General features: G+C 65.5%; 50 protein-coding genes and 1 tRNA gene (2 of these 51 running past the window's edge). 19 read left to right on the top strand and 32 right to left on the bottom strand.

Features of this window, described 5'->3' with window-relative positions; genetic code table 11:
- The 3 genes in view from VRZ08_RS00490 to VRZ08_RS00480 are tightly spaced (at most 48 nt apart) and all read left to right on the top strand, a layout consistent with a single transcriptional unit that may run on beyond the window.
- Nucleotides 1–740 carry the end of an extracellular solute-binding protein gene (locus VRZ08_RS00490; RefSeq protein ID WP_414531231.1) on the top strand. 1141 nt of this gene lie to the left of the window's left edge, so 740 of the gene's 1881 nt are visible here — the last part of the coding sequence; its start codon lies off the left edge, out of view; the stop codon is at nt 738–740.
- Between the two features lie 4 nt (nt 741–744).
- Nucleotides 745–2280: an AMP-binding protein gene (locus VRZ08_RS00485; protein ID WP_414531230.1), complete on the top strand. Its 1536-nt coding sequence runs from the start codon at nt 745–747 to the stop codon at nt 2278–2280.
- Between the two features lie 48 nt (nt 2281–2328).
- Nucleotides 2329–3561 carry a GGDEF domain-containing protein gene (locus tag VRZ08_RS00480; RefSeq protein WP_414531229.1) on the top strand — a complete coding sequence of 411 codons (1233 nt, stop codon included), beginning with the start codon at nt 2329–2331 and terminating at the stop codon, nt 3559–3561.
- A 119-nt stretch (nt 3562–3680) separates the two neighbouring features.
- Here VRZ08_RS00480 and mfd read toward each other — a convergent pair whose 3' ends face one another.
- Together mfd and VRZ08_RS00470 are read right to left on the bottom strand one after the other, a co-directional pair.
- The gene (mfd, locus tag VRZ08_RS00475) at nt 3681–7199 is read right to left on the bottom strand and encodes a transcription-repair coupling factor (protein WP_414531228.1); all 3519 of its coding nucleotides are present in this window, start codon (nt 7197–7199) and stop codon (nt 3681–3683) included.
- Entirely contained in the window at nt 7196–7486 is a 291-nt protein-coding gene (locus tag VRZ08_RS00470) for a succinate dehydrogenase assembly factor 2 (protein WP_013502545.1), read from the bottom strand. The genes mfd and VRZ08_RS00470 overlap by 4 nt, the downstream gene beginning before the upstream one ends.
- Nucleotides 7487–7639: 153 nt before the next feature.
- On the opposite strand from VRZ08_RS00470, the gene recG reads away from it, so the two are divergent.
- Nucleotides 7640–9742: an ATP-dependent DNA helicase RecG gene (recG, locus tag VRZ08_RS00465; protein ID WP_414531227.1), complete on the top strand. Its 2103-nt coding sequence runs from the start codon at nt 7640–7642 to the stop codon at nt 9740–9742.
- Between the two features lie 200 nt (nt 9743–9942).
- On the opposite strand, the gene VRZ08_RS00460 is transcribed toward recG, so the two are convergent.
- The 3 genes from VRZ08_RS00460 to glmU all read right to left on the bottom strand — a co-directional run bounded on the left by VRZ08_RS00460 (nt 9943) and on the right by glmU (nt 14323).
- Nucleotides 9943–10737, bottom strand: coding sequence for a DUF502 domain-containing protein (locus VRZ08_RS00460; protein ID WP_346294625.1), 795 nt, complete (start codon nt 10735–10737; stop codon nt 9943–9945).
- A gap of 274 nt (nt 10738–11011) precedes the next feature.
- Nucleotides 11012–12838 (bottom strand): glutamine--fructose-6-phosphate transaminase (isomerizing), encoded by a 1827-nt coding sequence (glmS, locus tag VRZ08_RS00455; protein ID WP_408018922.1) that lies wholly within the window; start codon nt 12836–12838, stop codon nt 11012–11014.
- A 126-nt stretch (nt 12839–12964) separates the two neighbouring features.
- Nucleotides 12965–14323 carry a bifunctional UDP-N-acetylglucosamine diphosphorylase/glucosamine-1-phosphate N-acetyltransferase GlmU gene (gene glmU / locus VRZ08_RS00450; protein ID WP_414531226.1) on the bottom strand — a complete coding sequence of 453 codons (1359 nt, stop codon included), beginning with the start codon at nt 14321–14323 and terminating at the stop codon, nt 12965–12967.
- Nucleotides 14324–14490: 167 nt separating this feature from the next.
- Here glmU and VRZ08_RS00445 point away from each other — a divergent pair, with 167 nt between their 5' ends.
- Both VRZ08_RS00445 and VRZ08_RS00440 read left to right on the top strand, forming a co-directional pair.
- Nucleotides 14491–15882, top strand: coding sequence for an SPOR domain-containing protein (locus VRZ08_RS00445; protein ID WP_414531225.1), 1392 nt, complete (start codon nt 14491–14493; stop codon nt 15880–15882).
- Between the two features lie 73 nt (nt 15883–15955).
- Nucleotides 15956–16336 carry a hypothetical protein gene (locus VRZ08_RS00440; RefSeq protein WP_107344588.1) on the top strand — a complete coding sequence of 127 codons (381 nt, stop codon included), beginning with the start codon at nt 15956–15958 and terminating at the stop codon, nt 16334–16336.
- On the opposite strand, the gene VRZ08_RS00435 is transcribed toward VRZ08_RS00440, so the two are convergent.
- A complete protein-coding gene (locus VRZ08_RS00435; RefSeq protein ID WP_414531224.1) occupies nt 16296–17867 on the bottom strand; it encodes a beta-(1-6) glucans synthase in 1572 nt (523 codons plus the stop codon). The genes VRZ08_RS00440 and VRZ08_RS00435 overlap by 41 nt on opposite strands.
- A gap of 325 nt (nt 17868–18192) precedes the next feature.
- On the opposite strand from VRZ08_RS00435, the gene VRZ08_RS00430 reads away from it, so the two are divergent.
- The 5 genes from VRZ08_RS00430 to VRZ08_RS00410 all read left to right on the top strand — a co-directional run bounded on the left by VRZ08_RS00430 (nt 18193) and on the right by VRZ08_RS00410 (nt 23711).
- The gene (locus tag VRZ08_RS00430) at nt 18193–18777 is read left to right on the top strand and encodes a beta-1-3, beta-1-6-glucan biosynthesis protein (protein WP_107346595.1); all 585 of its coding nucleotides are present in this window, start codon (nt 18193–18195) and stop codon (nt 18775–18777) included.
- Between the two features lie 187 nt (nt 18778–18964).
- Nucleotides 18965–21799, top strand: a complete 2835-nt coding sequence (locus tag VRZ08_RS00425; RefSeq protein WP_414531223.1) for a glycosyltransferase — start codon at nt 18965–18967, stop codon at nt 21797–21799.
- Nucleotides 21800–21954: 155 nt separating this feature from the next.
- Nucleotides 21955–22030: transfer RNA gene (locus VRZ08_RS00420), tRNA-Lys, on the top strand.
- Between the two features lie 173 nt (nt 22031–22203).
- The gene (locus VRZ08_RS00415) at nt 22204–22680 is read left to right on the top strand and encodes a hypothetical protein (RefSeq protein ID WP_264073456.1); all 477 of its coding nucleotides are present in this window, start codon (nt 22204–22206) and stop codon (nt 22678–22680) included.
- Entirely contained in the window at nt 22677–23711 is a 1035-nt protein-coding gene (locus tag VRZ08_RS00410; RefSeq protein ID WP_264073455.1) for a serine/threonine-protein kinase, read from the top strand. Before VRZ08_RS00415 ends, VRZ08_RS00410 begins: the two co-directional genes overlap by 4 nt.
- Nucleotides 23712–23975: 264 nt before the next feature.
- Here the strand turns inward: VRZ08_RS00410 and VRZ08_RS00405 are convergent, their stop codons facing one another.
- Nucleotides 23976–24155, bottom strand: a complete 180-nt coding sequence (locus tag VRZ08_RS00405; RefSeq protein ID WP_414531222.1) for a hypothetical protein — start codon at nt 24153–24155, stop codon at nt 23976–23978.
- A 382-nt stretch (nt 24156–24537) separates the two neighbouring features.
- On the opposite strand from VRZ08_RS00405, the gene pufB reads away from it, so the two are divergent.
- Both pufB and VRZ08_RS00395 read left to right on the top strand, forming a co-directional pair.
- Nucleotides 24538–24681: a light-harvesting antenna LH1, beta subunit gene (gene pufB / locus VRZ08_RS00400; protein WP_011158204.1), complete on the top strand. Its 144-nt coding sequence runs from the start codon at nt 24538–24540 to the stop codon at nt 24679–24681.
- A gap of 25 nt (nt 24682–24706) precedes the next feature.
- Nucleotides 24707–24886, top strand: a complete 180-nt coding sequence (locus tag VRZ08_RS00395; protein WP_011158203.1) for a light-harvesting protein — start codon at nt 24707–24709, stop codon at nt 24884–24886.
- A 113-nt stretch (nt 24887–24999) separates the two neighbouring features.
- Here VRZ08_RS00395 and VRZ08_RS00390 read toward each other — a convergent pair whose 3' ends face one another.
- Nucleotides 25000–25203, bottom strand: coding sequence for a hypothetical protein (locus tag VRZ08_RS00390; protein WP_011158202.1), 204 nt, complete (start codon nt 25201–25203; stop codon nt 25000–25002).
- A 90-nt stretch (nt 25204–25293) separates the two neighbouring features.
- Nucleotides 25294–25695 (bottom strand): RidA family protein, encoded by a 402-nt coding sequence (locus VRZ08_RS00385; RefSeq protein ID WP_164633721.1) that lies wholly within the window; start codon nt 25693–25695, stop codon nt 25294–25296.
- A 188-nt stretch (nt 25696–25883) separates the two neighbouring features.
- Between VRZ08_RS00385 and VRZ08_RS00380 the strand changes: the two genes are divergently transcribed.
- Nucleotides 25884–26774 carry a DMT family transporter gene (locus VRZ08_RS00380; protein WP_414531221.1) on the top strand — a complete coding sequence of 297 codons (891 nt, stop codon included), beginning with the start codon at nt 25884–25886 and terminating at the stop codon, nt 26772–26774.
- On the opposite strand, the gene VRZ08_RS00375 is transcribed toward VRZ08_RS00380, so the two are convergent.
- Nucleotides 26771–27016, bottom strand: coding sequence for a BrnA antitoxin family protein (locus tag VRZ08_RS00375; protein WP_107355705.1), 246 nt, complete (start codon nt 27014–27016; stop codon nt 26771–26773). The two genes, VRZ08_RS00380 and VRZ08_RS00375, sit on opposite strands and share 4 nt — an antisense overlap.
- Before the next feature lie 443 nt (nt 27017–27459).
- Here VRZ08_RS00375 and VRZ08_RS00370 point away from each other — a divergent pair, with 443 nt between their 5' ends.
- Entirely contained in the window at nt 27460–27675 is a 216-nt protein-coding gene (locus tag VRZ08_RS00370; protein WP_264052270.1) for a hypothetical protein, read from the top strand.
- Nucleotides 27676–27741: 66 nt separating this feature from the next.
- On the opposite strand, the gene tgt is transcribed toward VRZ08_RS00370, so the two are convergent.
- The 6 genes from tgt to coaD all read right to left on the bottom strand — a co-directional run bounded on the left by tgt (nt 27742) and on the right by coaD (nt 32106).
- On the bottom strand, nt 27742–28875 hold the full coding sequence (gene tgt / locus VRZ08_RS00365; protein WP_414531220.1) for a tRNA guanosine(34) transglycosylase Tgt: 1134 nt from the start codon (nt 28873–28875) through the stop codon (nt 27742–27744).
- On the bottom strand, nt 28872–29954 hold the full coding sequence (gene queA / locus VRZ08_RS00360) for a tRNA preQ1(34) S-adenosylmethionine ribosyltransferase-isomerase QueA (protein ID WP_414531219.1): 1083 nt from the start codon (nt 29952–29954) through the stop codon (nt 28872–28874). The genes tgt and queA overlap by 4 nt, the downstream gene beginning before the upstream one ends.
- A 169-nt stretch (nt 29955–30123) precedes the next feature.
- A complete protein-coding gene (locus VRZ08_RS00355; RefSeq protein WP_107355679.1) occupies nt 30124–30588 on the bottom strand; it encodes a peptidylprolyl isomerase in 465 nt (154 codons plus the stop codon).
- Nucleotides 30564–31007: a hypothetical protein gene (locus VRZ08_RS00350; RefSeq protein WP_414531218.1), complete on the bottom strand. Its 444-nt coding sequence runs from the start codon at nt 31005–31007 to the stop codon at nt 30564–30566. The genes VRZ08_RS00355 and VRZ08_RS00350 overlap by 25 nt, the downstream gene beginning before the upstream one ends.
- Before the next feature lie 9 nt (nt 31008–31016).
- Nucleotides 31017–31580, bottom strand: coding sequence for a peptidylprolyl isomerase (locus VRZ08_RS00345; protein ID WP_107344577.1), 564 nt, complete (start codon nt 31578–31580; stop codon nt 31017–31019).
- A 16-nt stretch (nt 31581–31596) separates the two neighbouring features.
- Nucleotides 31597–32106 carry a pantetheine-phosphate adenylyltransferase gene (gene coaD, locus VRZ08_RS00340; RefSeq protein ID WP_107344576.1) on the bottom strand — a complete coding sequence of 170 codons (510 nt, stop codon included), beginning with the start codon at nt 32104–32106 and terminating at the stop codon, nt 31597–31599.
- Nucleotides 32107–32445: 339 nt separating this feature from the next.
- Here coaD and VRZ08_RS00335 point away from each other — a divergent pair, with 339 nt between their 5' ends.
- Nucleotides 32446–32703: a hypothetical protein gene (locus VRZ08_RS00335; protein WP_107344575.1), complete on the top strand. Its 258-nt coding sequence runs from the start codon at nt 32446–32448 to the stop codon at nt 32701–32703.
- Nucleotides 32704–32888: 185 nt separating this feature from the next.
- Here the strand turns inward: VRZ08_RS00335 and gyrA are convergent, their stop codons facing one another.
- The 9 genes from gyrA to dusB form a co-directional block, all read right to left on the bottom strand.
- On the bottom strand, nt 32889–35630 hold the full coding sequence (gene gyrA, locus VRZ08_RS00330; protein ID WP_414531217.1) for a DNA gyrase subunit A: 2742 nt from the start codon (nt 35628–35630) through the stop codon (nt 32889–32891).
- A 202-nt stretch (nt 35631–35832) separates the two neighbouring features.
- Nucleotides 35833–37203 (bottom strand): GTPase HflX, encoded by a 1371-nt coding sequence (hflX, locus tag VRZ08_RS00325; protein ID WP_414531216.1) that lies wholly within the window; start codon nt 37201–37203, stop codon nt 35833–35835.
- An 11-nt stretch (nt 37204–37214) separates the two neighbouring features.
- Nucleotides 37215–37463 (bottom strand): RNA chaperone Hfq, encoded by a 249-nt coding sequence (gene hfq, locus VRZ08_RS00320; protein WP_011158147.1) that lies wholly within the window; start codon nt 37461–37463, stop codon nt 37215–37217.
- A 180-nt stretch (nt 37464–37643) separates the two neighbouring features.
- Complete coding sequence (locus tag VRZ08_RS00315; RefSeq protein WP_414531215.1) at nt 37644–38501, bottom strand: D-amino-acid transaminase; 858 nt, start codon at nt 38499–38501, stop codon at nt 37644–37646.
- Between the two features lie 39 nt (nt 38502–38540).
- Nucleotides 38541–39908 (bottom strand): sigma-54-dependent transcriptional regulator, encoded by a 1368-nt coding sequence (locus VRZ08_RS00310; protein WP_107344571.1) that lies wholly within the window; start codon nt 39906–39908, stop codon nt 38541–38543.
- 16 nt (nt 39909–39924) lie between these two features.
- A complete protein-coding gene (locus VRZ08_RS00305) occupies nt 39925–42216 on the bottom strand; it encodes an ATP-binding protein (RefSeq protein WP_414531214.1) in 2292 nt (763 codons plus the stop codon).
- A gap of 159 nt (nt 42217–42375) precedes the next feature.
- Entirely contained in the window at nt 42376–43818 is a 1443-nt protein-coding gene (gene ntrC / locus VRZ08_RS00300; RefSeq protein ID WP_107344569.1) for a nitrogen regulation protein NR(I), read from the bottom strand.
- Nucleotides 43819–43827: 9 nt separating this feature from the next.
- The gene (locus VRZ08_RS00295) at nt 43828–45000 is read right to left on the bottom strand and encodes a two-component system sensor histidine kinase NtrB (RefSeq protein WP_011158142.1); all 1173 of its coding nucleotides are present in this window, start codon (nt 44998–45000) and stop codon (nt 43828–43830) included.
- Nucleotides 44997–45998 carry a tRNA dihydrouridine synthase DusB gene (dusB, locus tag VRZ08_RS00290; RefSeq protein ID WP_414531213.1) on the bottom strand — a complete coding sequence of 334 codons (1002 nt, stop codon included), beginning with the start codon at nt 45996–45998 and terminating at the stop codon, nt 44997–44999. Before dusB ends, VRZ08_RS00295 begins: the two co-directional genes overlap by 4 nt.
- A gap of 273 nt (nt 45999–46271) precedes the next feature.
- Here dusB and VRZ08_RS00285 point away from each other — a divergent pair, with 273 nt between their 5' ends.
- Together VRZ08_RS00285 and VRZ08_RS00280 are read left to right on the top strand one after the other, a co-directional pair.
- On the top strand, nt 46272–47468 hold the full coding sequence (locus VRZ08_RS00285) for a bifunctional 2-C-methyl-D-erythritol 4-phosphate cytidylyltransferase/2-C-methyl-D-erythritol 2,4-cyclodiphosphate synthase (RefSeq protein ID WP_414531212.1): 1197 nt from the start codon (nt 46272–46274) through the stop codon (nt 47466–47468).
- Nucleotides 47469–47470: 2 nt separating this feature from the next.
- Complete coding sequence (locus VRZ08_RS00280) at nt 47471–48091, top strand: CinA family protein (protein WP_414531211.1); 621 nt, start codon at nt 47471–47473, stop codon at nt 48089–48091.
- Nucleotides 48092–48388: 297 nt separating this feature from the next.
- Here VRZ08_RS00280 and VRZ08_RS00275 read toward each other — a convergent pair whose 3' ends face one another.
- On the bottom strand, nt 48389–48862 hold the full coding sequence (locus VRZ08_RS00275) for a type II toxin-antitoxin system RatA family toxin (RefSeq protein ID WP_012496037.1): 474 nt from the start codon (nt 48860–48862) through the stop codon (nt 48389–48391).
- A gap of 26 nt (nt 48863–48888) precedes the next feature.
- Nucleotides 48889–49848, bottom strand: a complete 960-nt coding sequence (lipA, locus tag VRZ08_RS00270; RefSeq protein WP_107355672.1) for a lipoyl synthase — start codon at nt 49846–49848, stop codon at nt 48889–48891.
- 157 nt (nt 49849–50005) lie between these two features.
- On the opposite strand from lipA, the gene VRZ08_RS00265 reads away from it, so the two are divergent.
- On the top strand, nt 50006–50626 hold the full coding sequence (locus tag VRZ08_RS00265) for a DNA-3-methyladenine glycosylase (protein WP_414531210.1): 621 nt from the start codon (nt 50006–50008) through the stop codon (nt 50624–50626).
- A 7-nt stretch (nt 50627–50633) separates the two neighbouring features.
- On the opposite strand, the gene VRZ08_RS00260 is transcribed toward VRZ08_RS00265, so the two are convergent.
- From VRZ08_RS00260 to VRZ08_RS00240, 5 genes are all read right to left on the bottom strand, one after another.
- Complete coding sequence (locus VRZ08_RS00260) at nt 50634–51191, bottom strand: hypothetical protein (RefSeq protein WP_414531209.1); 558 nt, start codon at nt 51189–51191, stop codon at nt 50634–50636.
- A 200-nt stretch (nt 51192–51391) separates the two neighbouring features.
- Entirely contained in the window at nt 51392–51778 is a 387-nt protein-coding gene (locus VRZ08_RS00255) for a VOC family protein (protein WP_414531208.1), read from the bottom strand.
- A gap of 3 nt (nt 51779–51781) precedes the next feature.
- Nucleotides 51782–54655, bottom strand: a complete 2874-nt coding sequence (locus VRZ08_RS00250; RefSeq protein ID WP_414531207.1) for a valine--tRNA ligase — start codon at nt 54653–54655, stop codon at nt 51782–51784.
- 153 nt (nt 54656–54808) lie between these two features.
- The gene (locus tag VRZ08_RS00245; RefSeq protein ID WP_408016271.1) at nt 54809–55597 is read right to left on the bottom strand and encodes a PopZ family protein; all 789 of its coding nucleotides are present in this window, start codon (nt 55595–55597) and stop codon (nt 54809–54811) included.
- Nucleotides 55598–55889: 292 nt separating this feature from the next.
- Nucleotides 55890–56856 carry the 3' portion of a TolC family outer membrane protein gene (locus VRZ08_RS00240; RefSeq protein ID WP_107355666.1) on the bottom strand. 425 nt of this gene lie beyond the right edge of the window, so the window shows 967 of its 1392 coding nt (coding positions 426–1392); the start codon falls outside the window, past its right edge; it ends in the stop codon at nt 55890–55892.

Here is a 56856-nt window from a genome sequence, read left to right as displayed (position 1 = left end):
GCTCGGAACTGTCGGCCTATGGCCGCGCGGCCGATGACGGCGAACGCAAGCTGCTCCAGCCATATCTGCCGCGGCTCCGCGCCGACATCCTGGACGGCAGTTTCCGGCTGCCGCAGAGCGACGGTTCGGGCCGCGACCGCGCCGGCCTGCGCCGGGCGCTCGATCTGCTGGAGCAGGCCGGCTACCAGCTCGACGGCACCGTGCTGCGCAAGCGCGACACCCGCCAGCCCCTCACCTTCGAGCTTTTGGTGACGACGCGGGAGCAGGAGCGGATCGCATTGGCGTTCGCCCGCGACCTCAAGCGCGCCGGCATCACCGTGTCGGTCCGCACCGTGGATGCCGTGCAGTTCGATCAGCGCCGCCTCGCCTACGACTTCGACATGATCCCAAACCGCTGGGACCAGTCACTGTCGCCCGGCAACGAGCAATCCTTCTATTGGGGGAGCGACGCCGCCGACACGCCGGGCACCCGCAACTACATGGGCGCCAAGGATCCGGCGATCGACGCGATGATTGCGGCGCTGCTAAGCGCTCGCGGCCGCGCGGATTTCGTCGACGCCGTGCGCGCGCTCGATCGCGTGCTGATCTCGGGGTTCTACGTGGTCCCTGTGTACAGCGTGCGTGAGCAATGGATCGCGCGCTGGAATCGTTTAGAACGTCCGAAGGCCACTGCCCTGACGGGTTATCTTCCCGAAACATGGTGGTATCGGCCGCCGCCGCAGCAACCGCCGCAGAGGTGATCCAGTGAGCCCGCCCAACACCTCGCCGACGCTCGACGGACTGTTTCGCCGCACCCTCGCCCGTCAGCCGGATGCGATCGCGCTGATCGATCCGCCGGACAAGCAGCGCATCACCGGGCAGCCGCCGCGGCGCATGACCTATGCCGAGGCTGACCGCGCGATCTCGGCGCTAGCCGCGCATTTCGTCACCGCCGGTCTGCCGAGCAATTCGGTGATCGCGGTGCAACTGCCGAACACCATCGAATTCGCGCTGACGGTGCTGGCGGCGCATCGCGCCGGCCTCGTCGTCGCGTTGCTGCCGCAGCTCTGGCGCCATGCCGATCTCACCGCCGCGCTGAACCGCACCGGTGCGCGGGCGATCGTGTCGACGCGCTGGATCGACGGCGTCAGCCACTCCGATCTGGCCATGAACGCCGCGGCGGAGGCGTTCTCGATCCGCCATGTCTGCGGCTTCGGCGATGACCTGCCCGAGGGCATGGCCTCGCTCGATGCCGCGATGGAAGACCCCACCGCATTGCCGCCGGCGCCGGGGCCGCAGGAGGCCCGCCGCGCCGCGGTGATCTCGTTCGATACCACCGGCGACGGCGTCCGGGCGATCCCGCGCAGCCATCTGCATCTGATCGCTGGCGGCCTGGTTGTGTTCCTGGAAAGCGCGATCCCGCAGGGGGCGGTGATGCTGTCGGCGCAGACGCCGGCGACGTTCGCCGGGCTGGCTTCATCGATGGTGACGTGGCTGCTCAGCGGCGGCACGCTGGCCCTGCACCACCCGTTCGATGACGCGGTACTGGAGCGGCAGATCGTCGACCTCGGCTGTCAGGCCCTGGTCGCACCGGCACCGCTTGCGCTCCGCCTCGGCGAAGCCGGACTGACAGCGCAGGCGCCGTCGCTGCGCAGCGTGGTGGGCCTCTGGCGCGCCCCCGAGCAGGTCGCTTCCAGTCCAAACTGGATCGGCGCGCCGGCCCACTTCACCGACATCTATCTGTTCGGCGAAGCCGGATTGTTCGGCGCGCAGCGCACGGCGGAAGGTACTCCGGCTGCGATCATGCCGGGGCCGCACACTGCACCCCGCGATCATGCCGGCGGTTCGACTGCGGGCGAAATCCTGATCACGCCGAAAGGCACGCTCGGGCTGCGCGGCCCGATGGTGACACTCGCCGCCTATGCGCCGCTGCCGCCGCTCAACAGTTCGATCCCGATGGCGCCGCCGCCGGACTATGTCGACACCGGCTACGCGGCCCGGCTCGACCGTGCCACCGGCGCGATCTGCATCACCGCTCCACCTGCCGGGGTGATGGCGGTCGGCGGCTATCGCTTCCTCGCTCAGGACCTGCAGGAATGGGCGAAGCGGCTCGGCCAGGGCGCGCTGCTCACGGCGCTGCCGGACCGGCTCAGCGGCTATCGGCTCGCGGGCCGCGCACAGGACAATTCCAGAGCTCGTGAAGCACTTGCAGAACTCGGCCTAAACCCTTTGATGGTCGAGGCCTTCCGCGACGCTCCGAAGGTCGATGAAAACCGCGCATCGACGTTGACGCCGCATTAACAGCGACGGCTTACGGTTTCCGCCTCGACCGCGGGAGCCGTTCTTGGAATGTCGTACCACGCGCCTATCCTCGTCGTAACCGACGATGAAAGCTCGCCGACCCTCGCAGCACTGACGGACGCCAAACTGTTTCCAGTGCTCGCTTCTGCATGGCCGGAAGCTGGCGAAGCGGTCGGCCGGCTGCGCCCGTCGGCTGTGGTCGCAGATGGCGGACCGCCCGCCGGCTCCCTCGAGACACTCGCCCGCCAGATCGGCTTGCTGCAGCCCTACGTGCCGCTGATCGCGATCGGGACCGATGGCGGCCTGCCCGACAACGTCATGCCGTTCAGCGCCGATCCGCGCGAGCTGATCCATCTGGCGCCGCGGCTGCGGGCCGCGCTGCGGGTGCGGACACTGCACGCCACGGCGATGCGGCGCCTGACCGATCCGAGTGGCCTCACCGAACTGTCCGACCATGATCCGCTGCAGGACGCGACCGTACTGCTGATCGGCCGCGGCGCCGCCTATCCGGCGCTGTCGGTCGCGCTCGGCGAACGCGTCGGGGTGGTCGGCGCGCTGTCGATCGAAGCCGCCGCCAAGCATCTCAACGCCCGCGATCTCGACGGCATCGTGCTGGCCGAAGGCTTCAGCCCGCGTGTGGTCGATGCCTTTCTCACCGTGCTGTCGGAAGATACCCGGTTCCGGCATCTGCCGATCGTGGTCGGCGTTCCGGCGCCGCACAGCAGCTTCGAGCTGCCCAATCTCGAATTCGTCGATGGCGATCCGGCACGGATCGTCGGCGCCGCGTTGCCGCTGGTGCGCCAGCACGCCTTCGAGGCCCGGCTCACCCGCACGCTGGCTTCGCTCGACGCCGGCGGCCTGCTCGATCCCCGCACCGGCCTTCTCACCGAGGCGGCGTTCGAGCGTGATTTTGCCACCGCCGTGTATCAGGCGCAGACTCGCGGCGAAGGCCTGTCGGTCGCGCGCTTCGTCCTGCACCGCGCCGATCGCCGAGCGGTGAACGACGCCGCACGGATCGTCAGCCGACTGATGCGCAAGATGGATTTCGGCACGCTGCAGACCGACGGCACGCTGCTGGTGGTGTTTGCGGCGACTGACCTGCGCAACGCCCAGGCGATCGCGCGGCGGCTCAGCAGCGTGATCAAGCAGACCGCTCACAGCGCCCGGCGCGAGGCTCGGATCGATCCCGACGTCAGTGTCGCAACCCTGATGCCCGACGAATCCGCCCGCGCCATCCTGACCCGCGTCGTCCAGCAGGACCGCCGCCGCGCGGCGTCGTAGGCGTCCAGCCAAGACGATCCCCGTCATTGCGAGCGCAGCGAAGCAATCCACAGGCCGGTGTACGGAGCTTTTGGATTGCTTCGGCGCTGCGCGCCTCGCAATGACGCGGCGGCGAAAGATCACGCCGCCTTGCGGTTCTCGGCGAGGTCGGCGAGCTGCTTGAGGATATCGGTCGTCCCCATCAGCCGTTCTTCGGGCGTCTCCCAGACTTGGAAGAACACCACCTTCATGTCGGGCCGCACCTTGGCGGCTTCGCCGTGGCGCTTGATGAAGAACACCAGCTTGTCCGGCTGCGCGAAGGCGTTGTCGCGGAAGCTGATGACGACGCCCTTCGGACCGGCGTCGACCTTCTCGACATTGGCGCGGCGGCAATACGCCTTGATCGCCGCCACCTTGAACAGATAGCGCACCTCGTCCGGCAGCGGACCGAACCGGTCGCGCAGCTCGGCGGCAAAGTTCTCGATCTCCTCGTCGGTGTCGAGATCGGCGAGCCGGCGATACAGCGACAGCCGCACCGCCAGATCGGCGACGAACTCCTCCGGGATCAGCACCGGCATGCCAATGGTGATCTGCGGCGACCAGCGGTCGGCGACCGGCTCGTCGACGATGCCGGCCTTGAGGTTGGTGATCGCCTCCTCCAGCATCTGCTGATACAGCTCGAAGCCGACTTCCTTGATGTGGCCGGACTGTTCCTCGCCGAGCAGATTGCCGGCGCCGCGGATGTCGAGGTCGTGCGAGGCGAGCTGGAAGCCGGCGCCGAGCGTTTCCAGCGATTGCAGCACCTTGAGCCGGCGCTCCGCCTGCGCGGTGATGTTGTGCTGCGGCAGCGTGAACAGCGCGTAGGCGCGTAGCTTCGACCGGCCGACGCGGCCGCGGAGCTGATACAATTGCGCCAAGCCAAACATGTCGGCGCGATGCACGATCAGCGTGTTCGCGTTCGGAATGTCGAGACCGGATTCGACGATCGTGGTCGACAGCAGGATGTCGAACTTGCCGTCGTAGAACGCCGACATGATGTCCTCGATCACCGCCGGCGGCATCTGGCCGTGCGCGACCGCGACCTTCATCTCCGGCACGTGCTTGTCGAGGAAGTCCTTCACCTCGGCGAGATCGTCGATCCGCGGCACGACGTAGAAAGCCTGACCGCCGCGATAGCGCTCGCGCAGCAGCGCCTCGCGGATCATCAACGGATCATGCGGCGCCACGAAGGTTCGCACCGCGAGGCGGTCGACCGGCGGCGAAGCAATAATCGACAGGTCGCGCACGCCGGTCATCGCGAGCTGCAGCGTGCGCGGGATCGGCGTCGCGCTCAGCGTCAGCACGTGAACCTCGGAGCGAAGCTGCTTCAGCTTCTCCTTATGGGTCACGCCGAAGTGCTGCTCCTCGTCAACGATGACGAGGCCGAGATCCTTGAACTTGATCGACTTGCCGAGCAGCGCATGGGTGCCGACGACGATGTCGAGCGCGCCGTCGGCGATGCCCTTCTTGACCTGCGACAGCTCCTTGGTCGAAACCAGCCGCGAGGCTTGGCCGACATTCACCGGGAAGCCACGGAAGCGTTCGGTGAAGGTCTTGGCGTGCTGGCGCGCCAGTAGCGTGGTCGGGACCACGACCGCAACCTGCTTGCCGTCGAGCGCCACCGCGAACGCCGCGCGCAGCGCCACCTCGGTCTTGCCGAAACCGACGTCGCCGCAGACCAGGCGGTCCATCGGCGTGCCCTTCTCCAGATCGCCGAGTGCCGCGTTGATCGCGGCGAGCTGGTCCTCGGTTTCGTCGTAGGGGAAGCGCGCACAGAATTCGTCGTAAAGCTGCGGCTGGATCGGCAGCTTCGGCGCCTCGCGCAAGTGCCGTTCGGCCGCGACCTTGATCAGTTCGCCGGCGATCTGCCGGATACGGTTCTTCAGCTTGGCCTTGCGCGCCTGCCAGCCGGAGCCGCCGAGCTTGTCGAGTTCGACCGTGGTGCCGTCGGAGCCGTAGCGCGACAGCAGTTCGATGTTCTCGACCGGCAGGAACAGCTTGGTGTCATTGGCGTAGTGAAGTTCGACGCAATCGTGCGGCGCGCCGCCGACTTCGAGCGTCTGCAGGCCGACGAACCGGCCGATGCCGTGCTCGACATGTACCACGATGTCGCCGGTCGACAGGCTGGTGACTTCGGAGATGAAGTTGTCGAGCTTCTTGCTGGCCTTGCGCTGCCGCACCAGGCGGTCGCCGAGCACATCCTGCTCGGTGATCACCGCAAAGGCGTCGGTCTCGAAGCCGGACTCCAGGCCGACCACCGCCAGCATGGTTTCGTTGCGCGGCGTCGCCTGCACGGTGCGCCAGGAATTGACGCTGGTGAGCGCGACCAGCTTGTGGTCCTTCAGCATGCTCGCCATGCGGTCGCGCGAGCCTTCGCTCCACAGCGCGATTACCACCTTCTTGCGCGCAGCCTGCAGCGCATAGACGTGCGCCACCAGCGTCTCGAACACGTTGACGTTGGCGTCCGCGCGCTCCGGCGCGAAGTTGCGGCCGGCACGGGCACCGGCATCGATCACGTCGCTGGTGTCGTCCGGCAGCGCGAACGGCGTCAGCCGCGCCAGGGCAACGCCTTCGAGCCGCGCGGTCCACTCGCTGTCGGTGAGATACAGCCGATCCGGCGGCAGCGGCTTATAGATCGCGCCGGAGCCGGGCTGCTCCATCGCTTCGCGCCGGGCGTCGTAGTAGTCGGCAATCTGCCTGAAGCGCTCGCGCGCGGCGTCTTCGCTCTGCGGCTCGATCGCGACCGGCGTTCCCTTCAGGTAATCGAACAGCGTGTCCATCCGCTCCTGGAACAGCGGCAGCCAGTGCTCCATGCCGGGATGGCGGCGGCCTTCGCTGACCGCGGCGTACAGCTGGTCGTCCGGATGCGGCGCGCCGAACGCGGCAACGTAGCCCATGCGGAAGCGGCGGATGGTCTCGGTGACGAGCTGGAATTCCGACACCGGCACCAGGTCCAGGCCGCGCATGGTGTGCAGCGTGCGCTGGGTCTCGGCGTCGAAGGTGCGGATCGATTCGAGCTGGTCGCCGAAGAAGTCGAACCGCACCGGCTGGTCGAGGCCGGCCGGAAACAGATCGAGGATGCCGCCGCGGACCGCGTATTCGCCGGCTTCGCGCACCGTGGAGGCGCGGCTGTAGCCATTGTGTTCGAGCCAGGCGACGATCGAATCCATCGGCACGACGTTGCCGGGCGCCACCGACAGCGCCTGCGCGGCGATGATCTCGCGCACCGGTACCCGCTGCACGGCGGCGTTGACCGTGGTCAGCACGATCAGCGGCTTGTCGCTGCCGGTCAGGCGCGACAGCTTCGCCAGCGTGGTGACGCGCTGCGCCAGGATGCCGGCATGCGGCGAAACCCGGTCATAAGGCTGACAGTCCCAGGCCGGAAACTGCAGCACTTCCAGATCGGGCGCGAAGAACTCCAGGCTGCGCGCCAGCTGCTGCATCCGCGGACCATCGCGGCAGATCACCGTCAGGCTGACAGCGGGCGCCTTCGGCTTGGCCGCGACCGCGCGGGCCAGATCGGCGATGATCAGCCCCTCGGCGCCTTCGGCGACGTTGGCGAAGGTCAACGCCTTGCCGGGCGTAAGCTGTTCCGCCGGCGACCTGCTCGGAGTCTTCATACGGCGCCGTCCTGATGGCCGTAGGTCTTGATCCGTTCGAACAGCCCGCCCTTGAACTCGGCCGGCAGCGTGTCGCCGCCGGCGACCGCGGCGTACAGATCGTGGTCGTTGACCTCGATCAGCCGTTCGAGCTCGTCGAGCTCGGCCTCCGACAGCGTACCGATCTCGGCGTCGGCGAACTGGCCGAGAATCAGATCCATCTCGCGTGTGCCGCGATGCCAGCAGCGGAACAGAAGCCGCTTGCGGCGGTCGTCGAGCCCGCCGCTCGACCGTGTGGTGCCCGTCATGTCGAAATCCACCTCAACGCCAAAAGCCCGGACGTGCCGGGCGGCCCTGATATAGCGACCGGGATCGACGCTGTCAGCCCGCACTGGCGCATTGCAATCGGCCGCAAATGCAGCCAACCCTGCGGGCAACCGCCCATCCACCCGCTTGGTTCGATGCGCCCTGCTCTGCTCAATCCGCTGTTCGCCCCGGTCACCAGCCTGACCGGCGTCGGACCGAAACAGGACAAGCTGTTCCGCTATCTGCTGGATCGCGACGATACCCCGCGACTGGCCGATCTGCTGCTGCATCTGCCGAGCAGCGTGATCGACCGGCGGGCCCGGCCGAAGATTCGCGACGCCGTGCCGGGAACGGTGGTGACGCTGGAGGTGACGGTCGATCGCCACCGTGCGCCGCCGCCGGGCCGCTCCCGCGCGCCGTATCTGGTCTATGCCAGCGACGACACCGGCGACGTGGTGCTGACGTTCTTCCGCGCCAAGCCGGACTATGTGCAGAAGCTGCTGCCGGTCGGCGCCAAGCGCTACGTCTCCGGCACCGGCCAGCTCTACGACGGCACGCTGCAGATCGTGCACCCGGACCGTGTCGTCGACGAAGAGGCCTTCGCCAAGCTGCCGCAGATCGATCCGGTGTATCCGCTGACCGAGGGGCTGGCGATCGGATCACTGCGCCGGGCGGTGGCGCAGGCGCTGACCAAGCTGCCGGCGCTGCCGGAATGGATCAGCCCCGAGGTGCTGCGGCGCTGCCGGTTTCCGTCGTTCGCCGAAGCGCTGAAGCACGTCCACATCCCGGATCAGCCGACCGACATTCTGCCCGATGGGCCGTATTGGTCGCGGCTCGCCTACGACGAACTGCTCGCCGGCCAGCTGGCGCTGGCGCTGGTGCGGGCGCAGCTCCGCCGCCCGGCCGGCAGCCGCAACGCCGGCAACGGCCGCCTGCGCCACAAGATCATCGACGCGCTACCCTACGCGCTGACCAATTCGCAGCAGCAGGCCGCCGCGGCGATCGCCGAAGATCTACGCCAGCCGGTGCGGATGCTGCGACTGCTGCAGGGCGACGTCGGAAGCGGCAAGACCGTGGTGGCGCTGCTGGCCGCAGCGGCGGTCGCCGAAGCCGGCAAGCAGGCGGCGCTGATGGCGCCGACCGAAATCCTCGCCCGTCAGCACATTAAGACCATCGCGCCGCTGGCCGAACGCGCCGGGATGCAGGTCGCGATCCTGACCGGCCGCGAGAAAGGCAAGGAACGCCGCGAGATCGTGGAGCGGCTCGCCGCCGGCGAGATCGATTTTCTGGTCGGCACTCACGCGCTGATCCAGGACGACGTGATCTACAAATCTCTGGCGCTGGCGGTTGTCGATGAACAGCACCGTTTCGGCGTGCGCGAGCGGCTGGCGCTGACCAGCAAGGGCGCCGATGTCGACGTGCTGGTGCTCAGCGCAACGCCGATCCCGCGCACGCTGGTGCTGACCTACTTCGGCGACATGGACGTGTCGGAACTCCGCGAAAAGCCCGCCGGCCGCCAACCGATCGACACTCGCACGCTGTCCGATACCCGGCTGCCGGAAGTGATCGACGGCATCGGTCGCGCGATTGCCGCCGGCAAGCGGGTTTACTGGATCTGCCCGCTGGTCGAGGAATCCGAGAACGTCAAACTCACCGACGCCGAGCAACGCTTCGAGTCGCTGCGGCAACGCTTCGGCGATCATCAGGTCGGCTTGGTGCATGGACGGATGCGCGGCAGCGACAAGGACCTGGTGATGGGCCAGTTCGCGCGCGGCGAGATCAGCGTGCTGGTCGCCACCACGGTGGTCGAAGTCGGTGTCGACGTGCCCGAAGCCACCATCATGGTGATCGAAAACGCCGAACGGTTCGGTCTGGCACAATTGCATCAACTGCGCGGCCGGGTGGGCCGCGGAGCTGAGGCGTCGACGTGCCTGCTGCTGTATCGCGAGCCGCTGGGTGAGCTGTCGGGGGCACGGCTGCGTGTGATCCGCGACACCACCGACGGTTTCCGGATCGCCGAGGAAGACCTCAAGCTGCGCGGCGAAGGCGATGTGCTCGGCACACGGCAGAGCGGCCTGCCCGGCTACCGGATTGCGCGCTCCGAAGTCCATGCCCAGCTGATCACCCAGGCGCGCGACGAAGCGCTGCGGATCCTGAAAGACAACCCCAAGCTCGAAGGCCCGTCCGGCGAGGCGCTGCGCTGCCTGCTGTATCTCTACGAACGCGACGAAGCGATCCCACTATTGGGGGCGGGTTAGAAGTGATCGTCATTCCGGGGCGCGCGCAGCGCGAACCCAGAATCCATAGCCCCTGGCCTAGCGACTGACACCCGGCGATGCCCCCCGCAAATCATCATCCGCGTTGGTGATTATGGATTCCGGGCCCGCCGCTGAGCGGCGTCCCGGAATGACGAACGTGAATGATGATTGCGAACGGCCTCAGCCGCACCGTGGCCGAACTAATCGACCTTGTCGGGCGCCTTGTTCACGCGGCGGCGCGAGAACGCCGATTCCGGCTCGCCGGGTTCGCGGACCTTCTTCGCGGCCAGCGCGGTCGCCGCCAGCGCCGCGATCTTCTTCTGCGGATCGGAACCCGGCTGCACCACGCCCGCCGACATGATCAGCGTCGCGGCCTCCTCGGCGCTCATGTCCACCGGGATCACTTTGCTGCGCGGGACGTAGAAGAAGAAGCCGGTGGTCGGGTTCGGCGCGCACGGCAGGAACACCGAGATGTGCTCGTCCTGGCTCGGGATCTTGGTCGCGACTTCCTGGTTCGGCGGCAGCGAGATCAGCACGATCGACCACATCCCCGGCTGAGGGAACTCGACCAGGCCAACTTTCCGCAGGCTGTTGCCGTTGCCCGAGAACAGCGTCTCGAACACCTGCTTCAGGCCACGGTAGATCGCCCGCACCACCGGCATCCGGCCGAGCAGACGCTCGCCGAGATCGACCAGGCTGCGGCCGATCAGGTTGGCGGTGAGGAAACCGAGCAGCGTCAGCGCGACGAACGCGACGACAAGGCCGGAGCCCGGCACCGCGAACGGCAGATAGGTCTCCGGGCGATAGTCCGGTGGAACCAGCGGACGCACGAAGCCATCGACCCAGTTCACGAACCACCAGGTCAGGTAGAACGTGATCGCGACCGGGCCCGCGACGATCAGGCCGGTCAGGAAGTAATTACGGAGACGCCCCATCACGCCGCGCGGCGGGTCCGGCGGAAGATCACCGGTCGGGGTCGGAAGCTGGTCGGTCATCGGCAGTCCAGGTCGGTGCTACGGATGTCGCGGCCGAAGCCCCGACGCGAGGTTCACTGTAGCAGAGCGCCCTGGGGATAAGCGATCGATCCGACCCGGCCAGGCTCGATCGCGCCACTTCGGCGTTCTGCCAACGCCGCCAGATATAAGGGCTCCCGCAGCCGCCAACAACCGGCCGGGTGTGGACAGCCAGCCGGCCGCGACAACTTGCCGGATGCCTCGGCAGAGTGCTGCGAACGTTTCGCGCCGAGGGGCCGATGGGCGTGTGAACGCCCTATTCCACCGTGACCGACTTCGCCAGATTGCGCGGCTGGTCGACGTCGGTGCCCATCACCACGGCGGTGTGGTAGGCGAGCAGTTGCACCGGGATGGCATAGACCATCGGGGTGAACGCCGAAGGCATGTCCGGCATCACGATCGTCACCATCGACTCGACGGTCGCCTCCTCGGCGCCCTTGGCGTCGGTCATCAGGATAATCCGACCGCCGCGGGCCGCGACCTCCTGCATGTTGGAGACGGTCTTCTCAAACACCCGGTCGTACGGCGCGATCACCACCACCGGCATCTTCTCGTCGATCAGTGCGATCGGGCCGTGCTTCAGCTCGCCGGCGGCGTAGCCTTCGGCGTGGATGTAGGAGATTTCCTTCAGCTTCAGCGCGCCTTCCAGCGCCAGCGGATACGACGTGCCGCGGCCGAGATAGAGCACGTCCTGGGCTTTGGAGATGTCGCGCGCCAGCCGTTCGATTTGCGGCTCGTGGGTCAGAGCCGCCGCCATCAGCCGCGGCAATTCGATCAGGCCGTGCACCAGCTTGGCTTCGTCGTCATCGGTCAAGGTGCCGCGCGCTCGTCCCGCCGCGATCGCCAGCGCCGCCAGCGCCGTGAGCTGGCAAGTGAACGCCTTGGTCGAGGCGACGCCGATCTCGGGGCCCGCCAGGGTCGGCATCACCACCTCGCTCTCGCGGGCGATGGTCGAGGTCGGCACGTTGACCACCGACAGCGTGTGCAGCCCTTGCTCCTTGGCATAGCGCAGCGCCGCCAGCGTGTCGGCGGTTTCGCCCGACTGCGAGATGAAAATCGCCAGATCGCCGCTGCGCAGTGGCGCTTCGCGGTAGCGGAATTCCGACGCGATATCGATCTCGACCGGCAGCCGCGCAAAGCGCTCGAACCAGTACTTGGCGACGTAGCCGGCGTAGTTCGCCGTGCCGCAGGCGGTGATCGACAGATGCTGCACGTCCTTGAAGTCGAACGGCAGCTTCATCGGCAGCGCGATCCGCTCGCTCGCCATGTCGAGATAGCGCGCCAGCGTGTGGCCGACGACTTCCGGCTGCTCGTGGATTTCCTTGGCCATGAAGTGGCGATAGTTCGCCTTATCGACCACGAACGACGAGGCGCCCGACTTCATCACGTCGCGCTTGACGACGTCGCCCTTGGCATCGCGGACTTCGGCGCTGGTGTGGGTCAGCACCACCCAGTCGCCGTCGTCGAGATAGCTGATGTCATCGGTGAGCGGCGCCAGCGCGATCGCATCCGAACCGAGATACATCTCGCCGTCGCCATAGCCGATCGCCAGCGGCGAGCCCTTGCGGGCGCCGATCATCAGATCGTCATAGCCCTTGAAAACGAAGGCCAGCGCGAATGCGCCGCGCAGCCGCGGCAGCGCAGCCTTCACCGCGTCCTGCGGCGACAGCCCCTTGGCCAGAAACGAGTTGACCAGATGCGCCACCACTTCGGTGTCGGTCTCGCTGGCGAAGGTCGCACCGCCGCCTTCGAGCTCGTCACGCAGCTCGCGGAAGTTCTCGATGATGCCGTTATGCACGACCGCGACGCCAGACGCCGCATGCGGGTGCGCATTGGCCTCATTGGGCTTGCCGTGGGTCGCCCAGCGGGTGTGGCCGATCCCGACATGGCCGGCCAGCGGCTGACGCTGCAAAACCGCTTCGAGATTCTTCAACTTGCCTTCGGCCCGGCGGCGCACAAGTTGGCCGTCTTCGAGCGTTGCGACCCCGGCCGAGTCATAGCCGCGGTACTCGAGCCGCTTCAGCGAATCGACCAGTTGCTCAGCAACCGGTCCACGTCCCAGAATTCCGATGATGCCGCACATGCGGTTGAATAATCCCCAGTTCGCCGGCCGACCTGCCGACGCTCCCGACTTCTAGCGGCTTCTGTGAAAGCCTTGGTAGTCAACAATTATTGCGATTTGACACAAGGTTAAGCCAAACCGGAGGCTTCAATGCGCCTTCGGCTTGCGATGCCGTGACTTGGCGTCCCGGAAGCGCTTGGCCCAGCCGTCCTTGGCGGTCTGCACGTTGCGCTCGACTGCCAGCGCATCATCCGGCACGTCCTTGGTGATCACCGAACCGGACCCGATGTAGGCGCCGGTGCCGATCTTGACCGGCGCGACGAGCGACGAATTCGAGCCGATGAAAGCGCCCGCCCCGATCTCGGTCTTGTGCTTGTCGAAACCATCGTAATTGCAGGTGATAGTGCCGGCACCGATGTTGGCCGACGCGCCGATGTGGGCATCACCGATATAGGTTAGGTGATTGACCTTGGCGCCGGCGTCGATCTGCGCGGCTTTGGTCTCGACGAAATTACCGATTTTGGCGCCATCGCCGAGCGACGTTCCCGGCCGCAATCGTGCATAGGGACCGACCTGCGCCTTGCTGCCGATCTTTGCTTCGGAAAGGTGCGAGAACGAATGGATCACCGCGCCATCGGCAATCGACACGCCGGGGCCGATCACTACGAACGGCTCGATTACCACATCCTTGCCGAACGTCGTGTCAGCGGCGAGATACACGGTGTCCGGCGCGATCAGCGTCACGCCGGCCGCCATCGCAGCCTGGCGCAGGCGGGTCTGCATCACGGTCTCGGCCTCGGCGAGCTGCGCCTTGGTGTTGATGCCGCGAACCTCGTCCTCGCTGGTTTCGATCACGCTGGCGGTCAGGCCGAGATCGCGAACGATCCCGACCGCGTCGGTCAGGTAGTACTCGCCCTTGGCGTTGGCGTTGCCGATCTTGTCGAGCACGTCGAGCGCGATCTTGCCGTCGATCGCCATCACGCCGGCGTTGCACAGCGTGATCTTCAGTTCATCGGCGCTGGCATCCGCCTGCTCGCGGATCGCTGTCAGCTTGCCGTCCTGGACCGCCAGACGGCCGTAGCCGGTCGGATCGGCCGCACGGAAACCGAGCACCACCAGAGAGGAACCGTTGTGCAATGGCTCGCGCAGGCGGGCGAACGTCTCGGCCGAGATCAGCGGGGTGTCGCCGAACGCGATCAGCAGATCGTCGGCGCCCTGGGCGATCGCCTCGCGAGCCGCCAGCACCGCATGGGCGGTCCCGAGTCGCTGCGCCTGGATATGGATGGCCGCGTCAGAGCGGACACGTTTGGCCTCGTCGCCGACCGCCTGATGATCCGGACCGATCACCACCGCGAGCCGATCGCGGTCGCCATGCGGCGCCGCGCTCAGCACGTGGGAAAGCAGCGAGCGGCCGGCGACCGGGTTCAGTACCTTCGGCAGCGAAGATCGCATCCGCGTGCCCTCGCCCGCGGCAAGCACGATCGTCAGGCTGTTTCTGGCAGTCATTCCAACATCCATGGTCTGGTGATGCGGCCCTCATAAAGGGTTTTGCCACGAAGGGGAAACGGGTTTGCGGCTCCGGCGGCAAGCGCGGCCCACCTGAAAACGGCAATTCCCTGATAATGTTGGGCATCTGATTCGCGTTGCGCGCTTCAAGGCTTTGAGACCATCCGATGGCCAGAAAAACCGACGATCTGGCAGACAGCTTCGCGACCGAGGAAACGGGCGGCTGGCTGACCCGGCTGCTGGCAGATGAAGAAGAGCTCAACACCCAGGACAAGTGGCGCCTGGGTTCGTGGGCAATCGCCTCGCTCGGCGCGGTCGTGCTCGCCATCATGGCCGTCCAGAACGTCACCGACCGGCGCCGCGAGCAGACGGCGGCGGCGGATGTCGCCCAGCAGTCGCAGATGATCCAGCGCCTCGCCAAGGACACGCAGACAGCGACCAGCCGGCTGACCGCGGCGATCGAGTCGCTGAACACAGACCGCGACCGGCTGTATGCGCGCGTCGGCACGCTCGAACAGGGCCTGGACTCGGTTACAGGCTCGATCGCGCGGGTGCAGGCGGGCGGCAGCAAGCCGCACTCACCCGCGGCCGACAATCCGATGGACCGTTGGGGACCGGCCGCGACCCTGCCGGAGATCCCCACCAAAGAGACGCCCCCACCTGCGCCGCCGGTCGCTCCGGTCGAAACCAAGCCGAATACGCCCGCCGCGCCTGCCAAGAAGCTGGGTGCGATCGAGCCTGCCTCCAACGGGGCCGCTCCGGCGTCATCTCCTGCGGTCGCTGCAGCGGCTGCAATGACACCCGCTCCGGCCAAGCCGGAAGAGCCGACCGTGGCCCAAGCTCCTGCTGCTGTTGAGGCGAAAAAACTGTCGGACGACAAGGCGGTGGCGGAAAAACCTCAGGAAAGATCTCGGCTCGACAAGCCGCGGCTGGAGCCGGCCCCGCCGGAGCGGCCGGCCGCGCAAACGACGGCGGCGATGATTTCGACCACGCCGTTGATGCCGTCGCGGTCGATCCTGGCACCGCCCGATCCCGGCGCGACCAAGCTGCTCGAGCCGAAGGCGGCGACGTCGCCGGAAGAGACCAACGAGGACGCCGAGGCTGCCGCCGAGACGCCGGCGCCGCGCACTGACTTCGGCGTCGACCTCGGTGCTGCCAATACCGTCGAGGGGCTGCGCGGGTTGTGGCGCAAGCTGTCGAAGACCCAGAAGGCGCTCAAGGGCCTGCAGCCGATCATCATGATCAAGGAAAACGGCAACGCCACCCAGTTGCGGCTGGTCGCCGGTCCGATCGCTGACGCCGCCGCGGCGGCGAAGGTCTGTGCTGCGCTCGGCAGCGCGGACCGGACCTGTGAAGCGTCGGTCTATGATGGCCAGCGCCTGCCGATGGTGGCGCCTGCGAGCGCGCCCCAACCGGCGCCGCAACGCCCGGTGCGCCGGCATCGCGAGCGCGTGACACTGCAGCAGCCCGAACCGCCGCCGCCTCCGCCGGCACCAGCGCAGGATGCACCTCCGCCGCCGCGGCCAGCCACCCTGTCATCGATCCTCGGCATCCGCTAAAAGCCTGGGGCGGCCTCGGTCACGAGCGCCGCGTCAGCTTGTTCTCCCTCTCGAAGCGCAGCATAATCACGCTATGAAGAAAAAGCCGTTCCGCCTTACTCCGTATCAGGTGCAATTCCTGCTGATCGTCGGTTTCTTGACCGTCGGCTACGCGCTGTACCTGCGCTACCTCGCGATCGAGTTGTCGACCGTGGCCTTGGCTTGCGACGCCGGATTGCGCTCGATGCTGTGCAAAGCCCGATTGCTGATGACGTATCTGTTTCAGAATTCGGTGTTCGGCATCGCGGCGTTGGTGATCGCGGCGCTGCACTTCATCCGACCGTCGATCGTGCTCCTCACCGGCGGCGTGATCTGCGCCGGCCTCGGCATCGTGCTCTACAATATCGGCCTGTCCGGGATCGCGATCGGGCTGCTTATTTTGGGCTTTGCGCGACCCGCGCCCGCCACAGCGTGAGCGCGAGCATCGCGTAAACTGCGCAGGTCCACAGCGACTGCCAGTTTTTCGGCCCTTCGTTGAACACCGTGTACAGCGCGCAGACGGCGAACAGGCCGGCGAACGAGGCTTCGGCGATCGGTCGGAGCCCCTGCTGCGGCCGGTTCAGCAGCATCAGCAGGAACAGCGGCACCACCGCCATCGTCAGCGACGCGAACGGGAAGTCGCGGTAGCGCGGATCGAAGGTGAAGCCGAGCGCGGTCTGTGCGCCGATCAGCACGGTGACCACCACAGCCAGACCAAGCGCCCAGGTCGCAAACGAGTGCGACCGGTCTTCGCGCGGCCCGAACAGATCCAGGAAAGTCGGAAGCGGCCGGCCGGACATCAGCGCATGCGCGCCAAGGATCGGCGTCAAAATGCCGCTGGCGAGCAGCAGACTCCACTGCGCCCAGCGTCCGACGCCGTAGCTTTCGACCAGCAGCTTGTCGACCGCGATACCGAGCAGAACGCCGGCAACCGTCGCGGACGTGCCGACCGCCAGCCAGGAGATCAGCCGCGGTGCCCATGGGCGCCGACGCAGCGTCAGGATTGCGGTGAGGAACACCAGAACGCTCAGCGTCATGCCAGCGGCCGCGTCGAGCTTCCAATACGGGAAGTTGCTGATCGGCACACCCGCCGGATACTTCTCGGCGCGGTTGTCGGCGTCGATCAGGCCCCAGTAACCGCCGACGGTGCCTTCGAGGTCGCGCTTCCAAGGCTGGTCGTAGGCTTCGATCAGATTGACGCGGAAGTTCTCCGCCTTGGCGAGAGCGAGGATCTCCGAAACCACCCGCGCCTGGTTGGCGCGCGACGGCAACGCGCCTTCGCGCATCCGGCCGGCGCTCGGCCATCCGGTTTCGCCGATCAGGATTTCCTTGCCCGGGAACGCGACCGCGACCTGCTTGCGGATCGCGTCGACGTGGTTCGCAGCGTAGCGGGCGCGGACCGGCATGTCCTCCCAGTACGGCAGGATATGGATCGTGACGAAATCGACCGCGTCGTAGATCTCGCGGTTACGCAGCCAGTATTCCCAGACGTCCGCATAGGTCACCGGCACCTTGGCCTGCGCCTTCACCAACCGAATGGTCGCAGCCAGATCCGCCGTCGTCATCTCGCCGCGAAGCAAGACTTCGTTGCCGACCACCAGACCTGTGATCACGTCCGGATAGGCTTTGGTGAGTCCGACCGCGGTTGCGATCTGCGCAAGGTTCTTCGAGCGGTCGTTCGACAGCCAGATGCCCTGCAGCACCTTCAGCCCGACCTTGGCGGCAAGCGGCGGAAGCTGGTCGAGGCCGTTATCGATCGAATAGGTACGAACGCACTTCGAGATCTTGGCGAGCTGCGCCATATCCTGCGCGATCTGCTCGGCGTCGATATGCGTCGTCGGATCGAGCGGCGTCTGCGCGCCGCGGAACGGCGCGTACGAGACGCATTCCAGTTTGGAGTTGGCTTCGATCGGCGCTCGTTCGAGCGTGATCGGCGTGGCGATCCACCACCACACACCGAAGATCATGGCCAACGAGATCGGGATCAACAACAGCGGCGTGCGCAAGGATTTCGATTCCGTCCGTTGCAAAAGGGTCCCGTCGATTAGCCGCTCGCGACCGATCTGCCAAGGCCGCCTTGTGCACTGCGCCGTTCAGCCGCCACGACAACAGACGTTCTTCCGCCATCAATTCGTCGCCATGCACCGAAGGACGAACTGCCATTGCTGGACAAAATCAAAAATGTCCGTCATGGGATTCTGCCGAGGGCCACGCCCTATCGGCGACGAATTCAAGCGGCATCAGGTGGATGGACCGGCGCCGCGATGGCCCGGCAACGAGATCGGGGACACGATGCGACGAGTATTCCTTGAGTTCCAGAACGCGATGCTGCGTTGCCTGGCCGTGAGCGGTCTTGCTCTGTCGGTCGGCGTCGGCGGCGCGATCGCCCAGAGCGGCGATCTGCGCGCCCAGGATCAGACGCAGAAGCCGCCGGCGGCCGCCAACAATCAGCCGGCTCAGTCAACTGCCGACGCGCTCAAGGAAAGCCAGAAGAAGACCGACGAATTCGCCGAGGCTGCGCAGGCGATCAACGGCCCCGCCGGCAATCCCGAATGCGTCTGGCTCGGCCGCCGCGTCGTGGTGCTGATGTGGCGCGACGACCTCGACACCGCATTCCGTCACCTTGATATGTACGATCGCTTCGGCTGCCCGACGGGTCACATTCAGGCGGCATTCAGGTGTGTCGTGCGATCTGGTCCTATCGACCCGAAAGCTCCCGACAGCCTCAGCGGACGCGTGCACGCATGCTGGATCAATCCGACCGCCCAGCAGCAGCCTGCCGCGGCGGCCGCAACGCCTCCCGGTCCGGCCGCCAAGCCGGCGCAAGCGCCTGCCCCGCAGCAACCGGCGGCTCCAGCTCCCGCACCTGCGAAATAACTCCGCGGCGCGCTGGAACGTTCGGGATTTTCTCGGGTTTGGTCGCCGGACGCCCTCAATTCGCCATGGGGTCGGCCGAGTTGCTTGGACACGGGGCGCATCCGTACAGTGATGCGCCCACGATGTGGACAGACCTCGGGGACGGGTTAGTCCACCTGCCAAACTGGCCCCTTATGGTTTAGTCGCGATGCGCGCTGTCGTCGCCGTTCTGCTTTTCGTCACCGCCGCTCACGCCGGGCTCTGGGGCCTCCTTCGGGAGAAACAACAAGCCGCCGACTTCACCGGCATGCTCCCGAGCGTGTCCTACGCGCCGTTCGATGGCTCCGGCCATCCGGACGTCGACAACTTCCCAACCGCCGAGCGGATCCGCTCCGACCTGAAGAAGCTGTCGGCGCAGACCCGCGCCATCCGTCTGTATTCGTCGACCGGCGGTCCCGAGATGGTGCCGCCGATCGCCAACGAGTTCGGCCTGAAGGTCAATGTCGGCGCCTGGATCGACAAGGACGTCACCCGCAACGAGCGCGAGATCCAGGCCGCGATCGACCTCGCCAAGCACAACGCCAATGTCAGCGGCATCGTGGTCGGCAACGAAACGGTGTATCGCGGCGATCAGATCCCGCTGGAAAATCTCGGGCTGAGCGAGGAAGAGCGCTACCGGCTGGTCGCCGAAGAGAACCAGCGGGTCCGCGACGCCGAAGCCCAGCCGGCCGACAAGCGCGACGAAGCAGTGCGCTGGGCCACGGCCGAAAACAACGTCCGCCGCCTGACCCGGCTGATCCAGCGCGTGAAGTCTCAGGTCAAAGCGCCGGTCACCTCTGGCGAAATCTGGAACATCTGGCTCGAGCATCCCGAGCTCGCCTCCTCGGTCGACTTCATCGCCGCGCACGTCCTGCCATACTGGGAAGGCTTCTCCGCCAAGCAGGCGGTCGATCAGGCGATGATCATCTATCAGAAGCTGCGCGAGGCCTTCCCCGGCAAGCGCATCGTGATTGCCGAATTCGGCTGGCCGAGCGCGGGCTATAACCGCAAGGCCGCGGTGCCCGGTCAGTTCGAGCAAGCGGTGACGCTGCGCAATTTCGTCAGCCGCGCCGACTCGATCGGCATGGAATACAACATCGTTGAAGCGATCGATCAGCCCTGGAAGTTCTTCGAAGGTGGCGTCGGTCCGTATTGGGGCTTCCTCGACGCATCGCGCCAGCCGAAGTTCGCCTGGACCGGCCCGGTGGTCGATCCGAACTACTGGAAGCTTGCCGGCATCGCGCTGCTGGTCGGCATCCTGCTATCGCTGCCGATCCTGCAGCTCGCCGCGCCGACCGCGATGCAGACGCTGCTCCTGTCGGCGGCCGCCCATGGCGCCGGGGCCTGGGCCGCGACGGTGTTCGCCTATTGGAACGGACATTACTTTTTGTTCGGCTCGGCCTTCGCGCTGACGCTCGGCATGATCCTGCTGGTGCCGCTGGTAGCCATCGCCCTCGCCCGGATCGAGGAAATCTCCGCGGTCGCCTTCGGTCGCAAGCCGCGCCGCCTGATCACCCGCGCCCTCACCGACGCCCAAGAAGCCAAGCGCGCCGCCGCGCTCGCCAAGGGCGAACCGGTGACCTTCCCCAAGGTCTCGATCCACGTCCCGGCGTATTTCGAGCCGCCGGAGATGCTGAAGCAGACGCTGGATGCGCTGGCGCGGCTCGATTACCCGAACTTCGAAGTCGTGGTGATCATCAACAACACGCCGGATCCGGCCTTTACCCAGCCGATCCAGGATCACTGCCGCGAGCTCGGCGAGCGCTTCAAGTTCATCAACGCCGAAAAGGTCAAAGGCTTCAAAGCCGGCGCGCTGCGGATCGCGATGGAGCGCACCGCGGTCGATGCCGAGATCATCGGCATCATCGACGCCGACTATGTGGTGACGCCGGACTGGTTGAAGGACCTCGTTCCCGCGTTCGACGATCCGCGGGTCGGCCTGGTGCAGGCGCCGCAGGAGCATCGCGACGGCGACCGCTCGCTGATGCACTACATCATGAACGGCGAATATGCCGGGTTCTTCGACATCGGCATGGTCCAGCGCAACGAGTACAACGGCATCATCGTGCACGGCACGATGTGCCTGATCCGCCGCGCCGCGATGGACATGGCCGGCGGCTGGTCGAGCGACACCATCTGCGAGGACTCCGATCTCGGCCTCGAGATCATGGAGCACGGCTGGCTCACCCACTACACCAACACCCGCTACGGCTACGGCCTGCTGCCGGACACCTATGAGGCGTTCAAGAAGCAGCGCCATCGCTGGGCCTATGGCGGCTTCCAGATCATCAAGAAGCACTGGCGCCGGTTCCTGCCCGGCAACAGCCGCCTCTCCCGCGACCAGCGCCGCGAATTCGGCCTTGGCTGGCTGAACTGGCTCGGCGCCGAAAGCCTCGGCGTGGTGGTGGCGATCCTCAACCTGATCTGGGTGCCGATCGTCGCGTTCGCCGACATCGCGATTCCCGACAAGATCCTCACCCTGCCAATCATCGCCTCATTCATCGTCACGCTGGCGCACTTCCTGGTGCTGTACCGGCTGCGGGTGAAGATCGGCGTGCCGCAGATGCTGGGGGCGATGATCGCGGCGATGTCAGTGCAATGGACCGTGTCCCGCGCCGTCGCCCAAGGCCTGATCACCGAGCACCTCGCCTTTGCCCGCACCTCCAAGGGCGGCTTGACGATGATGTCGGTGGAATTCCAGGCGTTCTGGGAGGCGGTGATCGGCTTGCTGCTGCTGATCGGCGCCGGGATCCTGGTGGTCTCCAACAGCAACATTCAGATCACCGAGATCTACATCTTCGCCGGCGTCCTGGTGCTGCAGAGCCTGCCGTTCCTGGCGGCGGTGGCGATCGCGATTTTGGAGAACTCGCGAATCAACCAGTTCGGCTGGTGGACCGCGACCGCGGTGCGGACCGCCGAATTGATCGGCCTGCGCCCCGTCGCGCTGCCGACCCCGATCCCGGCGCCGCAGAAGGTCGCCTCCGAGCTTCACCGCGATGCGTAACCGCGCGTCGCGGCCGTGCGCGCCAGCTGATTGGTTGCACGAGGAAGATTGGATAAATATCTGTGGGCTTGAGCCAATTCGGCTTTGGCTGCGGCTGGCGCCGCTACCGCGGGTATTGACCCCGCCGGCCCCGCCCCCTACACAGCGCCTCACGTGAGCGCGTAGCTCAGCCGGTAGAGCACGTGACTTTTAATCATGGGGTCGAGGGTTCGAGTCCCTCCGCGCTCACCATGACATTTCAATAGGTTAGGAGCGATTCCGCTTCGAGGTTGCTTTGCCAAGCTCCGATCGGGGCCACATACGGGCAGCTCTTCCCAGTATGGCACAACTTTTCTGACGCACTTCTGATCATTTTCCCGCCCTGATATTATCCTGGACCGATTCCCATTGAGAGCAGGAACACGATGAAAGAGCGTTGGCTGGGGGTAGTCGTATCCGGCGACAAGGTGATTTTCGTTGACGCCGAAGTCGGGGATGCGAGCGAGCCTTTGACCCTTCAAAGCGATCAAACGCTTTCACTTCAGAGGGGTGAGAGACCCGAGGCTCTTGCTGTGATCTCGCAGCAATTTTCGAACTACATCCGGGAGAATGGGATCAAACGGACAATCGTCAAAGAAAGTGCTGTTGCACAAAAGCAAACCGCCACGAAGGCGCTACTTGAATCGGCGGAATTGCGTGGAGTCGTCATTGCGGCCTCGGCTGCAGTTACCACAACTCAGGTTAAGTCGAAGGCGACGATTAGCAGGACTTTCGGCGACCGAAAAGTCGATGAGTATTTGAAAGATGATGGTTTTTGGGCGAAAGAAATTCAAGGCGTGAAATTGCGTAATGGCAGCAGGGAAGCTGCAATGATGTTGATCGATGCGCGGAAAGACCAGTGACCTTAATCTCAAACCTTCGAATCGGACCCAAAATTGGCAACGGTCACTTTGGCGAGGTCCATCTCGGCTCAGACGATGTTCACGGACCTGTGGCTGTGAAGATATTCACGAAGGACACTGGCGAAACCGATGGAGACTGGTCGGCTCGAAAGAATGGGCTTCTTGCAGAAGGCCAGCGACTTAGTCGCGCAGAGCATCCTAACGTCGTCAAAGTGCATGCTTTGCTGGAAAGCGCCACAAGTGATGCTGTCCACCTTGTAATGGACTATTGTCCAGGGGGATGCCTTCAGAAGAAATTCGAACTAGGGCCCATGACTCTCGCGGAAGTCCGGAGGTATGCGACTCAAGTTGCCATGGGATTAGCAGCACTTCACGCGAGAAATCTTCTACATAGAGATATCAAGCCGGCTAACATTTTGCTCAACCGACATGGGGCTGCGCAACTAGGAGATTTTGGGCTAGTCACCGACAACATTGTTCTCGGATACGCATCACAGGCTGGGTACAGTGACCATTTAGCACCCGAAGTGATTAATGGCGGCGGCACCAGCGTTAAGACGGACGTTTGGGCCTTAGGTATGACTCTCTACAGGCTGATCCACGGCCAAGAATGGTACTCTCGACTGCCTCAGCCTCGACATGTCGTCGGAAGGGGAGGATTTGCCAGACATCTTCCTTGGCTGCCCCATGTTCCGAAGAGCTGGAGAACGTTCATCCGAACCATGCTCCATGACGACACCTCATCCCGCTATCAATCGGCTAATGAGATATCCGGCGCGTTGGCAAAGCTGCAGACAACTCCAAGATGGGAATGTTCGGTTTCACCGCACCGGGTCCATTGGAAGTGCGAGCAACGAAAGCGACGTTTCTTCGTCACTTGGGATCAGACTACATCTACTCTTTATGATTGGAAGGCTTGGAGCGAGCCAATCGGTTCGGGTAACAAGCGTAGTCTTGGAGGGTCGACTGGGGTGACTTACGATGCCGCGGAGCGCGAACTAACTGCGATGTTTGCAAGAATCACGGGCTGAATTAATTCTTCTTAGTATGTCGGGAGATGACATACGAATCTGCGAGATCCTTTTTGTGCAGCCTTCGGAACCCGAGTTTGTCCGCGGCAATCTTCCGGCGGTCGCTACTACACCGGGCGCAGAAAGCTTGAGCACTTACGACCCCCGATGGCGGCCGCCATCGTCTTTCGCAATGCCTGCATTTTGGCAGCTGGAACATGACTTAAGCCTAACTTTAAACCGTTAATAGAACATATTAGGAACGATTGAGTCGCACAATCGTTCCTAAATCACCAACTCCTGCACCGTGACGCTGTGCCGATGAACCGCGCAGTGTGCCGCGCCGGCCACCACGTTCGCCACGTCATCATGCCCAGCCGGCGGATGGTCGATCGTATCTTTGCCGCGACGTGAGGTTTTCCGCTCCAGCGCGGCGAGCTGACTGATCAGTCGCGGGTTGTCCACTAGTCGGATCATCCGCGAGTTCAGCTTCGGCAGCAGATCGGTGTAGAGCGCCGACTTTGGTGCCTAACTTCGCGTGTATTCTCTTCGCTGGCGGTCCACTTGGCCCAGCAGCTCCCAAATCGATCGCCGTTCACCTGTCCGCTCCGTGAGCTCGATTCGACCGGCAATGCGCGCACCAAGGGACTTTTGGCAATCCGCTGGCCCACAATAAAGCGGCCTAACCCAGCACCTCGCTACCGCCTTACGACCAACGGATCACGCAGCACTCACGAAAATTTGAGCCGGCTCAATGTTCGGTCGGGGGGAGCGGGTCAATATGCGCGCCATCGAGGGCCGCAACGCGGCTCGGCGATGCGCAGAAACCCCATTATGAGGTCTCAAAATGGCTGACAAGACGCTGACCGGCCTGACGGTCGAGGAGTCCGAAGAGCTCCACAAGCACGTGATCGATGGCACCCGCATTTTCGGTGCGATCGCGATCGTCGCGCACTTCCTCGCCTACGTTTACTCGCCCTGGCTGCACTAATTAGCTGCCCAAAGGAGTATAGAATATGAATCAAGCTCGTATCTGGACTGTGGTGAAGCCGACCGTCGGTCTCCCGCTCCTGCTCGGCAGCGTCACCGTGATCGCGATCCTGGTGCACTTCGCTGTGCTGTCGCACACCACCTGGTTCTCGAAGTACTGGAACGGCAAGGCCGCGGCGATCGAGTCGTCGGTCAACGTCGGCTAATCAATACTGCTCTTCTGAGCTGTGTTGCCAAACCGGGCTCCGAAAGGGGCCCGGTTTTCGTTTGGGGGCACGCTGCCGCGGCGAGCCTTTGAATGCCCTGCCGCGGCGCGCGGTCAGGCCCTCGCCTTCGGCGCGGCCAGCGCGGTCGCGGTGCGCTTGATGGTCTTGGCGACCAGCAGCGCCTGCTCCTTGGTCAGGGCGAAGTCCTGCACGCCCTTCTGCGTGGTCAGCGACAGGATCATCACCTCCGGCTGAGCCTCCGGCCAGCCGGTGGCGAAGGCGGTGACGAAATCGGCCGAGGTCGAGCGCTGGGTCATCGAACGAAACTCCTTGGAAAAGCTCGCGGCTCATTGGCCGAAACCGGCCGCGCTGGCAAGCATCCGCAAGGCTAAGTCGCCCAGGCTGCGTCACCTCGCCGGCACGAACGCCGTCACCTCGAGCTCGACCTTGGCGCGAGGATCGACCAGCCCGCCGATATAGAGCAGCGTCGACGGCGGAAAGTGCCGGCCCAGCGTCTCCTTCCAGGCCGCGCCGATTCCGGCCCCAGCGGCCTCGTATTCGGCACGGCTGGTGAGATACCAGGTCAGTCGCACGATGTGCTCGGGGCCCGCTCCGGCCTCCGCCAGCAGCCGCGTCACGCGTCGCAGCGCCGCGCCAACTTGCGCGGCGAGATCGTCCGATTCGTATTCGCCTTGATCATTGGTGCCGGTCTGGCCCGCCAGCACCAGCCACTGGCCGGGACCGTTGAAGGCGACGCCGTGCGCGAAGCCTCGCGGCTTGGCCCATCCATCCGGTTGCAGCACCCGCATCGTCGATCCTCCCTTGGTGACCGGCTTGTTCGCCGCTTTGACGGCAATTGCGCGCACAAGCGGCGGCGGAAATCAACCGCAGCGGCCGCAGACGGGCCTCTGCGGCGCGGCGGTTGCCAAGCCTGCCGTTGTCGAAGATAGAGCGACTTCAGGAAACGCCGACGCCATCAACGAGCCAAACCGCCGCGATGACCCGCTCTCCCTCGATGTTGAAGGCCGCGCTGTGGATGGCCGGTTGGCTGGCGCTGATGGTGATCGTCGCCGTCGCCGGCCGCGAAACGCTGCGCGAGTTGAGCGTGTTTCAGGTGATGGAACTGCGCTCGCTGATCGGCTTCGCGATGCTGTACCCGCTGATCCACAAGGCTGGCGGGCTGACCGCGATGGCGACAGCGCGGCCGCTCGCGCATCTGAGCCGCAACCTGGTGCACTACGCCGCGCAGATCGGCTGGTTCTACGCGCTGACGCTGATCTCGATCGGCCAGGTGGTGTCGATCGAGTTCACCATGCCGATCTGGATCGCGATCCTGGCCGCGACCTTCCTCGGCGAACACATGAACGTCTGGAAGATCACCGCGGTCGTGCTCGGGCTGATCGGCGTCGTGGTGATCGTCCGTCCCGCCACCTCGTCGATCGAACCGGGACAATTGATCGCACTCGGCGCCGCCGTCGGCTTCGGCATTTCGGTCACGCTGATGAAATCGCTGACCCGCACCGAGAGCACGCTCGCGATCATCTTCTGGATGCTGATCATCCAGAGCGCCGCCGGCCTGGTGCCGGCGCTGTGGCTGTGGCAATGGCCGTCGGCCTATGTCTGGGCCTGGATCGTCATCATCGCATTCTGCGGCACGTTCTCGCACTACTGCATGGCGCGGGCGCTGACTTACGCCGACGCCACCATCGTGGTGCCGATGGACTTCCTGCGGGTGCCGCTGTCGGCAACCGCGGGCTGGCTGCTGTATGGCGAGCGGCTCGACGCCTACACGGTGATCGGCGCCGCGCTGATCCTGACCGGCAATCTGCTCAATCTGCGCGGCGGACCGCGACCGCCCGCCGCAGCCCCGATCCGGAATTCACGCTAGTCGTCGAGGCCGGCGGCCTTGCGCAGCGCCGCGTTGATGCGGTCCTGCCAGCCCGGGCCGCCCTCCTGGAAGTGTTCCAGCACGGCCTGATCGATCCGCAGCGAAACCATCTCCTTCACGCCCGGCACTGCCTGCCGCTTCGGCGGCGCTTCCACTGGTTTGGCGGTGACCTTCTTGAAGGCGGCCTCCGCCTCAGTGCGGGCATCGTTCAACGTGCGGGGGCGGCGGGGCGGCTGCGACATGGCGGTTTTCTCGGCAGGTTGAGCAGACTTAAGGCGTTGATGTGACTCGTCGAATGACCGACGAGCCGCTTCACGACAGTTGGACGAACGCCGCGCATCGCGGCGCACAAGACTCAGCTGTGACAGGCTTCATCACCGGTTGATCACGCCGCCTTGCCGGCCGCAATAGTAATTGAATCGCTAACGAGCACCTTCGCAATCGAGATGTCGGCGGCAAAGCTCGCGCGAGGCGTGCAGTGCAGAATCGAATTTCTCAAAACGAACGCATTTGTGTTGCGACATCGTCAGAGTTCCTAGTGTATAGTTCGTGCAACTGAGGTGGTGATCACTTCAGTCGAACACGTGCCTGACGTTTAGGTTCATTCGAACTCTCAGGCCCATTCAACCAGTCAGATCTGTTCAACCAATCAGGTCCAACGCTTTTGGAAGATGAGGAGGTCACGATGCCGGCGATTGCTGAAGTCCTGTCGACCAACGTTCCTCGTCCCGCACCACGCGGCAGCGATCTTCCTACCTGCCCGGTCTGCGCCGACTCGATGGTCGCGGCCGAAGCATCGGCGTATCTCACCGAAAGCGTGGTGAGCTATCTGTGGACCTGCGACACCTGCGGCTATGGTTTCGTTACCAAGCACACGGTGAAACGCTTTTCCTGCAACTGACTCATTCGATCCATCAGGCGTCGGCAGGTTGCGCGGCGAACGGTCGACCGTCGCTCGCGTCGTCTATCATCGCGCCGCGATGTCGCCCCGCTCCCAGCCGGCGCGGGTACGAAGCCTGAACTCTTCGAACTGACCTGCGGCGATCGCGGCGCGGATGTCACGCATCAGCCGTTGATAGTAGGCGATGTTGATCTCCGACAGCAGCATCGCGCCGAGCGTCTCGCTCGACCGCACCAGATGGTGCAGATACGCCCGCGAGTAAGTGCGGGCCGACGGCCAGTCGCTCTCCTCGTCGAGCGGCCGCGGATCGTCGGCGTGCTTGGCGTTACGCAGATTGATCGGGCCGAACTGCGTGAACGCCAGGCCGTGGCGGCCATTGCGGGTCGGCATCACGCAATCGAACATGTCGATGCCGCGCGCCACCGCTTCCAGCATGTCCTCGGGCGTGCCGACGCCCATCAGATAGCGCGGCCGTTCCGCGGGCAGGATCGGCGCCGCCTCCTCGATCATCGCCAGCATCACGTCCTGCGGCTCGCCGACCGCGAGGCCGCCGATCGCATAGCCGTGGAAGCCGATGTCGATCAGCCCCTGCGCCGAGGCGTGACGCAGCTCCGGCACGTCGCCGCCCTGCACGATGCCGAACAGCATGTAGCCATCCGGCGCGGTTTCGAACGCGCGCTTACAGCGCTCGGCCCAGCGCAGCGACAACTGCATCGCCCGTTCGATGTCGGCATGATCAGCCGGCAGCCGCACGCATTCGTCGAGCTGCATGGCGATGTCCGAGCCGAGCAGACGCTGCACCTCGATCGCGCGCTCCGGCGACAATTCGATCGCCGCGCCGTCGATGTGCGAGCGGAACGTCACCGCCTGTTCGTTGACTTTACGCAGCTGCGCCAGCGACATCACCTGGAAGCCGCCGGAGTCGGTCAGCATCGGGCCGTTCCAGGTGGTGAATCGCTGCAGGCCGCCGAGCGCCGCGATCCGCTCGGCGCCGGGCCGCAGCATCAGGTGATAGGTGTTGCCGAGCACGATATCGGCACCGGCGTCGCGGACTTCGCGCCAGTGCAGCCCCTTCATCGCGCCCGCGGTGCCGACCGGCATGAAGGCCGGGGTGCGAACGACGCCATGCGGCGTGGTGAGCCGGCCGGTGCGCGCGGCGCCGTTGGTTCCGAGCAGTTCGAAGTGATTGGGCACGGTCATGGGGTGATGTCGTTCCGGAACAGCAGGCTGGCGTCGCCGTAAGAGTAGAACCGATAGCCGGTTCGAATGGCGTGGGCGTAGGCCGCCTGCATGGTGTCGAGACCGCAGAATGCCGACACCAGCATGAACAGCGTCGACCGCGGCAGGTGGAAATTGGTCATCAGCACGTCGACAGCGCGGAAGCGATAGCCCGGCGTGATGAAGATCGAGGTCTCATCGGCGAATGGCGCAATGTGGCCGTCATCGCGCGCCGCACTTTCCAACAAGCGCAGCGACGTCGTCCCCACCGCAACGATCCGGCCTCCCGCCGCACGCGCTGCGTTCAGCGCATCCGCGGTGCCGGAGCTGATCGTGCCCCATTCGGCGTGCATGCGATGCTCGCTGGTGTCATCGGCCTTCACCGGCAGGAACGTCCCTGCCCCGACATGCAGCGTGATCCGGTGCACCCCGACGCCCCGCGCGGCGAGCGCGGCTTCGAGTTCGGCGGTGAAATGCAACCCCGCGGTCGGCGCCGCGACCGCGCCCTCATTGGCGGCGAACATGGTCTGATAATCGGTAGTGTCCTGCGCGTCGGGCGGGCGCTTGGAGGCGATATAGGGCGGCAGCGGCGTGGCGCCGATCTCAGCGATCGCCTGGTCGAGCACCGGGCCATGAAACGAGAACGCCAGCGTCACCTCGCCGGCTTCGCCCTTGGCCTCCACAGTGGCGTCGAGATGGCCGAGCAGACAGACCCGGCCGTCATGACCGAAGCGCACCACGTCGCCCGGGAGCAGTTTCTTTGCAGGCTTGACCAGTGCCTGCCAGCGGGCGCCGTCGAGCCGCTTGATCAGCGTCGCTTCGATCTTTGGCTCGAGGCCGCGGCCGATGCGGCGACCGGTCAGCTGCGCCGCGATCACCCTTGTATCATTGACCACCAGCTGATCGCCGGGCGCCAGCAGCGACGGCAGATCGCGCACGATCCGATCCTCGAGCGACGCGCCGGGGCGCACCACCAGCATCCGCGCGGCATCGCGCGGGCTCACCGGCCGCAGCGCGATGTTCTCGGCAGGCAGATCGAAATCGAACAGATCGGTGCGCATACGGTACCCGTCATCGCCGGACTTGATCCGGCGATCCATCCTCTTCGAAAGATGGATGCCCGGGCCTCCGCCGCGCCGAAGAGGGCTACGGCCCCGCAGGCGGGTCAAGCCCGGGCATGACACCTTCATTGTAGTGATGTCAGCCTTAGTTGGCTGACGCGAGCGACGCTTAGGCAGCGTCGGCCGCGATGCTGGCCTTGACGATCTTGTCCGGATCCTTGACCGGCTCGCCGCGCTTGATCTTGTCGACGTTCTCCATGCCTTCGATCACCTTGCCCCAGACGGTGTACTGCTTGTCCAGGAAGCGGGCGTCGTCGAAGCAGATGAAGAACTGGCTGTCGCCGGAGTCCGGATTGGCGGCACGCGCCATCGACGCGGTGCCGCGGACGTGCGGCTCGGCGTTGAACTCGGCCTTCAGCTTCTTGCCGGAGCCGCCCATGCCGGTGCCCTGCGGGCAGCCGGTCTGGGCCATAAAGCCTTCGATCACGCGGTGGAACACGATGCCGTCGTAGAAGCCCTCGCGCACCAGCTCCTTGATCCGGGCGACGTGGTTCGGCGCCAGATCCGGGCGCAATTCGATCTTCACGGTGCCTTGGGTGGTTTCGAGGATCAGGATGTTGTCGTTATCAGCCATGCTCTCTTCTCTGTTGGTTTGGGACTCTGTCTGCGATCGTCGAACCGCAGCGCGAACGGACGTCCGGCGACGGCGCCCCCCATCGAGGGCGTGAATGGCAGCGGCGTGCATCGCTGCAACGCCTCCATCACCGCAACGCGATAGGCCAGGCTGTCGTCCCGGCCGGCCTCCGGGCTTTCAAAGGTGATCCGCGGCTTGCCGAGGATCTCACCGCTGCGCGTGAAGCTCACCAGCACGGTGATCTGCATGCCGGGATTCCCGGCCGGCAGACGCGGCGGACGCCAGCATTGCTTCATCGCGGAAAACAATGCGTTGAGATTGTCGATCGGCGCGTTCTGCGCAGACGCGGGGCGAACGGTGAGACCGATCGCCCCAGCGATCAAGGCTACCGCGACTATCGTCAGTCGGCGCGGCAGCAATGGGATCGCCTATTTCACGTCGGAGGCGACCTGGACCTTCACCATCTTGTCCGGATCGGTCACGGCGCCGCCGGGCGAGGTCGGCGAAGCCTTCTTCAGCTTGTCGACGACATCCATGCCGGACACGACATTGCCGATCACGGTGTACTGGCCGTTCAGGCTCGGGCCGTCGGCGAACATGATGAAGAACTGCGAGTTGGCGCTGTCGACGCTGTCGCCGCGTCGGGCCATGCCGACGACGCCGCGGGTGAACGGCACGTTGGAGAATTCCTGCTTCAAGTTCGGATACTTCGAACCGCCGGTGCCGTTGAAGTTCTGGCCGTCGCCGGTTTGCGCCATGAAGCCGCCCATCACGCGGTGGAACGGCACGTTGTTGTAGAAGCCTTCGCGGGCAAGCTGCTTCAGCCGCTCGGCGTGCTTGGGCGCGATGTCGGCACGGAGCGCGATCACGATGCGGCCCTTGGTGGTGTCGATGACGAGCGCGTTCTGCTTGTCGAGATTGGCGGGCAGCGGCTGCGCCAGTGCCGGCAGCGCGAACAGCAGCGCCGCGAAGAGGCCGATCAGACGGATCATGAAAACTCCGGGTCGGTTAGGCCGGCGAGCCGGCGGCAAACTTGGATTTCAGAGCGGACGCCACCTCGGCCGGAACAAAGGCCGAGACGTCGCCGCCCATCGCAGCGATCTGCCGCACCAGTGTGGCGGTGATCGGGCGCACGCCGACAGAAGCCGGCAGGAAAACGGTATGGATTGCCGGCGCCATGGTCTCGTTCATGCCGGCGATCTGCATCTCGTAGTCGAGATCGGTGCCGTCGCGCAGGCCGCGGATCATGATGGTCGCCCCCACCTTCTCGGCCGCGGTCACGGTGAGATTGTCGTAGGTGGTGCAGCCGAACGCGCAGCCGGCCGCCTTGGCGACCGGGCCGAACACCTGTTCGACCATCGCGAGGCGCTCCTCGGTGGTGAACAGCGGCTTCTTGCCGGGATGAATGCCGATCGCCACCACGAGCTTGTCGCACAGCGCCACGGCGTGGCGGACGACGTCGAGATGGCCGTTGGTGACGGGATCGAAAGACCCCGGATAAAGCGCGATGCGTGACATCCGGCCCGTCTAGCGCGGCGCGCGGGATCGAGCAAGCGGCGCCAGTTCCTTCAAAACTGCAGCTGGCAGGCGGATTTATTTCGCGCTGCGGATCGAACCGGATCGCGGCTTCGCGCGTCTTCTGCATGGTAACGCGAGGCGCCTGAAAACACTCACGTTTTTACGGGTTTGTTTCATGCGCCCGAAAGCCAAGAAACAAATCCCCGCGGTCATGAAACCTGAATGGCCGGGCGATGAAGACGTTCTGAAACCAGCGCTGGGTAAACCAGCCGCATCGGGAAGCGACAAAGCACTCCAGGCCGAAACGGCCGGACCATCGAGACGACAGGGGACACCGTCATGATCAAGGCTCTTTCCGTGATCGCGATCGCCGCCTTTGCTGCCGCGGCAGTCACCATTCTTCCGGGCTTTGCCCCGCAGGTCGAAGCCAGCGTCCCGCAGGCTCTGGCCAAGGGCGACCGGCTCGACATCCGTCCCCTCGGCACCGCCTGCTCGGAGCAGGCCTGGCCGAATTTCGAGCCGTCCTGCCTCCGCAACGCCAATGCCAGCCACGCGCCGATCGGCCAGGCGCGGCTGGTGACCGCGGAACGACATTAAGGTTTTGGCTTTATCCGACCGCTAGTTTCCGCAAAGCGCTTCCCTCCAAGGGCGCTCTGTACCGAAGACCCCCGAGTTGCCCCCTCGGGGGTCTTTCGATTCCGGCGATCGTGAAGCCGGCTGACGGCGCCACAGCGTGGCGCAGAGGCGGCGAGCGGAACCGCCGCCTCCACTTGAGCGGCAGCCTAGCCGCCGTTGCCGTTGTCGCCGTCGTCGGTCTCCGGAATGCGCTCGACCGAGACGACCTTCTCGTCATCCGCGGTGTCGAACACGATCACGCCCTGCGTCGAGCGGCCGGCGACGCGGATGCCTTCGACCGGGCAGCGGATCAGCTGGCCGTTGTCGGTGACCAGCATGATCTGGTCGGAGTCCTCGACCGGGAACGACGCTATCAGCTTGCCGTTGCGGCTGTTCACCGACATCGCCACGATGCCTTTGCCGCCGCGCCCGGTGGTGCGGTACTCGAACGACGAGGTCCGCTTGCCGTAGCCGTTCTCCGAGATCGTCAGCACGAACTGCTCGGACGCCGACATTTCGGCATAGCGCTCCTGCGACAGCGCCGCGGACGTATCGCCCTCCTCGGCTTCTGCCTCCGGCGTCTCGATCGGCTCGTTCTCCTCACCGGTCGCGGCACGGCGGATCGCGCCGGACTGCTTCAGATAGGTCGAGCGTTCGGCCGGCGTCGCCTCGAAGTGACGCAGGATGCTGAGCGAGATCACCTTATCGCCGGACGACAGCGCGATGCCGCGCACACCCATCGAGGTGCGGCCGCTGAACACGCGGACGTCCGGCACCGGGAAGCGGATGCACTGGCCGCCGGCGGCGGTCAGCAGCACGTCGTCGCGCTCGGTGCAGATCTGGACGTCGACGATCGCCTCGCCCTCGTCGAGCTTCATCGCGATGATGCCGGAGCGGCGGACGTCGACGAAGTCGGACAGCTTGTTGCGGCGGACGTTGCCGCCGGTGGTGGCGAACATCACGTCGAGCTCGCTCCAGGAGGCTTCGTCCTCCGGCAGCGGCATGATCGTGGTGATGCGCTCGCCCTGCTCCAGCGGCAGAATGTTGATCAGCGCCTTGCCGCGGCCGTTCGGCGGCGCCAGCGGCAACCGCCAGACCTTCTCCTTGTAGACCTGGCCGCGCGACGAGAAGAACAGCACCGGCGTGTGCGTCGAGGCGACGAACAGCCGGCTGACGAAATCCTCCTCGCGCGTCGCCATGCCGGAGCGGCCCTTGCCGCCGCGGCGCTGCGCCCGATAGGTCGACAGCGGCACCCGCTTGACGTAGCCGGCGTGCGACACGGTCACCACCATGTCCTCGCGCTGGATCAGGTCTTCGTCTTCGACCTCGCCTTCCTGCTCGACAATCTCGGTCCGGCGCGGCGTTGCGAACTCGGCCTTGACCTCGCCGAGCTCGGTCTTGACGATCGTCTGCACCCGCGCCCGCGAGCGCAGGATTTCCAGATAGTCGGCGATCTCGACCGCGAGCTTGTCGAGCTCTTCGGAAATCTCTTCGCGTCCCAGCGCGGTGAGGCGCTGCAGCCGCAGATCGAGGATCGCTTTGGCCTGCTCGAACGACAGCCGCGCGGTGCCGTCCTCATTGAGCTTGTGGCGCGGATCGTCGATCAGCGTGATCATCGCCGCGACATCGGCCGCCGGCCAGTCGCGCGACATCAGGGTCTCGCGCGCCGTGTTCGGATCGGGCGAATTACGGATCACCCGAATGATCTCGTCGATATTCGCCACCGCGATCGCGAGGCCGACCAAGATGTGCGCGCGATCGCGCGCCTTGTTGAGCAGGAATTTGGTGCGGCGGGTGACGACCTGTTCGCGGAATGCGACGAAGACCGTCAGCAGATCCTTCAGGTTCATTAGCTGCGGACGGCCGCCTTCCAGCGCCACCATGTTGGCGCCGAAATTGGTCTGCAGCGGCGTGAACTTGTAGAGCTGGTTGAGCACGACTTCCGGCACAGCGTCGCGGCGCAGCTCGATCACCACGCGGAAACCGTCGCGGTCGGATTCGTCGCGCAGATCGCCGATGCCTTCGATCTTCTTCTCGCGCACCAGTTCGGCGATGCGCTCGACCATCGTGGCCTTGTTCACCTGATACGGAATCTCGGTGACGATGATCGCTTCACGGTCCTTGCGGACGGTCTCGATCTCGACCTTGCCACGCATCACGATCGAGCCGCGGCCGGTCTGATACGCGGCGCGGATGCCGGCGCGGCCGAGAATGATGCCGCCGGTCGGGAAGTCCGGGCCCGGCACGATCTTGTTGAGATCGTCGATCGACAGCGCCGGATCGTCGATCAGCGCGATACAGGCATCGATCACCTCGCCGAGATTGTGCGGCGGGATGTTGGTGGCCATGCCGACCGCGATGCCGCCGGCGCCGTTCACCAACAGGTTCGGGAACTTGGCCGGAAGAACCTGCGGCTCCCGTTCCGAATTGTCGTAGTTCGGCTGGAAGTCGACGGTGTCCTTGTCGATATCGTCGAGCAGCGTCTGCGCGATCTTGGTCAGGCGGGATTCGGTGTACCGCATTGCCGCCGGCATATCGCCGTCGACCGAACCGAAATTGCCCTGACCGTCGATCAGCGGCACGCGCATCGAGAAGTTCTGCGCCATACGGACCAGCGCATCGTACACCGACTGGTCGCCGTGCGGGTGATACTTACCGATGACGTCGCCGACGGTGCGCGCCGACTTGCGATACGGCTTGTTCCACTCGAAGCCGTTCTCGTACATCCCGTACAGGATGCGGCGATGCACCGGCTTCAACCCGTCGCGCGCATCCGGCAGCGCTCGCGCCACGATCACGCTCATCGCGTAATCGAGATAGCTGCGCTTCATCTCGTCGAGAATGGATACGGGGCGAATATCCGAGGGCGCCAGCGGCTCCCCGGGCTTCTCGTCGTCTTTGTCGGACAAGGGTGAATTCCGGTCAGAATCTGATCGGATTCGTATAGCGTATCGGGGTGTTGTGAACCACCCTTTCGGGCGCGGTTTTCGAAGGTTTTTCCGCTCGTTTTTCCAAAGACTTACGGGGCGTTTTCGACGACCGCGAAAAGCCTTCGCGAAAGGCGCCGAAATTGCCGCGACCGGCGCTTCCGCAAAGCGCCGATTCGCGCCCTCAATCCGGCCGCGGCACCGCGCCGAAACGGTCGATCACGACGTCGCGCTTGTTGTCCTCGACCCGCACCGTCATGGCGTAGCGGCCGTCGACCAGATCCTTCGCCAGCACCTCGGTATTGCGATGGAGCCAGCTCACCCCGGCCCCGTCCGCGGCATCGATCGACAGATCGAGCACGGTGCGGGTGGCCGCCAGGCGCTGCTCGATCGCCAGCAGAAGGTCATCGACGCCCTCACCGCTCACCGCCGACACCAGAAGGCACGGATGATCCTCGGGCCGGCGCGCCGCGATGTTCTTCAGCTCGTCCCGCTGCTCGGGCTCGAAGCGGTCGATCTTATTCCAGACTTCGACAATCCGGCCGCTGGCCGCATCGACGCCGAGCTGGCGCAGCACGTTGTCGACGTCGTGCTGCTGCGCTTCGGCATCCTCGTGGCTGATGTCGCGGACGTGCAGGATCAGATCGGCTTCCAGCACCTCTTCCAGCGTCGCGCGGAATGCAGCGACGAGCTGGGTCGGCAGATTGGAGATGAAGCCGACGGTGTCGGACAGCATCGCCTTGCCGCCGTGCGGCAGCTCGATCGCGCGCAGCGTCGGGTCGAGCGTTGCGAACAGCATGTCGGCCGCCTGCACGTCGGCCCGCGTCAGACGGTTGAACAGCGTCGACTTGCCGGCGTTGGTGTAGCCGACCAGCGCGACCACGCGATACGGCACGCGCTGCCGGCCGGCGCGATGCAGCCGCCGTGTCGCCTGCACCTTCTTCAGCTCGGCTTCGAGCTTGGTGATGCGTTCGCCGATCAGCCGGCGGTCCGCCTCGATCTGAGTCTCGCCCGGACCGCCCATGAAGCCGAAGCCGCCGCGCTGGCGCTCGAGGTGGGTCCACGAGCGGACCAGGCGCGAGCGTTGATAGTTGAGATGCGCCAGCTCGACCTGGAGCGTGCCTTCGCGGGTCTTGGCGCGGCGCCCGAAGATTTCCAGGATCAGGCCGGTGCGATCGAGCACCTTGGCGTTCCAGGCCTTCTCCAGGTTGCGCTGCTGGATCGGCGACAGCGCGCAATCCATCACCACGAGGTCGGCTTCGTGCGCGGCAATCAGCCCGACGATCTCTTCGACCTTGCCCTTGCCGAGATAGGTCGCGGGACGAATCTGGCTGATCGGCGTGAGCACCGCCTCGACGACATCGAGGTCGATGGCGCGCGCGAGCCCGGCGGCTTCATCGAGCCGCGCGTCGTTGTCGCGGACGGCCGTATCCGCGGCGTCAGGATCGCCCCGACGCGCGCGCAAATACGGACCGACAACGATGACTCGTCCGGTCTCTCCGCCCTGCCCCGATCGCGGACGATCGGCGCCCCCGTCGATGCTGCGGGGTTCCAATCAGGCCCGCCTCAAGCTGGCGAGTCCTCGCCGCTTTCGAACAGCTGGATCGGCGCCCCCGGCATGATCGTCGAGATCGCGTGTTTGTAGACGAGCTGCGAATGACCGTCGCGCCGCAACAAAAGGCAAAAATTATCGAACCAGGTGACAATACCCTGCAACTTCACCCCGTTGACCAGAAAGATCGTCAGGGGAGTCTTTGTCTTGCGTACGTGGTTGAGGAAAGTGTCTTGAAGGTTTTGTGCGCGGTCTGCCGCCATTTTTTATCCCGCAATTGGTTTTGTCTTTTCTTGCCGGTGCGCGTCTCTCTATCGGAGCTCCACCCCGGTTGCCGACTCCTCCGAGATCCCCCTCCGGAAGCCGACGTCCGATTAGAGGGTAGGCATGGCTTTTAAGCAAGCAACTAAAACCCCGAGTGAATGCTCCCCGCGCCGCAAAGCTTAAGAAAACACCGCAAATCGGTGAAACTGCTCTCTTAGACGTTTGGCCAATGCGCCCGGCTTGCCGTCGCCAATCGCCTGCCCGTCGATCGCCACCACCGGCATCACGAGCTGGCTGGACGCCGTGACGAACGCCTCGGCGGCACTGGCCGCCTCGGCCGGCGTGAACGGCCGCTCCTCGAACCGAACCTGCAGCGCTTCGAACGCATCCATCAGCACCGCACGGGTGACGCCGGGGAGAATGCCGGCCTCGGCCGAGCGGGTCACCACCCGGCCCTCTTTGGTGACGATCCAGGCGTTGCTGGAGGAGCCTTCGGTGACATAGCCGTCGCGGTCGACGTACCACGCCTCATAGGCACCGGCCTCGCGCGCCGCCTGCTTGGCCAGCACGTTGGGTAGCAGCGCCGTCGACTTGATATCGACCCGCGGCCAGCGGTTCTCCGGCAGCGTGATCACCTTGATGCCGTGGGCGGCGTTGGCCTGCCCCTTGGCCGGATCGAGGCTGCGCGCCGTCACCACCACGGCGGGCTTCACCGACGCAGCCGGAAAGCCGTGATCGCGCCGCGCTACGCCGCGCGTGACCTGCAGATAGACGATGCCGTGATTCACCCGGTTGCGCCGCACCACTTCGTGCATCACGACCGACAAGGCCGAAAGAGGCATCGGCTCCTTGATCCGCAATTCGCCGAGCGAGCGCTGCAACCGCGCCAAGTGCCGCGGCATGTCGACCAGCTTGCCGCCGCGGACTTCGCAGACCTCATAGACGCCGTCGGCGAACTGATAGCCGCGATCTTCAATGTTCACGCTCGCATCGCGCATGTCGAGATAACGGCCGTTGACATAGGCGATGCGCGACATCGATTGAATCCAGGTCTGAGATATGAATGGAAGGACGACTTAGCCGACGCCGAGCGCCTTGAGCTTGCGGTGCAACGCCGAGCGCTCCATGCCGACGAATTCGGCGGTGCGCGAGATGTTGCCGGAGAATCGGCTGATCTGCGCGATCAGATAGTCACGCTCGAACGCCTCGCGGGCCTCGCGCAGCGGCAGGCCCATGATGTGCTCGCCGTTATTTCCGGTCGGCATCGTCGGCACCATCGAGCCGACGTCCTGCGGCAGCATGTCGGCGGTGATCACCGCATCCGGTCCGCCACCGGCCAAAATCATCAGCCGCTCGACGTTGTTGCGGAGCTGGCGGACATTGCCGGGCCAGACATGCGATTGCAGCACCGCCATCGCGTCCTGGCCGATCTGCCGGCGCGGCAGGCCGGTCGCCGCCGAGATCTGCTCCATGAAGTACTCGATCAGTTCCGGAATGTCGTCGCGGCGCTCGGACAGCGGCGGCACGCGGATCGGCACCACCGACAGCCGGTGATACAGGTCTTCGCGGAAACGGCCGGCAGCGATTTCCTCTTCGAGGTTGCGCGCCGTCGACGAGATGATGCGGACGTCGACATTGACCTTGGTGGTGCCGCCGCAGCGCTGGAAGGTCTGCTCGACCAAGACACGCAGAATCTTGTTCTGGGTCTCGCGCGGCATGTCGGCGATTTCGTCGATGAACAGCGTGCCGCCGTGCGCCTCTTCGAGCGCGCCGGCCTTGCGCGAATGCTCGCCGTTGGCTTCGACACCGAACAGCTCGATTTCCATCTTCTCCGGGGTGATCGCCGCGGCGTTGATCACCACGAACGGCCCCTCGGCGCGCGACGACGAATTGTGCAGCGTCCGCGCCGCCAGCTCCTTGCCGGCGCCGGACGGGCCGACGATCAGGATCCGGCTGTTGGCCTTGGCGGCGCGCTCGATGGTCTGGCGCAGCTGATTGATGCAGGCGGAGCGGCCGACCAGCGTCGAGGCCGACGGTGCGAGCTGCTTCAGCTCCCGCACCTCGCGCTTCAGCCGCGAAGTTTCGAGCGCACGCGTCGCCACCAGGATCAGCCGGTCGGATTTGAAGGGCTTTTCGATAAAGTCGTAGGCGCCACGCTTGATCGCCGCGACCGCAGTTTCGATGTTGCCATGGCCGGAGATCATCACCACCGGGACGTCGGTGTGATCCTTCTTGATCTGCTCCAGCAATTGCAGACCGTCGAGCTTGCTGCCCTGCAGCCAGATGTCGAGGAAGATCAGGTTCGGCCGCCGATTGGCGATCTCGGCCAGCGCCGAATCGCTATCGCGCGCGGTGCGCGTGGAGAAGCCTTCGTCCTCGAGAATACCGGCAACGAGATCACGGATGTCCGCTTCATCGTCGACGATCAGAATATCATTCGCCATGGTCGCGCCTGTCGCTTTAGCTGCCGCTGGCAGCCGCTATCCTTGGTTCGTTCTCGGCCTGCTGTTTTGGTTCACCCGATCCGGGAGGTGATGCCGGCTGACCGGACATCGCGAATCGAAGGCGCATCCATGCACCGCGCTGGCCTGGACGAACGTGGGATGCGTCGTTGAGTTCAATGCCGCCGCCGTGGTCGACCAGCACGCGTCCGACGATCGCAAGACCGAGGCCGGTGCCCTTCTCACGGGTGGTGACGTAGGGTTCGAGCAGCCGCGAACGGCTTTCTTTGGGCAGACCGATGCCGTTGTCGATCACGTCGATCACGACGAAGTCGCCGTCGCGAGCCGCAACAACTTCGATCTTGCCCTTGCCGAGTTCTTCCTCGGGCACGGCCTCGATCGCCTCGGTGGCATTCTTGATGATGTTGGTCAGTGCCTGCGAGATCAGGCGGCGGTCGAACCGCGCGTGCAGCGGCTCGTCCTTGATCTCGGTTTCGATGTCGACGTCGGGATGCCCGACGCGCATCAGGAACACCACCTGCCGCACAGTGTCGCCGACATCCTCGCCTTCGATCACCGGCTTCGGCATCCGGGCAAACCGCGAGAATTCGTCGACCATGCGCCGGATGTCATCGACCTGACGGACGATGGTGTCGGTGCACTGCTCGAAGATGCTCTTGTCCTCGACGATCACCTTACCGAACTTGCGCTTGATCCGCTCCGCTGAGAGCTGGATCGGCGTCAGCGGATTCTTGATCTCATGCGCGATGCGGCGCGCGACGTCGCCCCACGCCGAGGTGCGCTGCGCCGACACCAGCTCGGTGATGTCGTCAAGGGTGATGATGTAGCTGTCGCTGGTATGCCCGGTCTGCTCGGCGGTGACGCGGACGTTGAGGATGCGCTCGCGACCGTCGCGGATGATGGTGATCTGGCCCTGCACCAGGCGCTGCGATCCCTCGCGCGCATTGGCCATGATCTCGTCGAGCTCGGGGATGATCTCGGACAGCGGATGGCCGAGCGCTTCGGCCTCGGCGTGGCCGATCAGCTTCTCGGCCGAGCGGTTGAGGATGCCGATCGACAGCGAGCCGTCGACGCCGATGATGCCGGCGCTGGCTGACGACAACACAGCCTCGATGAAGCGGCGCCGGCTATCGATCAGTTCGCTGGCGCTGACCAGTTCGTCGCGCTGGGTGCGCAGCTCCTGGGTCATCTTGTTGAAGGTCATGCCGAGCTGCGACAGGTCGCCCTCGGATTTCGACACCGGCACCTGGACGTGCAGGTCGCCGGTCGAGACCAGATGCGCGGCGCCCATCAGGCGCCGGATCGGCGCCACCAGCCAGTTGGCGAAGTTCAGGCCGATCAGCACCGCAGACATCAGCACGGTGAGCGCGATCACCGTGAACATCAGCGCGAATGCGACCTGGACGCCAAGACGGCGCGCTTCGAGTTCGGAATATTCGGCGACGCTCGCCTGGGTCTGGCGCAACTGCGCCACGACGTGCGGATCGAGGAAGCGCGCGACGTACAGGAAGGTGTCTTCGAAGCCCTTCAGCCGGATCACCGCGGCGACGTAATTAGCCTCGATGAACACCGCGATCTGCGGTTCGGTGTCGTCGACGTTCTTCAGAAACTCCGGCGCCGGCACGTCGAAGTCGCGGCGGATGCCGTTCTGCGCCGCCTCCAGGATGTTGCGATCCTTGTCGATCAGCATCGCGCCCGGCAGGTTGCGGGTGGCGGCGTCGTTGGTCAGGAATTCGCGGAAGGATTTGCGGTCGAGGTCGAACAGCGCCCGGGCGTGCGAGATGTCGTTGGCCATGCCGAGGATGTCGCCGCGGATCAGCTGGCCGTGCTCGTGCAGATAGGCGTTGGCAACGATCAGCGAGTTCTGGATCACCGCCCGGGTCGGGCCGGAGAACAGCCGGTCGAGGCCGCGGTCGAGCGTGACGTTGGCGACGATCGACACCAGCACCGCCGGCAGCACCGCGATCACCGAGAACAGGCTGACGATCTGGATGTGCAGCCGCGACGCAGCCCGCCCCCGCCGGCGGGCCTGGACCACTTTCCAGACCTCGCGGGCGATGATGCCGAGCAGCAGCAGGATGGTGACGGCGTTGATCAGCAGGAAGCTGACGACGACTTCCCGCGTCGGCGCGATCGGCGTAAGGCCGGTCAGGACGATGAAGGTCAGGAACGCCGAGAGCAGCGCAATGCCGACCGCCATCGGGGCCAGCAGCTTGCGCCAGGTGCGCAGCCGCGGCTCGGCAATCGAGGGGTCGTCAACGGGTTGGGCCGACGTCTCTGCGCTGGTCATTCCGGCAATAATCATTGAATGCGTTCGGCCGCCGCATTGAGCAGACCGTGTGATGCATTCCTACAACAATGTTGCTCAATTGCGACAATATCGCGGCGCCTCGCCCGAGCCACCTCGGGCGAGTACGCGGTCCACAGCCGAAAAGCTTGCCCCGGCGTCTCAGCCGCCGGTGCGGTAGACTTGAATGTCGAGGTCTCGGATCTTCTTCCGCAGGGTGTTGCGGTTGAGCCCCAGCAAGTCGGCGGCCCGAATCTGGTTGCCGCGAGTCGCCGCCAGCGCAGCGGTGAGCAGCGGCACTTCGATCTCGCGCAGCACCCGATGGTAGAGCCCGGGCGGCGGCACACCATTCGGGAAGCCCGAGAAGTGTGACGACAGATACATCTCGACCGCGCCGCCGAGGTTGTCGACGGTGTGCGGAGCGTTGCCGCCCGCGACCACGGGCGGCGGCGCCAATTCGCCGTCGATCACCGAGGCGGTGATCACCTCCTGCGGGTAAAGCGCCGCCAGTCGGCGCGCGAGATTTTCGAGCTCGCGGACGTTGCCCGGCCAGCGATGCTGCTTCATCCGCTCGAGTGCCGCGGCATCGAGCTTCTTGGCTGGGAGGCCATCCTTCTCGGCCAGCGCGAAGAAGTGTCGGACCAGATCCGGCAGGTCCTCGATGTGCTCGCGCAGCGGAGGCAGCCGCAGCGGCACCACGTTGAGGCGGAAGAACAGGTCCTCGCGGAATAGGCCCTGCTGGATCAGGACACGAAGGTCCTTGTTCGACGCCGCGACGATCCGGACATCGGTCTTGATCGGGGTGCGGCCGCCGACCGTGGTGTACTCACCCTGCTGTAGCACGCGCAGCAGCCGGGTCTGCGCTTCCATCGGCATGTCGCCGATTTCGTCGAGAAACAGCGTGCCGCCTTCGGCCTGCTCGAACCGGCCCGAGGCTCGGGTGTTGGCGCCGGTGAAGGCGCCGCGTTCGTGGCCGAACAATTCGGATTCGATCAGGTCGCGCGGGATCGCCGCCATGTTGACGGCAACGAACGGACCGTTGCGACGCTTGCCGTAGTCGTGCAGCGCCCGCGACACCAGCTCCTTGCCGGTGCCGGACTCGCCGGTGATCATCACCGTGAGGTCGGTCTGCATCAGCCGCGCCAGAACGCGATAGATTTCCTGCATCGCCGGCGAACGGCCGACCAGCGGGATCGAGTCGAATTCGCCTTCGTCGTTAGCGCTGCTGATCCGCTCCTTCGGCTCGGCAAGCGCCCGGCCGACGATCGCGATCAGTTCCTTCAGGTCGAACGGCTTCGGCAGATATTCGTAGGCGCCCTTCTCCGATGCGCGGATCGCGGTCATGAAGGTGTTCTGCGCGCTCATCACGATGACCGGCAAATTCGGGCGCAGCTTCTTGATTCGAGGCAGCAGATCGAATGCGTTCTCGTCCGGCATCACTACGTCGGTGATCACCAGATCACCCTCGCCCTGGCTCACCCAACGCCACAGCGTCGCCGCGTTGCCGGTCAGCCGCACTTCGTAGCCGGCGCGCGATAGCGCTTGGTTGAGTACCGTGCGGATGGCGGTGTCGTCGTCCGCGACGAGAATACTACCTGCGGGCATTGGGAGTCCTCATCTTGCAGTCTGTGAGGCATCGGACGACGCCGGCGCGTCCTCGCCGTTCGGGGATTGAAGGGCCTTAGCGGTGTTGAACATCGGCATCAGCACCCGGAAGGTGGTTTTGCGCGGCTGCGATTCACACTCGATGATGCCGCCGTGATCGCCGACAATCTTCGCTACCAATGCAAGACCGAGGCCGGAGCCGGACGGCTTGGTGGTGACGAACGGATCGAACAGGTTCGGCAGCAGATCTTCGGGAACGCCGGGACCGTTGTCCCGCACGCAGAATTCCAGCGGCAGCGACACCCGCGTCTTCTTGCCCGGCACCGACAGCCGGACGCCGGGGCGGAACGCGGTGGTGAGTTGGATCTCGCCATCGGAGCCGAGATCAACCACAGCCTCGGCAGCGTTCTTCACCAGATTGAGGAACACCTGGATCAGCTGATCCTGATTGGCGAGCACCGGCGGCAGCGACGGGTCGTAGTCCTCGATGAACTTGATGTTGCGGGCAAAGCCCGACTGCGCCAGCCGCTTCACGTGATCCAGCACCGAGTGGATGTTCACCGGGCCACGCGCGACCGGACGGTCGTCGCCGAACACTTCCATGCGGTCGACCAGCGTGACGATGCGGTCGGCCTCGTCGCAGATCAGCCGGGTCAGCATGCGGTCTTCGGCAGAGGCCTGCTGCTCCAGCAGCTGCGCCGCGCCGCGGATGCCGGACAGCGGGTTCTTGATCTCATGCGCCAGCATGGCGGCGAGCGCGATTACCGAGCGCGCGGCGCTGCGATGCGTCAGCTGGCGGTCCATCTTGTCGGCGATGGTGCGCTCCTGCAGCATCACCACGATGTGGCCGGGCCGTTCGTTGAGTGGCGCGACGTGCAGATCGACCTGGCGGTCGGCACCGATCCGCGGCGTGCCGAGATCGACCTTGTATTCGTTGACCGGCGAATGCCCGACGCGAACCTGCTCGATCAGCGCCAGCAGCGGGCTGCCGAACGGCACCAGATCGGTCAGCGACTGCCGCCGCAGCAACTGCGTTGAAATCTCAAAGAACGATTCCGCCGCCATGTTGGCGTCGACGATCTTGCCGTCCGGGCCGACCAGCAGCACGGGATTCGGCAGCGCGTTGAGGATCGCATCGCTGTCGGTCGGCTGCGCCCGGCGCGGTTCGACGATGGCGTTCATGCGGCGGCCCTCCAGGCGAAATCATCGTAGGCATCGGCGAGCGCGCTGTGCACGCGGGCCGGATTCTCTTCGGTCAGGATCGCGGTGCGCCAGCTCTTCAGAACTGACGGCGGAGCGCCGGCGCTGGCAGCGGCCACCTCGAGCGACCAGCCGAGATGTTTGCGGGCGTGACGCAGCCCGATCTTGACGCCGTACAGCGCCAGAATGTCATCGTAGAGCGTGCGCAAGTAATCGCGCTGCGCGGCGAGCGGAGGCTCGGCCTCGACCTGACCGGTGGTGAGCTGGCGCCCGATCTGCCCCGGCAACCACGGCCGCCCCTGGGCGCCGCGCCCGATCATCACCGCGTCGGCTCCGGAGCGCTTGAGCGCCTCGACTGCGCTGGCGTGGCAGATGATGTCGCCGTTGACCACCAGCGGAATCGAGATCGCGTCCCGGACGGCGCGGACCGCGTTCCAATCGGCTTCGCCCTTGTAGAATTGCTGCCGGGTGCGGCCATGAACCGTGACGAGCTGCACCCCGGCGTCCTGCGCACGTCGCGCCAGTTCGGGCGCGTTGCGGGAGCGATCGTCCCAGCCGAGCCGCATCTTTAGCGTCACCGGCACCCGCACCGCGCCGATCGTCGCCTCGATCAGCGTCAGCGCATGATCGAGATCACGCATCAGCGCCGAGCCGGACAGACCGCCGGTGACGTGCCGCGCCGGGCAGCCCATATTGATGTCGATGATGTCGGCGCCGCCGGCTTCCGCAATCCGGGCGCCCTCCGCCATCCAGCGCGCCTCGCAGCCGGCAAGCTGGACGACGTGCGGCCCCTGCCCGACCTTATCGCAGCGACGGACCGACATCCGGCGGCCGGCGACCAGATCCTCGCTGGCGGTCATCTCCGATACCACCAGACCGGCGCCCAGCTCCGCGACTTGCCGGCGAAACGGCGCATCGGTAATGCCTGTCATCGGCGCCAACAACACCGGATCAGGCACCGCAATATTGCCAATCCTCAAAGGCGGCGAACCTGTTACAGTCGGGCGCGTCACTCGTTGCTCATTTGGTAGCCAGCGCAGTTGCAGGCTCGGCTTCGCTCAATGTTTGAGCATTGTAGATCATTGCCTACAGTTTAGCCAATCATATCTGACATGCAAGTGCATTGCAGCAATTGTCCCCGGCCGCCGGCGGCTGCGGCGATGGAATCATGCTGCTTTCCTGCTCCGGCATGGTAAGGGCTGTGCACCGGCGCGACCAGCGCAGGCCATCCCAATTCCGTATCAATTGATCCGATGCCGAACTCGCCCCGTACTGCTGCCATTATCGTCGCCGCCGGTCGCGGCCTGCGCGCCGGCGCGGGCGGTCCCAAGCAATACCGCACCCTCGCCGGACGGCCGGTGATCGCCCGGGCGATGGAGCCGTTCTGCACCCATCCGGGCGTGATGGCGGTGCAGCCGGTGACGAATCCCGACGACACCGAGATGTTCAACGCGGCGGTGGCCGGTCTGAATTTCCGCCCCGCGGTCGGCGGCGGAGCGACCCGGCAGGCCTCGGTGCGCGCCGGCCTGGAGGCTTTGGCCGAACTGAAGCCGGATATCGTGCTGATCCATGACGCCGCGCGCTGCTTCGTCACCCAGGAACTGATCTCCCGCGCCATCACCGCGGCTGGCGCGACTGGCGCGGCGCTGCCGGTGGTCCCGGTGACCGACACCATCAAGCAGGTCGACGCCAACGGCGCGGTCGATGCGACGCCGGACCGCGCTACCTTGCGGATCGCCCAGACCCCGCAGGCGTTCCGCTTCGACGTGATCCTCGACGCCCACCGCCGCGCTGCCCAGGACGGCCGGGACGAATTCACCGACGACGCCGCGATCGCCGAATGGGCGGGATTGACGGTGTCGACCTTCGAGGGCGATGCTAACAACATGAAGATGACCACCCCGGAAGATTTCGCGCGCGAGGAAAGCCGGCTGATGGCCGCACTCGGCGATATCCGCACCGGCACCGGCTACGACGTGCATGCGTTCGGCGAAGGCGACCACGTCTGGCTGTGCGGCCTGAAGGTGCCGCACACCCGCGGTTTCCTGGCGCATTCGGACGGCGACGTCGGCCTGCATGCGCTGGTCGACGCGATCCTCGGCGCGCTGGCGGATGGCGACATCGGCTCGCACTTCCCGCCGACCGATCCGCAGTGGAAAGGCGCAGCCTCCGACAAGTTCCTCAAATACGCCATCGACCGCGTCACCGCGCGCGGCGGCCGCGTCGCCAATCTCGAAGTGACGATGATCTGCGAGCGGCCGAAGATCGGTCCGCTGCGCGACGCGATGCGTCAGCGCATTGCCGAGATCACCGGCGTGCCGGTGTCGCGCGTCGCGGTGAAGGCCACCACCAGCGAGAAGCTCGGCTTCACCGGCCGGGAGGAAGGCATTGCGGCGACCGCATCCGCCACCATCCGGCTGCCCTGGGGCGCCGACGGACTGGCCGGCTGACGATGAGCAGCAACGACGCCCGCGCCCTCGCCCGCTCGTTGCTCGACCTCTGCCGTTCGCGGAAGCTGATGATCGCGACCGCCGAGTCCTGCACCGGCGGTCTGGTCGCCGGCGCGCTGACCGACATCCCCGGCTCGTCCGACGTGATCGACCGCGGCTTCGTCACCTATTCCAACGCCGCCAAGCATGACCTGCTCGGCGTCGAGAACGCCACGCTCACCACCTTCGGCGCCGTCAGCAAGGAAACCGCGATCGCGATGGCGGTCGGCGCGCTGGAGAATGCCGACGTCGATCTCGCGGTCTCGATCACCGGGATCGCCGGCCCCGGCGGCGCGACGCCCGGCAAGCCGGTCGGCCTGGTGCATTTTGCGGTGGCGTCGCGCGACGGCCGGATCTCGCATCGCGAGCAGCGCTTCGGCGCGATCGGCCGCAGCAACGTCCGCCAGCGCTCGGTGGTCGAAGCCCTGCGAATGCTGCTGGAACTCGCCCGCGGTCCGAAGCCGCCGACCAAGGCCAAACGCGAGGTGGCCACCGGCGTGCATAAACGCGTCGCCCGCTCCCCCCGCCGCGTCGCCGCCAAGCGCCCGCAGCCGAAGCGGCCGGTGAATCCGAAGAAGACTTAGCGGCGGTGCTATTCGTCAGGCCGGCATGAAGTGCACGGCGCGGCCCGATCATCGCCGTCACCCTCCGCGAAAGCGGAGGGACCAGTATCCCAGAGCGCTCGTGATCTTCGGAAGCACTCTGGCATACTGGGCCTCCCGGACAAGCCGGCGATGACGGCGGAGTGTGTGAAGATTCAAGTATTCGCCGTGTCCGTCGTTGCGAGCGAAGCGAAGCAATCCAGCTCCGTGCATCGAGCTGGATTGCGTCGTCGCTGCGCTCCTCGCAATGACGGAAGGCTGTTGACGGTGCGAAACTAACTACACCCGCGACAGCTTCGGGCCGGTGCCGTAGATCTGGTCGGCGCGGGTTTCGAACGCTTCGGCGAAACGGTGGAACGCGGTGTCGAACATCGCGCCCATCAGCGTGGCGAGCATCCGGCTCTTGAATTCGTAGGCGATGAAGAAGCCGACCTCGCAGGCGCGCTCGGTCTTGGCCGCGAACGTCCAGCGGTTCTCCAGATTTGAGAATGGGCCTTTGAGATACTCGACCAGGATCTTCAGATTGGCGCGGTCGAGGGTGACGCGGCTGGTGAAGGTTTCCTGCACCAGCTTGAACGACACCGTCATGTCGGCGATCACCACCTCATTGCCGTCCGGCTGCTGGATGCGCTCGCGGATCTTCAGCGCCTTGCACAGCGGCACGAATTGCGGATAGCGCTCGACATCGGCGACGAGGTCGAACATCTGCTGGGCACTGTGCGGCACTCTGCGCCTGTTGGAAAACTGCGGCATCGTCTCGGACTTCAGGTCTTGGACTGTTAGCGGGCTCGCGCCGCGCGCGCCGCCTTGAGCTTGGCGAAGTCGTCGCCGGCGTGATGCGACGAGCGCGTCATCGGGCTCGCCGACACCATCAGGAAGCCCTTGGCGTAGGCGGTGGTCTGATAGCCGGCGAACTCGTCCGGCGTGACGTAGCGCATCACCGCGTGGTGCTTACGGGTCGGCTGCAGATACTGGCCGATGGTGAGGAAATCGACCTCCGCCGAGCGCAAATCGTCCATCACCTGCAGCACCTCGTGGCGCTCCTCGCCGAGGCCGACCATGATGCCGGACTTGGTGAAGATGGTCGGATCGAGTTCCTTCACTCGCTGCAGCAGCCGGATCGAATGGAAGTAACGCGCGCCCGGCCGCACCGACAGATAGCGCGACGGCACGGTTTCGAGGTTGTGGTTGAACACGTCCGGCTTGGCAGCGACCACGACTTCCAGCGCGCCATCCTTGCGCAGGAAGTCCGGCGTCAAAATCTCGATCGTCGTGGTCGGGCAGGCTTCGCGCACTGCGCGGATCGTCGCGGCAAAGTGCGCCGCCCCGCCGTCGGCCAGATCGTCGCGGTCGACCGAGGTGATCACCAGATGCTGCAGCCCGAGCTTCCGCGTCGCCTCGGCGACATAAGCCGGCTCGTTGGCGTCAAGCGCACCCGGCATTCCGGTCTTGACGTTGCAGAACGCGCACGCCCGGGTGCAGGTGTCCCCCATGATCATGAAGGTGGCGTGCTTCTTGTCCCAGCACTCGCCGATGTTCGGGCAGCCGGCCTCTTCGCACACCGTGTGCAGGCCGTTTTCCTTGACGATGCCGCGGGTCTCGCCATAGCCGCGCGTGGTCGGCGCGCGCACCCGGATCCAGTCCGGCTTCTTCGGCGACAGCGCGTCAGGCCGCGCCGCCTTCTCCGGATGCCGGGGGCGGACGGGATTGGCGGACACCGTATCGACGAGAACGACCATGAGCTGCCTGGGTTTGCGCGAGAACCCTACCTAATCCGGCCGCCCCCGTCCCGCAACCCAGGCTGCTTGCGGGCTGTTATCCCTTGGAATAATGCTCGAATTGTAAGCATAACGCGCATCGCCGGCCGCGCCTTGTGGCGCACAATCCCTGTCGCAGATGATCAAGCCCCGCGTTCCGAAGGCCTCGCCGGACGGAACACATCCCGCCCTCGGCCCACTGCTGACGCGCCGGTTCTTTGCCCGCAGCGTCCACGAGGTCGCGCCCGAACTGATCGGCGCAACGCTGCTGTTCGGCGGCGCCGGCGGCGTCATCGTCGAGGTCGAAGCCTATCACCACACCGACCCGGCGGCGCATTCCTATGGCGGGCCGACACCGCGCAACCAGGTGATGTTCGGCCCGCCGGGCGTCGCCTACGTGTATCGCTCCTACGGCATCCATTGGTGCGTCAATGTCGTCTGCGAGCCCGAAGGCTCCGCCAGCGCAGTTCTGATCCGAGCGCTGGAGCCGACCCACGGTCTTGCGGCGATGCGCAATCGCCGCGGCCTCGACGAGCCGCGCAGCCTGTGTTCGGGCCCCGGCAAACTAGCGCAGGCCCTCGGCATCACCATCGCTCACAACGGCCTGCCGCTCGATGCCGCCCCATTCGCGATCCATCGCCGGATCAGCAAGCCGGAGATCGTCACCGGACCGCGCATCGGCATCACCAAGGCGGCCGACTATCCTTGGCGCTATGGGCTGAAGGGCTCGCGGTTCTGGAGCAAACCGTTTCCGCGCTGAGCGCGGTTCAGTTTGCCGCCCTCGCCTTCCGCAAATGGTCCGGGTACCACACCGTAAAGATCGCGGTGCCGATCAGCACCGCGTAGGAGATCAGCTCGTAGGCAAGTTCGGGCAGCGCGACCTGCTCCATCTTGCCGAATGCCAGCGCCGCGTTGATGGTGAAAGCCGTCGCCCAGATGCCGGTCATCAGCACGTTGATGCGGATGAATTTCGGATCATTCCAGACCGCCGGATCGACGTGCTCCCTGGCGTAGTCGAGCGTGAACGGCTTCCCGAGCAGGATGGTCAGCCAGGCCCCGGCCGCCAATGCGCCGTTGGCGAGCACGCCGAGATGGCGCAGCGTCCAGGTGTCGTTGAACCCCATCACCGCGACGGTCGCGGCGCCGAAGAACACCACGCCGACCCACAGAATGATACCGCGATGGAGCTTCAACACGCCCATCACGACCGTCAGCGCCAGTGCGACGCAGAGGCCGATCTCGACCCGGAGCAACGTGTCACGGGCGATGATCAGAAACGACAGCCACGGCGCAAAAGAAATCAGCAGCTTGAGGAAGGCGAGCATCGGCACAGCCCCGTTGATGCCCGATCCTACGCGATCGCCCCGGTGTCATACTTTGGCGCCGATCAACGCCGCGGCGACGGACAGCAGGTGCAAGGTCCGTCATTGCGAGCGGAGCGAAGCAATCCAAACTTCACTCACAAGCTGGATTGCTTCGTCGCTACGCTCCTCGCAATGACGAGGGACGTTGCGTTCTAAGGCGCTCAATCGAGCGCGTGGCACACCGCTTCGAGCCGGTTGCCGTCCGGGTCGGCGATGAAGGCCGCGTAGTAACCGGGATGATAATCGCGCAGTCCCGGCGCGCCCTGATCGATGCCGCCGTGCGCGAGCCCGGCTTGCCAGAAACCATCGACCACGGCGCGGCTGTTCGCCTTGAAGCACCAGTGCCGGCCATACGCCGGCTCCGGCCTGTCGCCCTTGCGGATCGACAGATAGGCGCGGTCCGGATGGTCAGGCCGCGCCCTCTCGCCATAGCCCAGCCAATCGCCGCGGGCGCCAACCTTGACGACGCCGAGCGCCGCCATGATCGCATCGTAAAACGGCTCGGCCACCGAAATATCGGACACGGTGATCGAGACGTGGTCGAGCAAGGGTCAGCTCGCGTTCTTCAGCCGAAGCAGCGCTTCGAGGATCTTGACCTTGCGCGCGACCGCGGCCTCGCGCTTCTCACGTTCTTCCTCAACGACTTCTTCGGCGGCGTTGGCGACGAACTTCTCGTTCGCCAGCTTGGCTTCGGCGCGCTTGATGTCGGCTTCGGCCTTGCCGAGTTCCTTCTCGAGCCGGACCTGCTCGGCGGCGAAATCGACCACGCCCTTGAGCGGCAGCGCCGCAACCTCGCCGCGCACCAGGAGCTGCACCGCCCCTTGCGGTGCTGCGTCCGCAAACGAGATCTCGCCGACGCGAGCCAGCCGCTTGATCACGTCACTCCAGCGGCTCGCCCGCGCATTGGTGTCGGCGGAAGCGCCGGCCAGCACCAGCGGCGTCAGGGTCGACGGCACCATGTTCATCTCGGCGCGCACTGAGCGGATCGCGGTGACGAGATCGACCACCCAGCCGATCTCGGCTTCAGCCGCATCGTCGGTGAAGTCCGGCTCCTGCGGCTCCGGAATTGCCAGCATCGCCGGCCCGGCCATCGGATCAGTCGCGGCAGAGGCCGCCAGCACCGACACTTCCTCGTCCGAGATCCCGGCCTTGCGCGACCACGGCGCCAGCACCAGCAGTCCGTCGCGCGTCGCGGTCACCGCCCACAGCTCTTCGGTGATGAACGGCATGAACGGATGCAGGATCTTGAGGATCTCGTCCCGCGCCCACGCCACCATCGCCCGGGTCTCGGTCTTGGCAGCGCCCTCCTCGCCCATCAGCACCGGCTTGGCGAGTTCGAGATACCAATCGCAATACACGTTCCAGACGAAGCGATACGCGGCTTCGGCGGCATCGTTGAAGCGATAGGATTCGATCGCCTCGGTGACATCGCGCACCGCGCGGACGGTCTCGTGCGCTATCCAGCGGTTCAGCGTTTCCTTGGCCGCCGTGTAGTCGAAGCCGGCCGGCGCGACGCAGCCGTTCATCTCCGCAAAGCGGCAGGCGTTCCAAAGCTTGGTGGCGAAGTTGCGATAGCCTTCGACGCGCGAAGTCGCGAGTTTGATGTCGCGGCCCTGCGCCGCCATCGCCGCCAGCGTGAAACGCAGCGCGTCGGCGCCGTATTCGTCGATCAGGTTGAGCGGATCGATGACGTTGCCCTTCGACTTCGACATCTTGGCGCCCTTCTCGTCGCGAACAAGGGCGTGGATGTAGACGGTCGGGAACGGCACATCGTCCATGAAGTGCAGGCCCATCATCATCATCCGGGCGACCCAGAAGAAAATGATGTCGAAGCCGGTGACCAGCACATTGGTCGGATAGTAGCGGTCGAGTTCGGGTGTCTCGTCCGGCCAGCCGAGAGTCGAGAACGGCCACAGCGCCGATGAGAACCAGGTGTCGAGCACGTCCTCGTCGCGGGTGATGAAGCCCTCGCGCTTGGCGGGATCTTCCGCCATGTCGTGGGCCTGCGCGGGCGTGATCACTTCCTGCTCGACGTAGTAGCCGAGCGCATTGCCGACCGCCTCTTCCTCGGTTTCGGCGACGAACACCTTGCCGTCCGGACCGTACCAAGCCGGGATCTGGTGGCCCCACCACAGCTGGCGCGAGATGCACCACGGCTGGATGTTCTCCATCCACTCGAAGTAGGTCTTCTCCCAGTTCTTCGGCACGAAGGTGGTCTCGCCCGAGCGCACTGCGGCGATCGCCGGCTGCGCCAGCGTTTTGGCGTCGACGTACCACTGATCGGTGAGGAACGGCTCGATCACCACGCCGGAGCGGTCGCCGTGCGGCACCATGTGGACGTTGGGCTCGATCTTCTCCAGGAAGCCGAAATCATCGAGCCGCGCCACGATCATCTTGCGGGCGACGAAGCGGTCGGTGCCGTTGATCTCCTCGGCGAATTCGCGCGCGCCTTCCGGCAGGCCTTCGAGATAGGCGCTGTTGTCGGCAACAGAGATCTTGCCCTCGATGTCGAGCACGTTGATCTGCGGCAGATGATGCCGCTTGCCGACCTCGAAGTCGTTGAAGTCGTGCGCCGGCGTGATCTTCACCGCGCCGGAGCCCTTCTCGGGGTCGGAGTACTCGTCGGCGACGATCGGAATCCGCCGGCCGACCAGCGGCAGGATGACGTGCTTGCCGATCAGATGCGTGTAGCGCTCGTCTTCCGGATTCACCGCGACCGCGGTGTCGCCCAGCATGGTTTCGGGGCGCGTGGTCGCGACGACGATGAAGGTCGACGGATCGGCCGGGTCGAAGGTCTTGCCTTCGATCGGATAGCGCAGGTGCCAGAGATTGCCCTTGACCTCGATCTGCTGCACTTCGAGATCGGAGATCGCGGTCAGCAGCTTCGGGTCCCAATTGACCAGCCGCTTGTCCTTGTAAATCAGGCCCTGGCGGTGCAGCTCGACGAACACCTTGGCGACGGCGCGGGACAGCCCCTCGTCCATGGTGAAGCGCTCGCGCGACCAGTCGCACGACGCGCCGAGCCGCTTCAGCTGGTTGACGATGACGCCGCCGCTCTCGGCCTTCCACTGCCACACCCGCTCCAGGAATTTGGCACGCCCCATGTCGCGGCGGCTCGGCTCCTGGCGCTCCATCAGCTGGCGCTCGACCACCATCTGGGTGGCGATGCCGGCGTGGTCGGTGCCGGGCTGCCACAACACGTCGCGGCCGCGCATCCGCTCGAACCGGCACAGGATGTCCTGCAGCGTGTTGTTGAGCGCATGGCCCATGTGCAGCGAGCCGGTGACGTTCGGCGGCGGAATCACGATCGAGTACGGGACGGCGTCGCGGCGATCCGGACGGCCGGCCTTGAAGGCCTCCGCATCTTCCCAGGCGCGCGAAATGCGGGCCTCGATGTCGGCTGGCTGGTAGGTTTTCTCGATCATGGCGCTGCAATCAAAAAAGGCGCGTCGCCGGGCCGCGAACGCGCTCGTTGGACGACGCTAGAAACCTTCCGGCGCGCCGCAAGTCAACAATGGAGGCCGGTCCATTGGATCAGGCGGAGGATCAGGCGGAGGCAGCGCCTCCGCCAAACGGGCTCAGCGCCCGCGCGAGACCCGCTCGATTTCCTGGCGGACGATCCGCTCGACCAGCGTCGGCAGATTATCGTCGAGCCAAGCCTTCAGCATCGGCCGCAGCATCTCCTTGACCAGATCCTCGAGGGTCCGGGCATTGTTGCTGAGCACCGTGGTGGCGAGCGAATTGAACGCCGATTCCACCGCCGCGGCGGTGGTCCGCGACAGGATCGGCTGCTGCGGCTCTTCGCTCCAGGCCGCCGCCGCGGGCGGCGGCTCGTAGGCCGGCTCCGGCGCGCGCGGCTTTGGCGCGGCTTCGGCGAATTCGATGTCGTCCTCGATCGGCGCTTTCTGAACGGGCGGCGGCGGAGGTGGTGGCGGCGGCGCCGGCTCGGGTTCGGGCTCCGGCAGCGCCATCTCGTCGGTCAGTTCGAGCACGTCGCCATCCGGCTGCGGCGGACGAACCTCCTCCTCCGTGGTGTCGGCGTCGAGGCCGGCCAGCAGCGCGTCGATGTCGTCCTGACTGTTGCTCTCGGCGGGAGCTGGCGTTGGCGGCGGAGCCGGCTTCGGCGCAGCGGCGGCGGGCTTGGGCGGCGCGGCTTGCGCCACCGGACTCGGTGCAGACGGAGGTGGGGTCATGGCCGCGGGCTTGCTCGGCGGGGGAGCCGGCTTGGGCGGCTCCGGCTTCGGGGCAACGGCCACCGGCGCAGGTGCCGGGGTCGCGGGCTTGGCTTCGTCATCGGCAATGATGCGACGGATCGACGCCAGAATCTCCTCCATGGAAGGCTCTTGCGCCTTTGCAGGCTGCGTCATCTCCGACTCCACATCATCACGCCCTTCCCGGCGTTGTAACATCAAAGCTCTACGGGAGAGACCGGTTCCGGATCGGCGGCGCCAGGTTTCGCGTTGGAAGCAGGACTTGTCCCCAGCTTCAACTACGGTACGCCCCGAGGTCCGCTCCACGTGTAACAACGTGGAGCGCCGCGAAACACGGGCGCATCTCCGACTCGAATCGTCACGACGACCCGATCAACGGTAGGCAGCCGATTAGTTGTTTGCAAGCAAACGCGCCCGGGCAGAATCCCGGGCGCAGTCGCGGCCGCAATCAGCGGCCGTCGGGAGTCCGCACGCCGCCCCAGCTGTCGCGCACCTGCTGGTAGTGCACGCTGGGATCATAGACGTCGGTCTTCAGGCCGAGCACCTGCGGCGACAACCGGCCGACCGCGTTCAGCACCGCATAAGAAGCAACGACGCGGTCATGTTGCGCGGTCACCAGTGCGACGCGGGCATTCACCAGCGCCTGCTGCGCGTTCAACACGTCGAGCGTGGTGCGTTGGCCGGCGCGGGCTTCTTCACGCACGCCGTTGAGCGCGATTTCCGAGGCCTTGACCTGGGACTGCGCCGACGAGACCTGCGCCTTCGCGGCCTGCAGCTGCCCCCACGCCTGCACCACGCTGGCGCGGGTCTGGTCGCGCACCTGTTCGAGGTTGAGGCGCTGCTGCGCCAGCGTTTCCTTCGACTGCCGGATCAGCGCGTATTCGCCGCCGCCCTGGTAGATCGGGACCGACAGCTGCGCGACGCCCGACGCGAGGAACTGGCGCGGCGACGAGATCGACGGCTCCCACGACTGCTGCGCGCTGGCCTGCAACGTCAGAGTCGGGAACAGCGCGCCCTCGTTGATCTTCACGTTCAGATAGCTGACGTCGATGCCGTACATCGCAGCGGTGACGTTCGGATTCTCGACCAACGCCAGATTGATCGCCTGCGCCAGCGAGGTCGGCAGATAGCGATCGACCGGCGAGCCCGGCGCGAGATTACCCGGCTCGGTGCCGATGATGCGGCGGTAGTTCGACCGCGTCGTGGTCAGCGTCGATTCGGCGGCCAGCTGCTGGGTGTTACCGGCCGCGAGCTGCGCCTGCGACTGCGCCACGTCGGTGCGGGTCACCTCGCCGACATTGAAGCGATCGTTGGTCTGACGCAGCGTCTGCTCGAGCACGCGCACGTTGGAGCGCTGCACTTCGAGCGTCGCCGAGTCGCGCAGGTAGTCCATGTAGATGGTCGCGGCCGACAGC

The sequence above is a fragment of the Rhodopseudomonas sp. G2_2311 genome, from assembly GCF_047501505.1.
Taxonomy (GTDB): Bacteria; Pseudomonadota; Alphaproteobacteria; order Rhizobiales; family Xanthobacteraceae; genus Rhodopseudomonas; species Rhodopseudomonas palustris_H.
This window is presented reverse-complemented; position numbering and strand designations above follow the sequence as displayed.

Bases quoted from the DNA above. Each gene is read 5' to 3' on its own strand.
- VRZ08_RS00480 (WP_414531229.1), top strand. From the start codon at position 2,329: ATGTCGTACCACGCGCCTATCCTCGTCGTAACCGACGATGAAAGCTCG.
- mfd (WP_414531228.1), bottom strand. From the start codon at position 7,199: ATGAAGACTCCGAGCAGGTCGCCGGCGGAACAGCTTACGCCCGGCAAG.
- VRZ08_RS00470 (WP_013502545.1), bottom strand. From the start codon at position 7,486: ATGACGGGCACCACACGGTCGAGCGGCGGGCTCGACGACCGCCGCAAG.
- recG (WP_414531227.1), top strand. From the start codon at position 7,640: ATGCGCCCTGCTCTGCTCAATCCGCTGTTCGCCCCGGTCACCAGCCTG.
- VRZ08_RS00460 (WP_346294625.1), bottom strand. From the start codon at position 10,737: ATGACCGACCAGCTTCCGACCCCGACCGGTGATCTTCCGCCGGACCCG.
- glmS (WP_408018922.1), bottom strand. From the start codon at position 12,838: ATGTGCGGCATCATCGGAATTCTGGGACGTGGACCGGTTGCTGAGCAA.
- glmU (WP_414531226.1), bottom strand. From the start codon at position 14,323: ATGACTGCCAGAAACAGCCTGACGATCGTGCTTGCCGCGGGCGAGGGC.
- VRZ08_RS00445 (WP_414531225.1), top strand. From the start codon at position 14,491: ATGGCCAGAAAAACCGACGATCTGGCAGACAGCTTCGCGACCGAGGAA.
- VRZ08_RS00440 (WP_107344588.1), top strand. From the start codon at position 15,956: ATGAAGAAAAAGCCGTTCCGCCTTACTCCGTATCAGGTGCAATTCCTG.
- VRZ08_RS00435 (WP_414531224.1), bottom strand. From the start codon at position 17,867: ATGATCTTCGGTGTGTGGTGGTGGATCGCCACGCCGATCACGCTCGAA.
- VRZ08_RS00430 (WP_107346595.1), top strand. From the start codon at position 18,193: ATGCGACGAGTATTCCTTGAGTTCCAGAACGCGATGCTGCGTTGCCTG.
- VRZ08_RS00425 (WP_414531223.1), top strand. From the start codon at position 18,965: ATGCGCGCTGTCGTCGCCGTTCTGCTTTTCGTCACCGCCGCTCACGCC.
- VRZ08_RS00415 (WP_264073456.1), top strand. From the start codon at position 22,204: ATGAAAGAGCGTTGGCTGGGGGTAGTCGTATCCGGCGACAAGGTGATT.
- pufB (WP_011158204.1), top strand. From the start codon at position 24,538: ATGGCTGACAAGACGCTGACCGGCCTGACGGTCGAGGAGTCCGAAGAG.
- VRZ08_RS00395 (WP_011158203.1), top strand. From the start codon at position 24,707: ATGAATCAAGCTCGTATCTGGACTGTGGTGAAGCCGACCGTCGGTCTC.
- VRZ08_RS00390 (WP_011158202.1), bottom strand. From the start codon at position 25,203: ATGACCCAGCGCTCGACCTCGGCCGATTTCGTCACCGCCTTCGCCACC.
- VRZ08_RS00385 (WP_164633721.1), bottom strand. From the start codon at position 25,695: ATGCGGGTGCTGCAACCGGATGGATGGGCCAAGCCGCGAGGCTTCGCG.
- VRZ08_RS00380 (WP_414531221.1), top strand. From the start codon at position 25,884: ATGACCCGCTCTCCCTCGATGTTGAAGGCCGCGCTGTGGATGGCCGGT.
- VRZ08_RS00375 (WP_107355705.1), bottom strand. From the start codon at position 27,016: ATGTCGCAGCCGCCCCGCCGCCCCCGCACGTTGAACGATGCCCGCACT.
- VRZ08_RS00370 (WP_264052270.1), top strand. From the start codon at position 27,460: ATGCCGGCGATTGCTGAAGTCCTGTCGACCAACGTTCCTCGTCCCGCA.
- tgt (WP_414531220.1), bottom strand. From the start codon at position 28,875: ATGACCGTGCCCAATCACTTCGAACTGCTCGGAACCAACGGCGCCGCG.
- queA (WP_414531219.1), bottom strand. From the start codon at position 29,954: ATGCGCACCGATCTGTTCGATTTCGATCTGCCTGCCGAGAACATCGCG.
- VRZ08_RS00355 (WP_107355679.1), bottom strand. From the start codon at position 30,588: ATGGCTGATAACGACAACATCCTGATCCTCGAAACCACCCAAGGCACC.
- VRZ08_RS00345 (WP_107344577.1), bottom strand. From the start codon at position 31,580: ATGATCCGTCTGATCGGCCTCTTCGCGGCGCTGCTGTTCGCGCTGCCG.
- coaD (WP_107344576.1), bottom strand. From the start codon at position 32,106: ATGTCACGCATCGCGCTTTATCCGGGGTCTTTCGATCCCGTCACCAAC.
- VRZ08_RS00335 (WP_107344575.1), top strand. From the start codon at position 32,446: ATGATCAAGGCTCTTTCCGTGATCGCGATCGCCGCCTTTGCTGCCGCG.
- hfq (WP_011158147.1), bottom strand. From the start codon at position 37,463: ATGGCGGCAGACCGCGCACAAAACCTTCAAGACACTTTCCTCAACCAC.
- VRZ08_RS00315 (WP_414531215.1), bottom strand. From the start codon at position 38,501: ATGTCGCGCATCGCCTATGTCAACGGCCGTTATCTCGACATGCGCGAT.
- VRZ08_RS00310 (WP_107344571.1), bottom strand. From the start codon at position 39,908: ATGGCGAATGATATTCTGATCGTCGACGATGAAGCGGACATCCGTGAT.
- VRZ08_RS00305 (WP_414531214.1), bottom strand. From the start codon at position 42,216: ATGACCAGCGCAGAGACGTCGGCCCAACCCGTTGACGACCCCTCGATT.
- ntrC (WP_107344569.1), bottom strand. From the start codon at position 43,818: ATGCCCGCAGGTAGTATTCTCGTCGCGGACGACGACACCGCCATCCGC.
- VRZ08_RS00295 (WP_011158142.1), bottom strand. From the start codon at position 45,000: ATGAACGCCATCGTCGAACCGCGCCGGGCGCAGCCGACCGACAGCGAT.
- VRZ08_RS00285 (WP_414531212.1), top strand. From the start codon at position 46,272: ATGCCGAACTCGCCCCGTACTGCTGCCATTATCGTCGCCGCCGGTCGC.
- VRZ08_RS00280 (WP_414531211.1), top strand. From the start codon at position 47,471: ATGAGCAGCAACGACGCCCGCGCCCTCGCCCGCTCGTTGCTCGACCTC.
- VRZ08_RS00275 (WP_012496037.1), bottom strand. From the start codon at position 48,862: ATGCCGCAGTTTTCCAACAGGCGCAGAGTGCCGCACAGTGCCCAGCAG.
- lipA (WP_107355672.1), bottom strand. From the start codon at position 49,848: ATGGTCGTTCTCGTCGATACGGTGTCCGCCAATCCCGTCCGCCCCCGG.
- VRZ08_RS00265 (WP_414531210.1), top strand. From the start codon at position 50,006: ATGATCAAGCCCCGCGTTCCGAAGGCCTCGCCGGACGGAACACATCCC.
- VRZ08_RS00260 (WP_414531209.1), bottom strand. From the start codon at position 51,191: ATGCTCGCCTTCCTCAAGCTGCTGATTTCTTTTGCGCCGTGGCTGTCG.
- VRZ08_RS00250 (WP_414531207.1), bottom strand. From the start codon at position 54,655: ATGATCGAGAAAACCTACCAGCCAGCCGACATCGAGGCCCGCATTTCG.
- VRZ08_RS00245 (WP_408016271.1), bottom strand. From the start codon at position 55,597: ATGACGCAGCCTGCAAAGGCGCAAGAGCCTTCCATGGAGGAGATTCTG.